We start from the raw sequence: 57671 nt of genomic DNA on the forward strand, positions 1-57671 counted from the left end.
GCACGAATAGCTAGGGCAAAGAACACTAACGGCATCAAGGTCACTGGCGCAGAGCCGATATACAGCCACAGCATAGTCGCATCACCGGCTAATGCAGATGAAATTACCACACTTTGGTCAGAGCCCCACAGCCACAATAAATACAGCGCAGCAAAAGGAATAAGCAGCAACGCTTCAACGGTCACAGAGGTTAGCGAGTCAAAACGAATAAACTTTTTACACAGGCCATAAAGCGCGAAAAAGCTGCCCATACTCAGTGCCAGCCACGGCAACTCTCCATAGCTATAGACCATATAACTGATCCCGCAGACGCCCAAGATCACCGCCATCTTTTGCGCAGCAGACAGCTTATCGCCCAAAAACAGCACACCTAAACCAATAGCGAACAACGGATTAATGAAAAAGCCCAAGCTTGCAGCCAATACTTGGCCGTGGGTCATCGCCCAAGTAAAGCTATACCAAGACACGCACATGATAAGCGATGCCAAACCGCACAAGAGTACCGACTTTTTATCGGCTTTTAGCATCGCCAGCGACGGCATTTTGCGGCCCAACAGCACAAATACTAATGCCATAAACGGCACTGAAAACAAAATCCTAAACGCCAGTAATTCGTTAATATCCGCATTAGGCAGAAATTGATAATACAGCGGCATTAAGCCCCATAATAAAAACGAAAACGCAGCAAGCGCATTGCCTTTAAATGAGGAGGCAGCATGAGTAGCAGTAGAGGGTTGCATAGAAAGTTTACAAGGCTAGAGACAAAATTAGAGTGCGCTATTGTCGCATTTGAATGGCAATAAAAGCGTGACTTACATCACTCTATTTAGCGCAATTAACTCAAAACCGACATATGTCATTCCAACACTTTATTGTTAGCCTGTTGACAACAATGATAGGTTAATAAAGCTCATACTAAACCACTCACTAAGGCTCTTGCCAACAGAGCTACACGGAAGATTAGAGTTCAAAAAATCACTAAAAGGAGTAAACAGTGAAGCAGATGATTAGCAGTGCGATTGTCGCGCTAACAGTACTTATATCAGCCCAGGCGTCAGGCCACACATTTGAGGGTAACTGGTATTTTGTAAAAGGCGAATACAAGAAGCCTGATGGCACTATTTTAAAAGCCGACAACAGCAGCCTAGTGGCAGTTAAATCAATTAAGGGCGATATATTCTCGCTAACCAACACCGAAGATGGCGTGTTTCTAGGTTACCTAGCAGGTGACTTTTTAGTAGATGGCGACAACTACACTGAAGCGGTAAAAACCGGCACTCGCGCCAAGCATCACGGTAAAAACTACCATTTCAAAGGCTGGCTAGAAACCAGTGAAGAAAACGGCAAAACCGTCACCTATTGGCACCATGAAGGCGAAGTAGAAGGTATTAAAGAATACGAAGTGTGGCGCAAGCTGCTCTAGCCTATCCGCCGCGAGAGACAATCTGTTTTATCAGAGCAAGCTAAACCCATTAGCTTGCTCTATTAGATGGTTAACTCAGCTTGCTGTTGACTTACCTTGCCGTTAAGCAGTCTTACTATTTAGAAGCTGTTGCGATTCAAGCCACCCCATAGCCACTAACGCCGCCAACGAGCATACCGCTTCATCATTCATATCAACAAATTCAAGCTGTTCAATTTCCGCATCAGGCTGTAACTCCCCGCTAAAGTCAGCAAAGTAGCAGGTCAATTTAACCGACACACCCTCAGCCTTACCATCCGCCTGCGCAGTAAAAGTATTCATATACTTAATGCTACTTAGATCAAGATCGACTGACAGCTCCTCTTTAATCTCACGCACCAATGCCTGTTCATCACTCTCACCCGCCTCACGCTTACCACCCGGCAGATAGAACAACGCTTTACCTTTAGAACGCACCGCCAACAACTTGCCATCTCGAATCAACACCCAAGCAAGCTTATCAATCACTTTCATTATCATTTACCTTAGAACTAAAATATTGCATTAACGCTTCAATCAGCCGAAGCGTCAGCGGTCGGCTGCATTGACTTGTTATGCAATGATGCATTCATTTCTTCGTGAGCTTTCTCTCTACCTAGCCGAAGTTTATTAATCTTATTTTGCTCATTTAGCATGTACTCGACAATATCCCAACTTGATATGTGATTTTTAGGTATGCTGTACTTCTTTCTAAGTTTTTGAGTAATTTCAGCAGCTTTAAGCCCAAGAGTTGAGTATTGATACTGTCGCTCTTCAAAACCCTCGGAAAAATCTGGAGGACATGCTGCATACTCAAATTTACTCGATATAAAGCTATTCGCTTCCTTTACTAAACTTGGAAAGTAGAGTATTTCGTACATCAACTGCGGTGAGAAGGATTTCCAATTTACATCTTTTAACTCTACATCCAGCTCTGGAGTTTTCACTTGTACACGATGGTATCCATCCTCATCTGGTTGCCCACGATATAGCCCATCATCTCCAACTACAGCAGCACAACCATCCATAAAAGATTCAAAGATGCAGATCATTCTTATTGCGAGGTACTCTGCTTCCTTCTTACGAGTTTGCCGAGCTGTGAATATATCTTTAAAGAAATTCAGAAAGAAGCCTAAGACAACACCAATTAGGCCGATAACTATCTTCTCATCCATCTATAACTCCTAACGAGGAAGTGCTCCATAACGTCTTATTAGACAGCTGCACCGATAACATTGTTATCGGTGCAGCATTTTTAAATTTAATCTTTGCGTCTCGATAAAACGCTTAGCATCAATATAAACTATTGTTTTAACAGGTAGTAGTAAAACTAATAGAGGATATTTGAAACACGGCAGATTACTAGAATATTAGTAATTGCTTTATTTATTTAGCTACCAAGGGGTGAAGTTTATAACCCAACGTGCAGAAAACACCGATTCCCCATCGAAGTTGCCGAAGTACGTTGGAATCAATTTCGTGAGTCCAGACATGGATGTCTGGCTAGCTTTCGCGGGGCAGGATGCCCCATCGGAAGCGTTAGAAATTTATCCATAAGTATGAGGATCAACAACTTCGTCTGGGGCGCTGAGGGTTTGTTAAGGGGAACAAGCGCTTTCCCCCTTGACTCGGGTGTGGGCGAAGCGCCACGACTTTAGTTGTTAGACGCAGTCTAACTTAATCACTTTCATCAAACGAAGTTTGATTGCTAAAGCCCAAGCGCCAGCTTGATTACCTAATCGCTAATCAGCGACTATCTCCCATAATCACTAATCCGTGATTACATAAAGGCCAACAACGGTGAAATACACAACAAAACACCCGTCACAATAATCAAGTTAGTCGCCCAACCTTTGTACTTGTTCAAGTGCGGTACCTTGTACACCAAATAAGCTGGGATCAAACAACCCACCAAACCAAATATTGGGCTACAAACCGAAGTGAACGACAGGATTGGCGCATTTAACGCAATCGCCGACCACGCCAGTAAGATAATGAATACAGTGATGAGTTTATTCACTAACTCTTTGTTGATATCTGACTCTTTACGGCTACGCAGCAAGATGTTCATTGCAATACCACGACACGCTTCTTGGAAGGCTAAGAACACGCCGAAGAAAGAAGTCACTACCGCAAAGATGTTGATCACGATACCGGTAATGGTCGCCCAGCTACCTGGGAAGTACTGTGCAATAATCGCTAAGGCCGAGATATTTTGATTCATCGCCTCAGTTGCTTGGGTTTGGCTAATGGCAAAGGTAAACGATATTGCAAAGAAGAACACCACCACAAACAGAATAGCAAAGGCAATTTTCATTGCTCGCTCAGCCTTGAAACGTGCTACTTCAATCGATTTTTCATGTGAGCGATATGAGATCACCATTGGGCTTAACGACTGGATAAACAGAATCGAGGTTAAGGTAAATGGCAGGGTAATAATGGCATTTTTCAGCATAGGGCCAAACTCACCCATGCTTGGAATATTGGCCATATCCCAACGTGCCATCAGTAATATGCCCATTACCGCGACTAATGTCAGTACTGTTACCGCCATAAAACCTGACAGCTTAAACAGCAACTTCTCACCTTTTGAGCCAATAAAAGCGAGCACACAGATTAGGCCTAAACCATAGAACACATTGTCACTAAGCTTGCCTTCAGTCACCCCAAATGAATGCAGGTAAGAGGCACTGTCATTAGTTACCGCTAACGAGTAAACCAGCACCCAAATAACCAACATCAAGAAGTACAGCACACCGAGTGCGATGCCCCAGTTTTTACCAAGATAGTTTTCAATTACGCCAGGGTAATCGGTACACTTTTTTGATTCAGCGAGTGTATTGATAAATAGCTTTTGGAAGAGATACATGGCTGGGTAACCGATGATGGATGACAGTAAAAAAACCCATAATCCCATTACGCCAACTTGAACAGGCAAAAATACAATACCGGCACCGATAGCCATACCAATACTCATTACAATCCAGCCAAGGTCGACACTGTCAAACTTGGTCGCTTGTTGCCATTCAGCTTTGGTCATATTGGCGCGTTCGTGTAAGGGTTGCGCTTGTAGGTCAGCACTTGGTGCACCTTGGACTATTTCACTCATATATCAATTCCATTAAATTTGGCTAAAGCCACTGATATGATAAAAATTATAATTATATTTGTGCCTATGAGAACACATGGTTTTATAGCGTTTGCTTGGCCTGAGCATACTCAAGGATGGAGAGAATTTTTTTATTTAAAATGCCATCAATCTGCGTAAATTTAGCAAAACATGCTCTCAATTAAGTGAATTTTTCAGATGATTTATCCGTACTGATCCAGATCAAGAGTTAATCACTTTTAACCGCCCAATAGTTTGATGCCCTTCACCTTATTAGTCATTAATCTTCAGCTTACAAGAATATGAAAATGTGATTTATTTCAATATTTTAGATTTTAATTTAGAGAGGTATGGCGCACATTTAACGAATTAAAGTGATAGCAACAGCTAAATCAAATCTAGATGTGAGCAAAATCACTCCCCCCCAAAGAGGATGAATATGCTTAAAAATTAGACTTGCAGAGCATTTTTTAGCAAGGGTACTTAAACCCGTTGTTATTAAGGGCGAGTCCCAGAGCCGGTACTGATATTGATTGGGATCTTTGAATCGGCCTTTCAATACTGGGCAGTAGAGTAGCTAGAGGATAATGTCGACAGAGAAAGAGCATGAGCCAGAAACTAAAAAGCCAAATCGACGCACAAGGAACGTCGATTTGGCTTTTGTTTTCGCATAAGCACTCAGCTTAAGCTTTTATTTTGAAACAGTAGATACACGCGGGTAATAAACGCAGTGACTTGGCTTTTATTTAGTTTTAGCCAAATCCCGTTTATTTGTGCATCATAATCTCTAAGATCTGCACATCAGTTTGGGTCATCGCGCCATTGGCTAATGCTGCAAGGTTACGAATGGTTTGGTCAACATCATCAGCAACAATCCCTTCAGTGCCAGTAACTCGAATACCATCAATCGCCATTAAGGCCGCTTTTACCGCAGCGCCTGCCGATGAAGATACTTTCATAGCGCAAGCAGTTTTGGCACCATCACAAATAACCCCGCTAACATCGCCAATCATGCTGCAAATGGCGGCGCTAACTTGCTCTATTTCGCCATCAAGTAAATAGGTAATGCCTGCTGCTGAGCCCATCGCAGCGGTGGTTGCGCCGCATAGCGCTGACAGCTTGTTTTGATAGCTCTTAATGTAGATAGCGGTTAAATGCGACAACATTAATGCGCGAACGGTTTGCTCTTCACTCGACTTTAGAAAATCTGCACTAACAACCACAGGCATAGTGGCCGCAATACCTTGGTTGCCTGAGCCTGAGTTGCTCATGGCGGGCATCATAGCGCCGTCCATACGTGCATCAGATGCGCCAGCGGTGCGGGTTAATACTTCAGTTAATAAGCCGCCAGACAATAAACCTCTTTCTTGGTTTTTAACGAAGGTCGCGCCAATTTTTAAACCATAATTACCGCTAAGGCCTTCAACCGATAAGGCATCATTTAGGTTTTTAGCCTGCATGATAAATTCGATGTCTTGTAATGGTGCATGAATGGCAAAATCATAAATATCTTGCAGTTTTGCTTCGATAAATGGGTCGACTTTAGCATTGCCTTTAACCACCTCTGCCTTTGACTCAACTATGCATTGCTCGCCATTTTTTTCAATCGCAATAACTTTAGTGTGGCTATCGGCAATGGTCACGCTCGCCGTTTGTTGCTGATAATAAACCGTAACTTTAGCGTACAAGACATTAGCCACATCAGCCACACCAACGGTCACTTGGTTGTTATCCAGCATCAATTTGGCGATTTGAACATCGCTTGCGGTCAGGCCTTTTAGCACCTCAAGACCAGCATCACGCTCACCTGCAACAGCGCCGATTGCGGCAGCAATTGGCAAACCAACCATACCCGTGCCAGGGATCCCAACACCCATGCCATTTTTCATTAAGTTAGCAGAGACACTGACGTCAATCTTGATGTCCGATGAAACGATACTGGCTTGGTCTTTTATCCCTAGCTCATCAATAGCAATGGCTGCAGCTAATGCCACTGAAATTGGTTCTGTACAGCCAAGGGCTGGAACGACATCACGTTTTACTGCTTCAAGAAATAAAGGCCATAAGTGTTGGTTCATTGTTCTACTCGCTTTTAGTCATCGACACTACTTTAAATAACGTCATTGCAATCTTTGATTCATTGTAATGGATTGACTGAAGAAATATTTTTCCATTTTTTCTACAAATAACACAACAAAGAGAATATTTTTCTACTAAAATACATTCTTAAATTATAGAACTGCTTAATTAAGCAACTATAGATAATCAATTAATAAACGCATTAGGAAAACCTTGTGGTTGAAAAAGTAAAGTTAGATAAAGTAGACCGCCAGCTGCTCACCATGCTGCAGCACGATGTGACCTTATCGCTTAACGAGTTGGCTAAAGCGGTTAATTTAACGACCACGCCTTGCTGGAAACGCCTAAAGCGTTTAGAAGAAGAAGGCGTTATTAGTAAGCGTGTCGCCCTGCTCAATCCAAGTAAAATTGGCGTTGATTTCACCGCATTCGTACAGGTTAAGACTTGCGACCATTCTCACGCTTGGTATGAAACCTTTATTGAAGCTGTGTACGCTATGCCTGAAGTGATGGAGTTTTACCGCATGGCGGGAGAATATGATTATATGATGCGGGTACAAGTTGAAGATATGGCGGCTTTTGACCACTTTTATAAGCGTTTGGTTAACCAAGTTGCAGGCCTCACCAATGTCACTTCAACCTTTGCTATGGAGTCATTGAAGTTCAGCACGGTTTTACCATTAAAACCTGCCTAGTTTGCTGATTTACCAAGTTTTCTTCTGTAAAAATCAAACAAAAAAGGATGCAATCAATGCATCCTTTCTCTGAATATAGAATCCGTTCACGTTAGTTATAGACGATAGCTACTTAGGCTCTATCTGCTCAACCATCAACTGCAAGCTCTGATTGCCTCTAAACTCGTTTACATCGAGTTTATACACCACCTGCGCATATTGAATCGTAGCATCAGGCCAAGTCTTCAAGTCCACATTAAAGGCGATGGCATCGAGCATCACCCGGCCGCACTCAGTTTCTAGAATCAGCTTTAAGTGCTTTTCACCGACAATCCGTTGCTGTATCACTCTAAAGTAACCGTCAAATAACGGCTCAGGGAACGACTGTCCCCAAGGGCCTGCTGCACGTAATTCACTAGCAAGATCCAGTTTAAACTGCTCAGGCACTAGTTCGCCGTCAGATACCAGCTCACCGGTCAATAATTCTGGCGCTAACACTTCACGTACGGCTTTATCGTACGCATCAGCAAACTGGGCAAACTGCCCTGCTTGAATCGACAGACCCGCCGCCATGGCATGGCCACCAAACTTTAAAATCATTCCCGGGTGGCGGCTGTTGATTAGCTCTAACAGGTCGCGCATGTGCAGGCCCTTAATCGAACGTGCAGAGCCTTTAATCTCACCCTCGCCCGCTTCGGCGAAGGCGATCACTGGGCGGTGATATTTATCTTTAATCCGCGAGGCTAAAATACCGATAACCCCTTGGTGCCAATCCGCTTGATAAATGGCAATGCCCCAAGGCAGTTCAGCTTCATTAAGCTCGATACTCTCAAGACTCTTAAGCGCTTCTTGTTGCATATCCGCTTCAAGATCGCGGCGCTCAGCATTCAAACCATCAAGTTCCGATGCCATGCGTCTTGCTAGCATGATGTCATCGCACAGTAAGGTTTCGACCCCTAATGCCATTTCATCTAAACGTCCTGCGGCGTTTAGCCTTGGACCTACTGCAAAACCAAAGTCAGAGGCAACAATACGCGATGGTGTGCGTTTAGCCACTTCAAGCAGCGCAGTAATCCCCACGCGGCAGCGCCCTGCTTTGACTCGCTGCAAACCCGCTTCAACCAAAATACGGTTATTGGTGTCGAGTGATACCACATCGGCGACAGTACCAAGGGCAACAATATCCAACAATTGCGCAAGATTCGGCTCCACGATATTTTGCTGTTGGTACCAATTACGGCGTCTTAGCTCGGCTCGAAGCGCCGACATTAAGTAAAACGCGACGCCAACCCCTGCAATCGATTTACTGGCAAACTCGCAGCCATCTTGATTAGGGTTCACAATTGCATCGGCATCAGGCACTGTGTTGCCCGGCAAGTGATGGTCGGTAATCACTACTGTCATGCCCAGTGCTTTAGCTGCAGCGACGCCTTCAATCGATGAAATACCGTTATCAACGGTGATCAGCAGTTCGGCATTTTTACTGGCAGCAACCGCAACAATTTCAGGGCTTAAACCATAGCCGTAATCGAAGCGGTTTGGGATAAGGTAATCAATTTTTTGCGCGCCCATCATCCGCAGCGCAAGCACACATACACTGGTAGAGGTGGCACCATCGGCGTCAAAGTCGCCCATAATAAGAATCGCTTTTTGCGCTTCTATGCCATCAGCAACAATTTTCGCTGCTTGCGCTAATCCCGCCATAGTATCTGGGCGCAGCAACTTAGCTAAGCTCAATTCACAGTCAGATGCAGCAACGCCACGACTGGCATAAATCTGTTTTAAGATCGGCGAAAACGTATCGGGAAGGTGGCTATCATCCACTCTTGGACGGCGTACTATCTGATGGATCACGTGAGATTAAATCCTCTGAAAAATTGACTCGATTAGCATAACAAGACTGCCGCTAAAGGGGCACAAAAAAGGTGAGCCTTGGCTCACCTTTTTTTGTCGCTTAACTAAAATCGCTATTATTGCTGCGATTCAAGTGTGCGTAATAATGCCTCTGGTGGCTGGTAACCAGGGATCAAAGTGCCGTCGTCTAAAATAATTGCTGGTGTACCGTTAATGCCAAATGCTTGGCCTAACTGATATTGCTCTTTAATTTTAGCATCACATGAGGCTTTCTGAACTGCTCTGCCATTTTTAGCATCGCCCATCGCTTTTAGTGGGTCTTTAGCACACCATACTGATTCCATTTCATCAGCATTTGCAGATGGAACACCTGCGCGTGGGAACGCTAAGTAACGTACAGTAATACCTAAGTCGTTATAACCGTCCATTTCGTTGTGTAATTTACGGCAATAACCACAGCTCACATCAGTAAAGATAGTTACTACGTGCTTTTCATTCTTAGCCTTGTAAACCAACATATGATCTTCAAGCGGCTTCATCATATCGATGCGAGGACCTGCCATTGCCGCTTCAGTTAGGTTTTTCATGCCCTTATTTAAGTCATAAAGGTTACCGTGAAATAACTTTGAACCGTCTTTAGTAATATACAGCACGCCACGATCGGTAAAGGCTTCGTATAACTCAGCAACCGGTGATGGCTTAATTGAAATCACTTCAACGCTAAGGGTGTCGCTTAGCTTTTGCTTTAACGCTGCAGTGTCGTCACTAGTGTTTGAAGCTGCGCTAGCGGCTGGTGCAATTAACATTGCCATAATCAAAGAAAACGTTCGAGTGAACTTCATGGGTATTCCTACTCTTTTGTAAGGGTCAGACTTATTGGATATAAACGATTAGACCTAGTTTGGAGCTGAAAAGTTACAGACTCAACCAAGTTAAAGCAAATTATTTGCTGTAACTAAATCATACAGACGTGAAATCCATCAAATATTTAGCCAAAGTCTAGATTTAATAAGTGGCTTTCTCCAGTCAACAAATCTAATACTTAGCTTCAACTAAAGTGAATCAGCCAAACTAATAAGGCTTATAAATTAGCCTCTTGGATGATGTTCACTATGCAGGCTGGCTAGTCTTGCCGTGGCTACATGGGTATAAATTTGCGTAGTTGATAAATCGCTGTGGCCGAGTAATAACTGCACCACACGCAGGTCTGCACCATGATTTAATAAGTGAGTGGCAAAGGCATGACGCAAGGTATGCGGCGACAATTCAGTGTTAATGCCAGCTCTTAATGCGTATAGCTTAATTCGATGCCAAAATGTCTGCCGCGTCATCTGTTGGGCTCGTTTAGATGGAAACAACACATCGCTTTGCTTGCCTTTCAGTAGCTCTGCTCTAGCAAATTTTAAGTAAGCCTCTAGCTCAGCCACCGCTAACTCACCCAGCGGTACCAAGCGCTCTTTGCCACCTTTACCGGTAATGCGCACTAAACCTTGGCGCAAACTGAGTTGTTCCATGGTGAGCCCCACCAACTCTGAAACCCGTAAACCCGTTGCGTATAAAAGCTCAAGCATGGCTTTATCACGGCTTTCTATCGGGTCATCATCAACCGGCTCTGCTAGTAAGCGATCAATGTCTTCTTCGCTAAGTGAATCAGGTAACTTACGTGCCAGCTTTGGCGACTCAATTAAGGCCATTGGATCAGTATCAATTTGCTTTTTAACGATTAAATAACCATAGAATCGCCTTAAGCTACTCATCATGCGCGCACTACTGGTTTTAGCGCTACCTTTATCAAAACGCTCAGCGAGGTAGTCGCGCACCTCAAATTGCGAGCAACTTATAAGCTTGCCACCACGCAGTTGTAAGTAACGGTCGAGATGGCGTAGATCGGTACGATAGGCACTTAAGGTATTATCACTTAAGCCTTTGGTCGACCAAAGATCATCTAAGAAAATATCAATAATGCTATCGGCCGTGTACTTTTCTGACACTTCTCATTCCTATTTACTTTAAAATAAGGCCCTAGCTCCTAGGACGCTTCGCTGCGAGGACGGGCTAAAACCCTGCGAGGAAAAGCAAAAGCCAAAAGCGCAGCGTTTCGTACGTGACGCAGTCACATTCGTAAGGCCACAGGCCGTTCGCCTTCTAGCGTCTTGGCTTTTCTTAGGGCCTAGAACCTGCTTTCCTAGCCCCTTCTTCTAAACCTTCTTTAAACAAAAAGGCGATGATTCAGTGAATCATCGCCTCAATATTATGCCATTGTGTGACGGTTCGCTATCTTAACGACTAACCGTCATCACTAAGTTAGCTCGCTGCTAACGGCTCTTTTGGTTTTTTAGCCATTAAACAAGCAATAATCACGATTGCGGTTGGTAGTAACCAAGCCATGCCTTCGTTATGTAGCGGCATAAAGTTAAAGATGCTTACATCAACTTTAGCAGCTTTAAAGCCGTCAATAATACCGAAGAATAGTGCCACACTCACGACCAAACGGTGCGCTGTTTTCGGGTGAGCAAAACGTTCAGTTAAAAAAGTCACTGCAACCAAAGCTATCGCCACAGGGTAAACAGTCATTAACACTGGAACGCTAATGTCGATTAACTGTGCCAAACCTACGTTAGCAACCGTTGCACACACAATGCTTACGATTACGACAAAACGACGGTAAGAAATTTTTGGTGCAACTTCGTTAAAGTATTCACCACACGCACTGATTAAGCCTACAGAGGTAGTTAAACAAGCAAGCGTAACCACAGATGACAACAAGATCATGCCACTAGCGCCAAACTTTGCAATCACGTAGTTACTTAAAATCACGCCACCGTTTTCAGCACCAACAGCTAAATCGCCCGCTGTAGCACCTAGATAGAATAGTGAAACATAAACAAAAGCTAGACCAGCTGCAGCAATCAAAGCTGCTTTAATTAAATACTTAGTTTGCGCAGCAGGCTCGCTAATACCTTTTTTACGTAGAATATCGATAATCAACATACCGAAAATCAACGACGCTAAGGTATCCATGGTGTTATAGCCTTCCAAAACACCCTTAGTTAGTGGGTGAGTTTGGTATTCGCCAACGGCAGCGCCAATGTCACTACCAGGAATAACGATAACAGAGATCGCCAGACCCACTAGCAAGAGAATAAGGATAGGGGTTAATACCTTGCCGACGCTATCGAGTAATTTACCAGGGAATAGTGCTAAAACCATTGATAAACCGAAGAAGGCTAAGGTGTAGAACAGTTGGGTTATATTCAGTGTTAAACCTGCAATCATAAAGGTTGCAGAAGAATCTTCTAGAAACGGCTTGAAGCCAACTTCATAGGCTACTAAGCCTGTTCTTGGCGCAGCAAATGCAGGGCCTATAATGATGAAGATCGACACAGCAAGTGCAGTTGCAGCGATGGGGGGCAGCAGTTGCATAATCTTACCGTTCGCTTTAGCGACAGCAATCAGAGTGATCAGTGGTAAGCCTACAGCAGTAATAAGAAAGCCAAACATGGCAAAGGTGATATTCTCGCCGGCTAAGAAACCTGCTAAAGGTGGGAAAATTAGGTTACCCGCGCCCAAAAAGAACGCAAAGGTCATAAACCCTAACCCCAACGTATCTGCAATACTCAACTGATTATTCTGCACTTTATTCCCCATCTAGATTTTTTTATTTAGTTAACGATTTCATGCCGTCATGCCTTCAAGACATCCCGTTAGGACGACAATAAAAATGTGTAATTATTACTTTACATGGTTCCGTGGTAAATACGGCCTATTCTTGGCGAGTTTTTGAACAGCAGCGGAAAATATTAACGCTTAAATTGCTTTAAAACTGGTTTACCTACTCTAAAACTGGGCTTTTACCAAGTAAAGAGGGGCATACTATTATCAGAGTCATATCTAATTAACAAGCAAGCATACGGAATAAACTGCATTCTCGATATAAACCAAAACACCTTATTAACAAGTGCTTTTCATAACTTACATTCGCCCTATTAGCCGCCACAACAAGACACATCTGCTTTAATAGCCAGCAAGCGTTTTAAAGCTAGTAACCACTTACCAGCAGCAAAATTCACCGTTTGCTTAATAATTAACAAATTCCATGACATTGGCTAATTTCAGGCTTGGCTTGTTTAGCGTACAATTAGCTTCATCCTTATATTTAATGTTGCTGCTATGCCATTCACCTTTAAACGTTTTCATATTGATGACACTCGCTGCGGTATGCCTGTTAGCACTGATGGTGTGTTACTTGGTGCATGGGCGCCGTTAACTCAAGCTAAAACTATTTTAGATCTTGGTGCTGGCAGCGGTCTGTTGAGTCTAATGGCAGCACAGCGCAGTAACGCGAACATTACGGCCGTAGAACTTGACCCACAAGCCGCGCTTGATTGCCTAAGCAATTTCAGTGCTAGCCCTTGGGCTGCGCGTTTGTCACTTGTGTGCTGTGATATTCAAAGCTATTGCCTGCATCAAACGCAACAGTTTGACCATATCATCTGTAACCCGCCCTACTTTGCTAATGGTCCACAATCGAGCATTAGCGCGCGTGCCACTGCGAGGCACACTGATAGCTTAAGTTTTGACACTTTATTACTGTCTATCAAACAGCTGTTAGCGACTAACGGTAGCGCGAGTTTAATTCTGCCTAGTGAATCGGTTGCTGAGCTTGAAGCAAAGTTGGCAAGTCACCAACTGCTATTACGACACAAACTGCTGGCAGCCAGTGTTGAAGGCAAAACACCTAACAGGCAAATACTGCTACTGACCCACCTCAGTGGCAATGACGCAGAGCCTGAAATCATAGAGCAACTGACTATTCGTCAGAAAAACGGCCTGTACAGCGACCAATTTATCCAACTCAGTCAGGATTTTTATTTAAAGCTCTAGGATCGGCGATCTAATCGTTTAAAGTCTCTCCTATAAGCTTTATAATGTCCGGCTATTATTTATTGAGATGCCACGCATGCAATTTGAAGATCTCCAGCTTGACCCTTGTTTGTTAGAGTCACTGAAAGCAATGGGCCATAACAAGCCCACTACCATACAACAGCAAACAATCCCAGTCGCAATGGAGCAAAGAGATATCTTAGCTCGCGCGCCTACTGGCACGGGTAAGACGGCAAGCTTCCTTCTGCCTGCGTTGCAACACCTTATCGACTTCCCACGTCGATACGGCGGCCGTGCACGTGTATTGATCCTGACACCGACTCGTGAACTTGCTAGCCAAATTCACCGTTATGCTAGCCATTTGGCTACAGGCTTAGGTTTAGACACTGTGATTATCACGGGTGGCGTACCTTATGGCCCACAAGAAGAAGCCCTACAAAAGAACGTTGATATCTTAGTTGCGACTCCAGGCCGTTTAATGGAGTACCTAGATAAAGGTCACTTCAACGCAGAAGAAGTTGAAGTATTAGTTATCGACGAAGCTGACCGCATGCTAGACATGGGCTTTTCTGCCGTAGTTGAAAGTATTGCTATCGAGTCTGTAGGTCGCAAACAAACGATGTTGTTCTCTGCCACGCTTGAGGGCAGCGATGTAGGTCGTTTCTCACACAATCTACTGACTAACCCAGTTAAACTAGAAGCAGAAGCACCACGCAGTGAAAAAGCTAAGATCCACCAGTGGATCCACCTTGCTGACGATAAAGCACACAAGTTTGCTTTGTTGTGTGCACTTCTAAAACAAGAAGATGTGCAACGCACCATTGTTTTCGTTAAAACTCGTGAAGCGGTAGCAAGCCTTGAAGGCCTATTACAAAAAGAAGGTATCACTTGTGCATTTATGCGTGGTGATATGGAGCAAAAAGCGCGCTTCCAAGCACTGGGTCGCTTCACTAAAGGCGAAGTAAATATCTTGCTAGCGACGGACGTTGCTGCACGTGGTATCGACGTTGACGACATTACTCATGTGATTAACTACGATATGCCTCGTTCTGCCGACACATACGTGCATCGTATTGGTCGTACCGGCCGTGCAGGCGCTAAAGGTACTGCTATTTCATTAGTTGAAGCACATGATATTCGTGTTGTCGGTAAGATTGAGCGTTATATCGAGCAACCACTAAAACGCCGCTTCGTTAAAGATCTACGTCCAAAGAACAAAGAAGCCAAGCCACCTGGAAAGAAAAAGCCTGGTCCAGATAACAGCAAAAATTTCAGCAAGAAGAACAAGAAGAAAAAGAAGAAGTAGTCATACTTCATGCTCATTATTAGGGTCACATTATGTGACCCTTTTTTATGGCTAAAATTCAGCTAACAGCTTATTTTACTGCAAATATATCACTACAGTTTGAAACATTTCATTTACAAATAACGCTATCACCTTGACCTTGAGTCTGGTAATTTATGCAACTAGAAGAAGTCTTTGCATGGAAACGCAGCCTGATGATGAATAAAATAAAAACCATACTTCGAAGAATGTCACCGCTATTCATTCTTTTTGCCTTTATTGTTGTAGCCCAGATCCTAATTGGCACCAAAGAAGCCCCTGAGCAAAAAGCCGATGAAGTACCTGTCGCAATTGTTGATGTTACCGAAGTCAAACAGCAAACGGTTTCTTTAAACTTACCCTCTTATGGCGTAGTGAGCCCTAAATATAAAACCCAATTAGTTACCGAAGTTCAAGGCCGTATGCTGACGATATCGGCTAACTTTGTTGCCGGTGGTGTCGTTAAAAAAGGCGATGAACTTGCGGTTATTGAACCTTCTGATTATGAAGCAGACTTAATGCAAGCACAGGCATCACTTGCTCAAGCTAAAGCAGCGCTAGAAGAAGAACGGGCAAAAGGTGAAGTCGCTAAAAACGATTGGAAAGGCTATGACGGAGGCATTCCACCAGAGCTTGGGCTACGTTTACCACAGCTCAAGCAAGAACAAGCTAATGTGAAGTTCCAGCAAGCCGCACTAGCTCGTGCACAGCGTAACCTAGAGCGCACCGTTATTCGCGCGCCATTTGATGGCATCATTAAAGCCCGTAATGTCGACTTAGGGCAATACGTGACTTTAGGCACCAACTTAGGTGAATTGTACGATACTCGTATTGCTGAAGTTAGATTACCTCTATCGAATAACGATCTTGCTTACCTAGAGTCAGTTGATAACCCTGATACCGATGTTAGCTTGAGCGCCGATTTAGCCGGTAAGACGATTACTTGGCAAGGACAAATCATTCGCAGTGAAGGGGTTATTGACGCTGAAAACCGTATGGTTTATTTAGTCGCTGAAGTCAAAGACCCATACCTACGTACCAATCGCGTTGAGGGCCAGCTGCCATTAAAATATGGCACCTTTGTTACTGCAGTGATTAAAGGCCGCACTGTTGAAGGTATAGTAAAACTACCACGTCATTTAGTACGCGATAATCAAGTCACCATAGTTAATAACGATAACAGTATTGAGCTACGTGAAGTTAACGTGGTTAAAAGTGATTTAGAAAATGTCTACATTAAAGACAGCCTGCAAAGCGGTGAACGTATATCGCTAACCAACCTGACCAATGCTGAGAATGGCCAAATCGTTAAAGTTTTAGGTGAAGAGTCTAATTCTTCTATCGAAACCGACTCTGATAGCGATAATAGTGAAGAGCAACTTGCTAATGCAGGAGCTCAATAATGACCACAGACAATAATCAAGACGCAACAACCGAACCAAGCAATATCCCGCGCGAACCACAAAAAGGGATTATTGCGTGGTTTGCCAAAAACAATGTCGCAGCCAACCTGCTGATGTGGGTGCTAATCATTGGCGGTTTATTCAGTACCTTAATTATTAATAAAGAAGTTTTCCCCTCGTTTGAGCTAAATTACTTACGGATCACTGTTGCCTACCCAGGCGCAGCACCACAGGAAATTGAGGAAGGGATAACCATTAAAATCGAGGAAGCCATTCAAGATATTAATGGCATCAAAAAAGTCACCTCTGTCGCCAGTGAAGGAGTGGGTTCAGTCTCGATTGAAGTGGAAGATAGTTACGATCCACAAGATGTTTTAGATGAAGCCAAACTGCGTATCGATGCGATTTCTACCTTTCCGGTGAATATTGAAAAGCCCGATATTTATCGAGTGAAACCCGAAAATAATGTGATTTGGATTTCTGTGTATGGCGATCAATCACTACAAGAGATGAAAGAGCTCGCCAAAACAATTCGTGATGAAGTGGCCGGCCTACCCGCAATTACCAAAGCACAAGTCACAGGGGTTCGTGATTACGAAATTGGTATTGAACTGTCTGAAGATAAACTGCGTGAATATGGGCTGACTTTCTCACAAGTGGCCCAAGCCGTACAAAATTCTTCTATCGATCTACCGGGCGGTTCAATTCGCGCTAAAGATGGCGATATCCTGCTGCGTACTAAAGGCCAAGCCTATACAGGCGAAGACTTTGCACAAATAGTAGTGAGCACTCGCCCAGATGGTAGCCGTATCATGCTGCCGCAAGTAGCGACCATCAATGACAGCTTTGAAGAACGCTTAGAGTACACCCGTTTTAATGGTCAGCCTGCTGCGATTATTGAGATCCTCAGTGTCGACGACCAAAATGCGCTTGATATTTCAGCGCAAGTTAAAGACTACATAGAACAAAAGCGTGACGTACTGCCAACGGGCGCAAAGTTAGATACTTGGGGCGACTTGACCCATTACCTAAAGGGCCGCTTGAATATGATGTTATCTAACATGTTCTACGGTGCCTTATTGGTGTTCCTGATTTTGGCGCTATTCTTAGAAATTAAATTGGCGTTCTGGGTCATGATGGGACTGCCTATTAGTTTCCTTGGTGCCATGCTGTTTATGCCGCTAGAGCCTTTCTCGCTCTCAATTAATCTATTAACCCTATTCGCATTTATTCTAGTGCTAGGGATCGTGGTGGACGACGCCATTGTTATTGGTGAGAGTGCCTACAGTGAGATTGAAGAAAATGGTCACTCGCTAGAGAATGTGATTAAAGGTGCTAACAAAGTCGCCATGCCAGCCACATTCGGGGTTCTCACCACCATTGCCGCCTTTATGCCAATGCTAATGGTATCGGGCCCACAGGGGATTATCTGGAAATCCATCGGCATGGTCGTGGTGCTATGCCTAATATTCTCATTGATTGAATCTAAGCTTATTTTGCCGGCTCACTTAGCTCATATGAAACCGCGTAAGCCTCGCTCACAACTTGGGTTACTCGGCCGCTTAAAGGCTAAGCTTAACGACAAAGTACAGTACTTTATTCATAATAACTACCGCCCGTTTTTAGAGCGTTGTATCGTACAGCGTTATAACGCAGTAGCTGTGTTTATTGGTGTACTTATTCTATCGATTTCTCTGGTTATAAGTGGTCAAGTACGCTGGGTATTCTTCCCCGATCTGCCGTCTGACTTTATCCAAGTCAATATAGAGATGGAAGCGGGTAGTTCTGAAGAAAACACCTTAAAAGTGGTACAAGAAGTTGAAGAAGCCCTATATGCCATGAACGATGAAATGGAGAGCGAGCTTGGTTACCCTGTAGTTAAACACAGCTTTATTAATATGAGTTCGCGGACTTCAGCGTTCCTGTTTGCTGAACTCACCAAAGGTGAAGACCGTGACGTAGACGGCGAAACTATCGCTACCGCATGGCGTAAACAGCTACCTGAGCTACTGGCTGTTAAGAAACTTAATATCAACGCCAGCACTAATGACAACGGCGGTGATATTTCATTTAGGTTGACCTCAAGTAACCTTGAGCAACTCTCACAAGCCTCTAAGGAGCTAAAGCAGAAGCTAGGCACCTATGAAGGCGTGTACGACATTGCTGATAACTTCTCATCTGGTAGTCAGGAGATCAAACTGCAGATCCGTCCTGAAGCTGAAGCACTAGGGCTAACCTTGTCAGATCTTGCACGTCAGGTACGTTATGGTTTTTATGGTTATGAAGCCCAGCGTATTTTGCGTAATAAAGAAGAAGTTAAAGTGATGGTACGCTATCCGCTTGAGCAGCGACGTACTGTTGGCCACCTTGAGAACATGCTTATTCGCACACCAAGTGGCGCGGCAGTACCTTTCTCAACGGTAGCAGACTTGCAGCTAGGTGACTCTTACTCATCGATTACCCGTGTAGACGGTCGCCGAGCCATTACCATTAATGCTAATGCTGATACGAATAAGGTTGAGCCTTCAAAAGTGGTCAGTGAAATTCAGAAAGAGTTTTTACCGCAATTGCAGGCGAAGTATCCAAATATTTCAACCGCCCTCGATGGTGGTAGCGCCGATGAGCAAAGTGCTTTGATTAGCTTAATGCAGGGCTTCTTCTTCGCGCTATTTACTATCTATGCGCTAATGGCTATTCCGCTTAAATCTTATAGTCAGCCGTTAATTATTATGTCGGTTATTCCATTTGGCATGATTGGTGCGCTGTTTGGTCACTTTATCTTAGGTCTCAACATGAGTATTTTGAGCCTATGTGGCATCGTAGCGCTTGCCGGTGTTGTGGTGAATGACTCGCTGATTCTAGTCGACTTTGTTAACCGCGCTCGAGCAGAGGGCCATAGTATTGTCAAGGCCGCGGTCGATTCTGGTTGCTATCGCTTTAGAGCAATTATCTTAACCTCGCTCACGACCTTTGTTGGCTTAGTGCCGATTCTGTTGGAAAAGAGTTTGCAAGCGCAAATTGTTATTCCAATGGCAGCCTCGCTGGCATTTGGTATCTTATTCTCTACAGTCGTCACCTTAATATTGGTGCCTTTGCTGTACATCATCCTCGATGATATTAGGCGCACTTCACGTCGTTTCTTCAATTGGTGGTGGCGACCTAAAGCTGATAACGAAGCTGTATCTGAGCCAGTAAATTAACAGATACTTATCGATATTGTTCCAGTATTAAAGGAGGCTAATCGCCTCCTTTTTTATTGTCAGCAATCGGATTGAACATCGAGTTACTCGATCTAGCAAACAGATTTCACCGTGGCAAAGCGCTATTCTTAGCCGATATAAAAATCAAGCTAGGCTCATCATGACCACCAGCCAACCGACACTTGTCTACGATATTCGCAATAGCCGTTATCTCAACATAACCGGACGTTGCACATTAAGATGCCAATTTTGCCCAAAACATAATGGTAGTAAGCAGGTGCATGAGTATCAGTTAGATTTAAACCGTCAGCCAAAAGCAGATGAGCTTATCGCGCAACTTGGAGATGTAGAGCAATTTGATGAGTATGTATTTTGTGGCTACGGCGAACCCACGCTTAATCTTCGCACCCTGCTTAGCGTTGCTACCGAGATTAAACAACGTGGCGGTAAAGTAAGAGTTAACACTGATGGCTTAGGTAACCTATTCCATAAGCGCAATATTTTACCAGAGTTAGCCCTATGCGTTGATAGTCTGTCAGTATCACTTAATGCCGATACAGCAGTGCGATATCAACAACATTGTCAGCCAAAACTGTCTGGCTCTTACCAAGCCTTATTAGATTTCATTGCGCTCGCTCCACAGTATATTAGCGAAGTGCAAGTCTCTGCCATTAATGGCTTAGCAGGGGTTGATATTGAGGCATGCCGCCATATAGTGGAATCTAGAGGTGCGACCTTTAAACAAAGAGAGCTGGATGTGGTTGGCTAATTATCAACTTTGTCACTTTAAATCGCGCTGGGTTACAAAATGACTCAGCTTGTTATTAGTCACTCAATATCGCACTACAGTACTTTTTAGCGCTGGTAAACAATCAGTGTTAATCACTTAATTTTATACTACGCCATGTTAACCCAGCGGCTAACTAACTCTGGTTAGCCTGAGAATTCGTGTTAAGATAAAGAGCATAATAACTGTAATAAAAATCGATACATGCTGACCCGCAAACTACCATTATTAATCAGTGCTCAAGGGATCCATTGGTCCCAACAACGTATCTTAGCCGCCGTTAGTCAGATCTGTATGCTGCTAGTGTCGGTGATCATCCTGACTAATATTATTATCACCTTAGGTGAAAGACGTTTGCAGGAAGATTGGGCAACGCAAAGATACAGTGAACTGCAAGCGGTTGGCGCACTGATCTCTGACAAAGTCACTTTTCAGCAATTTAGAACCCAAATGTTTGCTAAGTCAGGGCTGCTAAAACAGTATCTGGCGCTGCCGTCTTCAGAAAACCAACAACGCCTATTAGATAACTGGGACGTGCTAGTTGATAATGTGCCCGAACTATTAGGCATTGCGCTTTATGATCCCCAAGGCCAACATAAATTTGCCAGCAGCAATGACTTTGGTAAAGAAAGCCTTCCACCTGCACTACTCGGTAGCACTCGGAATATGGGCGGCAGTGAGATTTACACCTCACCACTCGAATTTACGCCAATTAACGGACAACTAGAGCCCTACCTTTATCAATTCGCTTGGTTAGAAAACCCTGACCAAAGTGTGCGCGGCTACCTAGTGACTTACAACTCGATGTCGAAAATGCTCAAAAGCATTAAACCGGCTTATTCGAGTAAACAAGCACCATTAATGATGCTCGACACACAAGGTTTGTTGTATGCAGGCGCACAAACTAATACCAGTGTTAGCCGTTTACCTGAAACCATGGGCGGTAGCTTAAAACAGTCTTATCCAGCGCTTTGGCGTAAAATGGCTATGAGTAACTTTGGCCAGTTCCACGGCGATGTAGCGACCTTTGTCTATTTAAAAGTTGAACTCACTACACAATATGAAACCCGTCGTGAGTACTTCCTACTGTCATATATTAAAAATGAAGATATCGCGGCTAACTTTGCCCAATGGCGTAATATTTTAATCATTGGCGCAGTGGTGCTCACTTCACTGTCGATACTGCTGATTTTCCTGACTCACATGTACAGGCTTGTACAACGTTCACGTGAATTTAGTATCTATATGACCAATCGTTTATTTGATACCGAAATGGGCTGTATTATTGCCAGCGACACAGGCCGAGTGGTGACATCAAATAGCGCCGCGTCAGTATTATTATCTTTGCCCGTCGATGACTTATCCGATCGCAGTTTACAGCGGATTTTGAATCTCGATGACGATGAGTACAGCCAGTTTATCAATCACCTTGAAACGGAAAAAGTTTGGCAAAAAGAACTCTATTCTAACTCGTCTGCCCGCACTTGGTTAATGGTGCGAGTAAAGTATGAAGTCAGCATAGATAACAAACGTCGTTATATGCTGGTCACTTTTGAAGATATTACAGAGCTTAAGCAAAGCCAAAAGCACGCCAAGTTAAACCATCTACTCAATGATGTTCCTATGGCGAGTGTTCTTACCGATCCAAAAGGCAATGTGCTTAAGTCTAACCCTGCTTTTAATCAGTTATTGCAGATTGAGGCTGATAAGCCAATTAATGTCAGCAGTGTGCTTAGTGAAGACTTTAATAAGCAGTGGCCGCAAATTGCTCAACAGTTGCAAATCCAAGGAAGCTGGATAGGCCAAGTGTTTGTGGTCGTCGATCACCTACAAGACCATTGTTTACAAGCTACCCTAAAAGGCCATTTAGACAGTGCAGGCGAGCTGCAATTTGTTTTATGTAGCTTTGAGCAGTCTCTGCAAAAAAATGCCTTTAGAGAAGGGCCAAACTCGGTACCGCTGCGCAGTACCATCTTTAATCATAAAGATGACTTAGAACGTTACTTCAATAACCTAAGCCAGACTTGTAAAGACTTCTCCAGTTTACTGATGATTGATATCAGTGCTGAAGGCATGCTGAGCCATATGAGTGATCTTGGGCAACTTGAGACCCGTCAACGCGAGGTGGAAATCCACTTACTGCGCGACTTACCTCATCGCTACCAGATGTCTCATTGGCAGCTTGGTAAGCTTATTATTGTGCTCCCTGATACTAACTCAGATCAAGCACACTATTTTGCGCTTGAAAGCCTCAATAAACTCAACGAAAACGGCTTAGGCGATGGGATCTGTATCGGTATTGCTTCTTATCAAGCAGGGCAAGATCTTGAGCAACTTATCGCAAACTCAGAAGTAGCACTCAAGCGTGCTAAGCAAACAGGAGAGCAGAATATCTGCCAAGCCTTTACTCGCTTACTCACTTAAGTTGGCAAGCCGCAGTCAGATTAGTTACCGCTATTAATAAAAAAGCCCTTTCAAAGAAGGGCTTTTTTATTGGGCGTAGATTAGATACAGGCTACTCACTCAAGCTAACTTTATCTTTCAGCTCTTCTTTAAAAGGCGCATCTTCCATATTCTCAACGCCCGAGGGTAAATCGCTTTCGGTAATTTCAATAATAGCGGAGCGGTTCATAGTGATTTTATAGCGTGCATACTGCGGCGGTTGTTTGCCCTCTCTGAGCACTAAAATAAGGTTCACTTGATAGCGACGCTCTACCGATTCATTACTGACTTTACCTTCATGCTCTTTATATATTTTATCTTTACCACGTTCTAAATTACGCGCAAAAGGAACAAAGCTAAAGTTCACTTGCTCTTGAATGGTGGTGTAGCCAGAAAGAAAGTCCTTTTGCGATACCCGAGTGTGTATGCCGTAATGCAAAATCTCTGCATCGACTTTGTTTTGGCTATGACGCTTTGTCAAAATCTCCGAAACCGTCTTAGGTAACTCTTTTTTACGCATAAACTCGAGCCAAACTAACTGGCGGGCGATAATGCTTTTACTGGTGGTATCACTGAGCATACGGCTCCAGCGTGGCCGGCCTTTTTGGATCAAGCGCCACAGTGCATTACGAATATCATCTTTAAATATTTCACGAAACCCGTAAATCACCGCCAAGGTCAGTACCAAGGCAATCGTTAAACCGCTAAAGAAGCCTTGTGCCTTAATAATCAGCGCTGATACCACTAACATCACCATACCAGTGGCGATACCTGTGGTCATTTTCTTAAGGCCCACTCCTAAGGTCTTTAAGTCCTCCTTTAATACAACACCTTGTTGTATTAAACGGCGCAATAGCAGCATTTTATTAGCAATACGGTTAGGGTCTTTTACCGTTTGCGATGAGTTGTAATTACGCTCTTTTCTATACTGAGCTTCTGCGCGACATAGATGCAGCACTCGATCATTAATCTCATTGAAATCGCTGGTTCTTGGCGCATGAGATAGCAATTTTAATAAACGCTGCTCACAAAACCAAGATAGATAGTTATCGGCGTTTTCAAAATAGGACTTCCACTTTTCATCACTTGGTTCATTACGTCTAAAACGTTTAAGCAAGTGAATAACTTGCTCACTCAACTCATCAAGTAAGCTATAGAATTTATCGAAGTCTTCTACCTGTGCGAGCTCTTTACTGTCGGTTTCAATTGCCACCGCAAATTGGTAAGCAAACAGGTTTAAGTAAAGTCTGAACTCTTCGACGGTACGCTTTTTCTGGCTAGCAAAACGGCTTTGCACTAGCGGCAAATGTAATCCTGAGGAATAGTAAGAACGACGACCAACAACTGAAGAGTGGAAATACTCCTCCTCGTTGAGGCTTTGTGGATTGATACCCATTTCTTTAGGAAGGAAGAAGTACAGATCCAAGCGACGGTTATCACCAGATTCCATCTGGTGTAGAAATTTTATCGACAGTGACTCTTCTTGTTTTATCCTGACTTTAGACACAGATACCTTTTCAATCGACTAGAAAATAACGTTATGGATAGAGGAGATAGCGGATCTACTTACTGGGTTAAGTAGAGCTTACAAACCTATTATAGGTCGAGTTTACCGCATGTTTAAGTGCTTTATATAGAAAACAAATGATAACTAGAACTTGGAGCTTAGTTAGAGAGCTTTGAATATTAACGCTAAACCTGTCATCGAGTTTACAGGTTTAGCTTAATGAACGCAGAGAAGTGCAAGAGCAAAAGCAGTAATCTACTTAAACTTACAGACCCACAAACTATTGCCAGGCTCAATTTGAATCGTAGCCACACCCGCAGCTTTATTCATCTCAAGCACTTTAATCAAAAATGGCTCACTGTGATTGTCTTCGACCATATATCTAGCCAGCATAATTGCTTCTTGCATGGTTTGACTCGGCTCTTGCTGCAACAACCCTTTTGAGTGTTGACCTCTAGATAGCTCTACAGCATAAGTCAAAATAGGGGCTTGGATCTGCTCAACCGTGCCAGACGCGGTTATTTTGTTAGTCAGGGTATCGCCATCATAAAAGCCAATTGAGGCTTGTACTCCATCTGCGGTACTTGTGATCTCTAAACGCTGACTTTGTTCAAAGCCATAGCCGACTCGATAAACATTAGAGTTACAGATTATGTTACTGTTTTCCGTCATAGATGCACTATGATCGAGTGCGAGACATAAACCAAAAATAACGGTTAGAGTAGCTAGAATTGGGGTTGCTTTAAATCCTGTAAAGGGCTTAGCTTTTATCAGCTTAATCACAGAAACCAACCTCTTCTAACCATTCTTTATTGATAAAACTCCAATCATTAGCGACATTTTTAACTTTCAAATTACGGCATGCCATACCGTCATCAGCCAAGTGATTCATCACAAATTCCAGCTTATCGCCATCGCTCGATGGGGCGACATAAATCCGTTGCCAACTCACTTTGTCACACAGAGATAACTGCTGAGCCAGCTCCTTAACTCGGCTATGGTATTTGGGCTTATCTTCATCATCGCTATAGATAGCCACGACAATGGAGTCACTGCCCTTAATATGTAACTTATCAGGTACCGACAGACTAATATCAGAGGTTGTTTTTAGATTTGTCGCTAAAAAAATGATCAGCATGATCCCCAAGATAAGACACAAAACATAGTTCTTAATCGAAATCGCGCACAAAGCGCATGTCAACGTTGGTCGCTCTTTCGCTTTCACATGCAATAAATAGCCTTGCTTGCCAATAACCTCAATCCAAGCAGAGTGCTCAGAGCCTAAAAAGCGCTTGATATTAGTTACCGCTACAGAAATTTCTTGAAAACTAACAACAGTCGGTAATAGCGATTCACACATCGATTCTGTAGATACAACCCGTCCTCTTGATAGCATGAGTTCATGCAATACCAAAAATTCAATGTTGGATAACTTGAAGGATGAAGCGAACTCCGAGCCCGTATGAATAAGCTCGCGTAACGCCAAATCAAATCGATATGGACCTATATACACATTAATAACTCTGACTTAATAATTGCTAAACAGTTTACTGTTATTCAAAGACGGAGTCCGTGATTTAATAAGCCAAAACCAAGCCTGATGCAGCTTTCGTGAGTTCTCGCACATAAATGTTGCTATTATAAAAAAAACCGCGGAAACAAACTGATACGAAGGATAATAAATAATTATCGACGCAAGAAAAAACCAACAAAGCAACCCAAAAAGCTTCACAACAAGCAAACAAAAGGCATCCAATGGATGCCTTATACTGACAAAAAATTACACAATGCAGTTAAGTGTCAATTTTTAAGCGTTAGCGTAACGCCATTTGTTAACAATGTTAAAAAGCGTATAACAGGGTCATGTTAGTTTCTGTATCGGTGCTTTTCTTATCATCTAGCGGTGAATCGTTATAACGAACAATCACAGCAAATTTCATTGCTAATGCACCAACGATATTAGCGGTGATTGCAGTTTCAGAACGACCTTCTAAGCTATCACCATAGTCAGCAACGAATAGCTGACTAAAGCGCGAACTGTCGCTGATGTCATAAGTAAAGTTCAACGCGCCGTGAGCCACAACACTGTCTTCGTTGTCGTAACCTAAAATAGCCGCCTGCTCATCATCTAGCTTTTTATAGATGTAACCAGGACCCACTTCGGCGCTCAAGTACATGTCGCCGCTATCGATAAACTTGTGACCATAACCAGCAGAAGCAACCGCTTTATAATCGTAACCAGTGAACGGGTCGACTTCATAGTTACCAGTAACATACATATAGTTCTTTTCATCGAACTTGTAGTCACCTTGAATGCCACCATAGTAACGCTTAGCCGTTACTTCATCGGTATCTTCTTTATAAAGGCCTTCGAACAGATACACATTTTCCCAGTTACCTAGCTCTTGCATCATCTTTAAACGTGCTTTTACTGATGAGGTATCAGTGTTACCCGTAGTTAATGTTGCACCAAGTTCAGCTTCACCAGCAAAGGTCTTATCGCCTTCTACAAAGTCCGCACCAGCATGTGCAGCAAAAGGAGCTGCCATTACCACTGCCATAGCTGTAAGCATTTTTTTCATCTTATTATTACTCCATTCACCAAGTTCCCTAAAAATCGGCGCAATATTAACATTTTGCACCAATAATTGAAAACACCAGTTACAAGTAACTTATGTACTTTCTATTATCTTCAGACAAAAAAATACCTGCGCTGGGCAGGTATTTTTATTCATGACCACAAAGACCATAAGCAGTAAGACTTACTTGATTTGTGGATCAAGTTCGCCTGACTGGTAAGCTTTATACATAGCTTGTAGAGACTTAGGCTTGATCTTAGACGCCATACCCGCACAACCAAATGCTTCGTAACGTGTAGTACAGATGTCAGCCATTGCTTCCATTGACGCCTTTAAGAATTTACGAGGGTCAAATTCAGCTGGATTTTCAGCTAGGAACTTACGAACTGCGCCTGTTGATGCAAGACGTAGATCGGTATCGATGTTCACTTTACGCACGCCGTGCTTAATACCTTCAACAATCTCTTCCAATGGTACGCCGTAAGTTTCTGGAATAGCACCACCGTACTGGTTGATGATCTCTAGCCACTCTTGCGGTACTGAAGATGAACCATGCATGACAAGGTGTGTGTTAGGAATACGTGCGTGGATCTCTTTGATTCGGTCGATACGCAGTACGTCACCGGTAGGCTTACGGCTAAACTTGTATGCGCCGTGGCTAGTACCGATAGCGATTGCTAGTGCATCAACGTGAGTGTCAGCAACAAAGCGCGCCGCTTCTTCTGGCGTAGTTAGCATTTGATCCATAGTAAGAATGCCAGCAGCACCAATACCATCTTCTTCGCCCGCTTCACCCGTTTCTAGGCTACCTAGACAACCAATTTCACCTTCAACTGACACACCACAAGCGTGAGCAAAAGCCACAGTACGACGAGTCACGTCAACATTGTATTCGTATGATGCTGGTGTTTTACCATCAGCCATCAAAGAACCGTCCATCATTACAGATGACATACCAAGCTGGATAGAACGCTGACAGATATCAGGATCCGTACCATGATCTTGGTGAATACATACTGGGATATCTGGATATTGCTCAAGTGCAGCAGCCATCAAGTACTTAAGAAACTGTGGACGAGCATACTTACGTGCACCGGCTGATGCCTGAACGATTACAGGACTGTCAGTCGCTTCAGCAGCTTGCATAATTGCACGCATCTGCTCAAGGTTATTCACGTTAAATGCAGGAACACCATAGTCGTGCTCTGCTGCGTGATCTAACATTTGACGTAGGGAAATTAAGGCCATTTTTTACTCCAATAATAGGGTGAGTCGCCTCACCAAGGTCGCTATCGTTTGGATTGATTTTTATGTTTTAACGTTGCCAATAAAAACGGGCTAACACTAAAACGGTTACTGTTAATTATTATTTTTATCGCAGTTGTAAAGCGGATTTAAAACCCGCTTAAATACACTGCATTTTATCACTGATTTGTTGGCGGCTAGTGTAACTCCGACAAATGTCGATTTAAAGCCCACCAACAAACAGTTTGGTAATTATTTTGTGTGTCTGCGACAGAACGTAATGATTACTCGCCGCGACTTTCTAACATAGCAACCGCTGGTAGCTCTTTGCCTTCTAGGAATTCCAAGAAAGCGCCGCCGCCAGTTGAAATGTAAGACACTTTATCAGCGATATTGTACTTATCGACGGCTGCTAATGTGTCACCGCCGCCAGCGATAGAGAAAGCATTTGATTCAGCAATCGCCTGCGCGATACGCTTAGTGCCTTCACCGAATTGATCAAACTCAAATACACCTACAGGACCGTTCCAAACAACAGTGCCGGCATTTTTGATGATTTCAGCTAGCGCTTCTGCACTGTCTGGACCAATATCAAAAATCATATCAGTGTCAGATACTGCGCTAACATCTTTAAGTGTCGCAGCCGCTGTAGGGCTAAACTCGCTTGCTACTACCACATCAGTTGGTACAGGAATATCACCACCACGGCTTTGTGCGTTAGCAACTAAGCGCTTAGCTTCTTCAATAAGGTCAGCTTCATAAAGTGACTTACCCACTTGGTGACCCGCTGCAGCAACGAAAGTGTTAGCAATACCGCCACCAACAACAAGTTGGTCAACTTTAGTTGAAAGGCTTTCAAGTACCGTTAGCTTAGTTGATACTTTAGAACCACCGACAATCGCCACCATTGGGCGCGCAGGGTTATCGAGTGCTTTACCAAGTGCAGCAAGTTCGCCTGCTAACAATGGGCCAGCACATGCGATTGGCGCGTGTAGACCCACGCCGTGAGTTGACGCTTGAGCGCGGTGCGCAGTACCGAATGCATCCATCACGTATACGTCACACAGTGCAGCCATCTTCTTAGCAAGTGCTTCATCGTTCTTCTTCTCGCCCACGTTAAAGCGCACGTTTTCAAACACAACGACTTCGCCAACCGCAACTTCAACGCCGTCTAGGTATTCCGTTGCTAGGCGCACTGGGCAATCAAGTGCTTTTGTTAAGTAATCAACCACTGGCTGCATAGAGAACTCAGCATTAAACTCACCTTCAGTAGGGCGACCTAGGTGAGACATCACCATAACTGCAGCGCCTTTCTCAAGCGCTAGCTTGATGGTTGGCAATGATGCACGTAAACGAGCATCGCTGGTTACAACACCTTCGCTTACAGGTACGTTTAGATCTTCACGAATAAGCACACGCTTACCTTGAAGGTCAAGATCTTGCATATTAAGAATCGCCATTTTCATGCTTCCTTACTATCTAAGTTAAAATTAAAGTTAAAATAAAACAGTGTGATATCGATGGAGGACAACTCACTTCATCAGCATCTTAATCATTAAAATCACTCGGTCTCACGTACTGCGCGGATCATCTCTAAACTGGTATCTAGCATGCGATTAGCAAAGCCCCACTCGTTATCACACCACAGCAATAACTTGACTAAGTGGCCGTCACTGACTCGGGTCTGTGTGCCATCAACAATGCTTGAGCGAGGGTCGTGGTTAAAGTCACACGACACTAATGGCTCATTAGTAAAACCAACAACACCAGAGAACAAGCCTTCACTCGCTTGTTTAAGCACGCTATTGACCGTCTCGATATCGACGCGCTTATTTAGCGTCACGGAAAGATCGATTGCAGTGACGTTGATGGTCGGCACTCGTACTGAGATGGCTTCAAACTTGTCTTTCATGTGCGGCAAAATTCGCTCAATACCGCGGGCAAGTTTTGTGTCTACAGGAATAATCGATTGTCCCGCTGCGCGAGTACGGCGTAAGTCATCGTGATAGGCATCGATAACTTGCTGGTCATTCATTGCAGAATGGATAGTGGTGATGGCACCACTTTTGACTTCGAAGTGCTTATCGAGCACATCGATAACCGGCACGATACAGTTAGTGGTGCATGAGGCATTCGACACTATAGTGTGTTCGGCTTTGAGTAAATCTTGGTTAACACCATAAACAATGGTGGCATCAACATCTTGAGATGACGGATGACTTATGAGTACCTGCTTAGCGCCAGCTTTTATGTGGGCTTCACAATCGATTCTATCGTTTATGACCCCAGTTGCCTCGTAGACAATATCGATATCGAGCTCTTTCCAAGGCAAGTTTTCAGGATTGGGTTCATGCAGGAGTTTAATTGCGTCGTCGCCAATAATCATATGTTGATTATCAAGCTTAGCTTGGGTGTGAAAACGCCCATGGGTAGTATCGTATTGAGTCAAATGTAGCATGGCTTCAGGTTTAGCCAGCTCATTGATCGCCACAATCTGAATACGATCGCGTTTGGCAGACTCATAGACTGCACGAAGAATTGATCGACCGATGCGGCCGTAGCCATTGATAGCGACTCTGATCATGAAAGCTTTCTATTCCCTTTAACAGCCCATTTATTGATACAACAACGGCCTACCCCAATAGGTAAGCCGTTGTATCATAATTGCTTAACGTGCAAAACACGTAAAGCATTATTCTGCATCATAGAGCAATATGCTGATGCAATGTACCGATTAATCTTAAGGTTTCCCTTTTGATTTGTCAGCCATTGCACCGTTTGCTCTAACACGTTAGTTGCTTATAGACCGTTAGCGGTTGCAACAACGTTTTCAACAGTAAAGCCGAAGTGCTTCATCAAGTCGCCGCCTGGAGCAGATTCGCCGAAGGTAGACATACCCACAACAGCGCCACCAAAACCAACATACTTGTGCCAGAAGTCTACGTGAGCCGCTTCAATAGCAACACGCTTAGTCACAGAGCTTGGCAATACAGACTCTTTATAAGCCGCATCTTGCTTGTCGAACTCGTTAGTTGATGGCATAGAAACAACACGTACCTTTTGACCTTGCTCAGTTAGTGCTGCAGCAGAATCAAGTGCTAGCTGTACTTCAGAACCCGTAGCAATAAGGATTAGGTCTGGCGTGCCAGCACAATCACTTAGTACATAACCACCTTTAGCAACGTTGGCTAACTGCTCTGCAGTACGAGCTTGTGCAGGTAGGTTTTGACGGCTGAAGATTAGCGATGTTGGCGCAGTACGGCGCTCAATAGCATTCTTCCAAGATACTGCTGTTTCAGCCGCATCACATGGACGCCATACGTTCATGTTTGGTGTCATACGTAGGTTAGCAAGTTGCTCAACTGGCTGGTGAGTTGGACCATCTTCACCTTGACCGATAGAGTCATGGGTGTAAACGAAGATGTTCTGGATCCCCATCAATGCAGACATACGTACTGCGTTACGTGCGTATTCCATGAACATCATGAAAGTTGCGCCGTAGTTGATGAAACCGCCGTGTAGAGAAGCGCCGTTCATGATACCGCTCATGCCGAATTCACGTACACCGTAGTAGATGTAGTTACCAGCTGGATCGTCTTGAATACCTTTAGAGCCAGACCAAAGCGTTAGGTTAGAACCGGCAAGGTCAGCAGATCCACCTAGCATTTCAGGTAAGATTGCACCAAATGCACCAATCGCATTTTGTGAAGCCTTACGGCTCGCAATACCTTCTGCTTTATCTTGGCACTCTTGTACGAAAGCTTGGGCTTTTTCTTCGAAATCTGCTGGTAAGTCACCCGTAATAACACGGCGCTTGTATTCAGCAGCTAATTCTGGGAATGCAGCTTCATAAGCAGCGAACTTGTCGTTCCAGCTTGCTTCGTTAGCAGCGCCAGACTCTTTAGCATCCCAACCCGCGTATACGTTTTCTGGGATTTCGAATGCGCCGTGGTTCCAACCAAGGAATTCACGTGCTGCAGCGATTTCAGCATCACCTAGTGGTGCGCCGTGACAATCGTGGCTGCCAGACTTGTTTGGTGAACCAAAACCAATCGTGGTTTTGCAGCAAATCATTGTTGGCTTGTTAGTGACTGACTTAGCTTCTTCGATAGCCGCGCGGATAGCGTCGCTGTCGTGACCGTCTACGTTAGCAATGACGTGCCAGCCGTAAGACTCGAAACGCTTAGGCGTATCGTCAGTGAACCAACCTTCTACGTGACCGTCGATAGAGATACCGTTGTCATCCCAGAATGCGATTAGCTTGCCTAGACCTAACGTGCCCGCTAATGAACATGCTTCGTGAGAGATACCTTCCATCAAACAGCCATCGCCTAGGAAGCAGTATGTGAAGTGATCAACGATGTCGTGACCTGGCTGGTTAAACTGTGCAGCCAATGTCTTTTCAGCAATTGCCATACCCACAGCGTTACTGATACCAGCGCCTAATGGGCCTGTCGTCGTTTCAACACCTGGTGTGTAACCGTATTCTGGGTGACCAGGTGTTTTAGAGTGAAGCTGACGGAAGTTTTTCAACTCTTCGATAGGCAGTGCATAACCTGTAAGGTGCAGCAAAGAGTATATAAGCATAGAGCCATGACCGTTAGAAAGAATAAAGCGGTCACGATCAACCCACTCAGGGTTGTTTGGGTTGTGCTTTAGGAAATCATTCCATAGCACTTCAGCAATATCAGCCATCCCCATTGGTGCACCTGGGTGACCTGAATTGGCTTTTTGAACAGCATCCATGGTCAATGCGCGGATTGCGTTTGCGAGTTCTTTACGAGATGACATGCTCTCTCCTGCTTGGTTTTGAGGTATTGAGGCTTAGATAGAGTGAAAGGCCGCAACTTTGTATTTGCTTTTCCCTTCACCACAGCAAATTTGGGAGCCATATTTTCGCCTACTAGGCAGTAGGACGCAAATTTAATTCACTTAGAATGAAAAATATTGCCACATTAATCCAACTTGAATAAAGCTTACGCAATATATGACGATTAAATAGTAGTGCTAAACCACTATGTACAACCACTTTGATGTGACTATTTTAGGTTTTAAGGTAAATTTTTATCTTTTTTTTATCAGAACACTGATAAGCGAAGGCTAAAAATTTCTTTAGGTAACAGAGTGATAAGCTGAATCATAAATACTATTCATGATGCACCTATAAAATAAATAGCGCGAGTGACCGCACAAAATTTAGCGAAAGGGGTGTTATCGACTCCAATTTACACTAGAATAGCCGTCTAGATGTAGATACTTCTACACATTCAAATTGTTTAAAGACGAGATTTTCCATCATGGCAAAGCACTTGTTCACCTCTGAGTCGGTCTCAGAAGGTCATCCAGATAAAATCGCCGATCAGATTTCTGATGCGGTATTAGACGCAATTTTGGAGCAAGATCCAAAAGCTCGTGTAGCATGCGAAACTTATGTCAAAACTGGCATGGTTATGGTTGGCGGCGAAGTTACTACTTCTGCTTGGGTTGATATCGAAGAGATCACCCGTAAGACTGTACGTGACATCGGCTACACTCACTCAGATATGGGTTTTGATGCTGACTCTTGCGCCATCCTAAACGTGATTGGTAAGCAGTCTCCAGACATCAACCAAGGTGTTGACCGTGCTGACCCTAAAGAGCAAGGCGCTGGTGACCAAGGCCTGATGTTTGGTTATGCCAACAACGAAACTGACGTATTCATGCCTGCCCCTATCACTTACTCGCACAAGCTAGTAAAGCGTCAGTCAGAAGTACGTAAAGACAAGACTTTGCCTTGGTTACGTCCAGATGCGAAAAGTCAGGTGACTTTTGCTTATAACAGTGACGGTAGCGTTGCTGGTATCGATGCAGTTGTTCTATCTACGCAGCACAGCGAAGATGTAACACAAGCAGACCTAATTGAAGGTGTAATGGAAACCATCATCAAGCCAGTATTACCGGCTAAGTGGTTATCTAAAGACACTAAATACTTCATCAACCCAACTGGCCGTTTTGTTATCGGTGGTCCAGTAGGTGATTGTGGTCTAACTGGTCGTAAGATCATCGTTGATACATACGGTGGTATGGCTCGTCACGGTGGTGGTGCTTTCTCTGGTAAAGATCCATCAAAAGTTGACCGTAGTGCAGCATACGCAGCACGTTACGTTGCTAAAAACATCGTTGCAGCTGGCCTAGCTGACCGTTGTGAGATCCAAGTGTCTTACGCAATTGGTGTTGCAGAGCCAACATCAATCAGCATCGAAACGTTCGGTACTGCTAAAGTTGCTGAAGAGTTACTAATCGATCTAGTACGTCGTCACTTCGACCTACGCCCATATGGTCTAACAGAAATGTTGAACCTAGCTCGTCCAATCTACCAAGCGACTGCTGCATACGGTCACTTTGGTCGTAACGAGTTCCCATGGGAAGCAACAGACAAAGTTGAAGCTCTACGCGCTGACGCAGGTCTATAATCGTTATCGATTAATTCGGCGTTGCTGGTTCAACGCCATGAAAAACCGCCACTTGGCGGTTTTTTTATGTCTGGAACACTTATGCCGTTTTACCATGGATGATTTCTAGCTTGGTTAGATATATGGAACCAAGTAAGTAACTTTATCTATTGTGGTTCCAATTGCCTGCGGCAAGCGTATGTGCAGATACTGCTTAGGCTCGCTACAAGCACGTCTGACCTCCATGGACGGAGGGAATGCCAAATTCTGTATGGAACAGAATTGGCCCTGTGAGCTCAACGAAAACAAAAAACATCCTTGTTGAAAAGCCAGTTCGGTATCCATACCTCTCGTTCAAGAGCCTGATAACTTCGTTATCTTTCACCCTGTTTTCGATGGCCTAATCCGCATCTACACTAGGTTTCAGACGCAACCATTTCGCTCCTTAGTACTGATTAAGAATAATTCGATTATTCCAGTCATCTACAACTAGCTGTAACTCCACTTTGGTGCGACAATTTTGCTTTGAAGACTAAACCAAAACCATTTTGTTTATGACAACTGCAATGAATAAAAAGCTGCAATTAACTTGGTTAGCGCCTGATGAACGCATCGAGGTGAAGAAGTTCTATCGCCAGCACATGCCCTATGCACGCTTGTTGCAGAAGGAGTCTGTCTGCGTGTTAACGCAAACTGCTCCTAACCTTGATAGTTGTGACGAAATAGATAGTGTTGCCGAAATCACTTCCTCTAAAACTATTTGCTCCAAGATAATAGCTAGTGCGCGTATTAGACCTATTGGTCAGTTAGCCATTTTAACTGGCATGTTGGTGCATCCCGATTTTCGCGGCCAAGGTGTTGGCCATAAGTTGATGGATGAACTTTCACCCGTGATTAGTGACGGCAAAACTTATATTTTTGCCTTGGCGCATTTGGTAGGGTTTTATTCACAACATGGCTTTTGCGCTGTGTCATCAGCGCCGAATGATATTCAGCAGTTGTTTCTCAAATATCAGGATTCTGATAAGGAATTGGTGTTAATGGGATTAACCCCATAAATCCTTTTAGTTAGACTGCGTCTAACAACTAAAGTAGTGGCCATGCCACCTATCAGGCTGCGCCTGACCAACGTCGTGGGATTCCATCCCACACCCGGGCAAGGAGGACTGCTCGTCCTTATCCTCCTTGCATCCACCATGACGCCCCCGACGGAGTTGTTAATCCTCACTCATTTTCGAAAATCGCTATCGCCTCATATTCGCCGTCCATGGCTCACCTAAGGCTATCTCGGCATCCATGCCTCGCTCACGCGATTGTCTTCAATGACCTCGGCAACTCCGATGGAAATTAAGTGTTTTCTGTAAGTTCAGATACATAGAGCAATATTGCGCAGTCTTTGAAATATAAATAAACAACGAAAGGTTGGCGTAATGGAATTAACCACATCTCACCTATAAACCTGTTGCTATACCTCCACGGTAATACTCTATTGCAACGTTCATCAAAACGGATTCCAATGACCTCCGGTCGGCGTATATGCAGACACTCCCGTCACACGCTATAAATACATCACTGTAAGCTGAACCATATCTGCACTAAATTTAGTTAACTAAATTAATACCTCTTGATTTTCTAAATTATGTGACCAGTACATCAATTTATAAAAGGAAGAGCTGTTAGTATCCGCGCCCCAAAATTTGTTTCTAATTCCCTAATGAAAAAACTCCTTCTAGCACTAACAATACCACTTTCCACTTCAGCAGCTGTTGGCACATCAGATTGGTACCCATTTAAAGATGGAATGCTTACGACTATCTCTGCAGAACAAGATTTAAAATCTGGTGGGCGTGGTAATGCCCAACTATTTTTAATGCCTGGTTCAGGATTTACATATGTAACAAACTCAAGCCGTGCAGACGAGTTATGCCGTAAATATGATGGAGCAACTGATCCAAGCCCAATAGTGATTGACGGTGTCAGTGTACCTGCGATGTCAGAGTGCGTTAATGGAAAGATGTTAACTTACATTACAGATACGGACACCTCTAGATGGCTTCTTGGACGGTTCTGGGAGCAAAGTAAGGTTGTTGTAGACGGCTGGAGATTTAGCGCAAAAGGCTTCCAAAAAACTATAAAAAGTAATTACCCTAACTCAAATTAATAGTAGCTAGCTCAATATAACTTTTCGTGAGTTTCCACTATAAATTCCTACTATTCATGAAGCATAAACGGATAACGGTACTCACAGAAAACACCTGTCCCCATCGGAGTTGCCGAAGTGCGTTGGAATAAATCGCGTGATGCCGACATGGATGTCGGCGTAGCTTTCGCGGGGCAGGATGCCCCATCGGAAGCGTTAGTGATTTATCCATAAGTACGAGGGTGCCAACTTCGTAGGGGCGGCTCGGGTGATGCAAGAGGGGGAAGCTGTTGTCCCCCTTTTGCCCGTGTGTGAGCTGGAAGCTCACGACTTTTATCAAGCGGAGCTTGATTGCTATAAAGCGAACCGTCAGATGCAACCTGACACAACCATTACTGATTGGCCAAAACCTCTTCCAGCTTAAGCCCGGTTAAATCTCGAATCGTACGCCATAAATAATAAAAAGTGCCCATCATCATCAACATCGATGGCACAGCAATCATTGGATAACTGTATAAACTCAACTCACCCAACTGCTCATTGAACTCAGGCGTGCCAGTAGGACTAGTCACAATCCATTTGGCCAATATGTAATTCATGGTGGCCGAGAACGCAAACGAGCCTGCAACCATATAGGTAGCAGTCATGAGTCGCTTCTCAAATGCCGCCATACAATTGTTCTGTTGTAAGCGCTGCATGATCTTATCTACGTCCATCACCGCAGGATTAAAGACCATAGCTTTGATTAGTGGCTTAGAAGTAAAGGTCGAAATAAGCACTGCAATACCAATAACCGCTGGAATCGCAGCTTCTTTGATTGCCAACCACTTAAGATCAAGCTCTAGTAAACCAATACCGCCGGTTAGCAGCACATTGGCTAAACCAAGCAAGGCGATAAAATTAAACTTTTTATACTTTATTAGCTCAAATATGCCCCAGCCCAGTGGAAAGCTTAACGCCAACATTAAACCACCACTCGCACCTAGCTGATCATCACCACTTAACTTCATTAAAATAAAAGCGGGGATGACGACACTCACTAACAGGTCAACCATAGGCCGAGGTTTATGCGTCGATGTACTACTCATATGTTGTTTTCCAGGCGAAGCATGAAGCTTCGAAAAAATTTAAAGATAAACCAGCGCCGCTTCTGTGATCTTAGACTAGCCACTCTATGATGCCAGCATTGATACTAAGCCGCGTACAGGGGCGTAAAAATACCTTTTTCTACCTCAAGTGTCACTCTTGTTCAAACATAACTGAGAACCAGCATGTTTGCCGCTACGATGCCTGAAACTGTCAAAAGAAAATTGGCTATTATTCAATGCCGAATAACCATTCCGCAGAGCAAACTGCAATCACCATAAAAAACAGCTGCTTTCTATGGCGATTAGCGAAATGGATAGGAAATTATTTATAAAAAGTGCGTAAACAGAGGAATCCGTTGCCCACTTTATAGGCTGTGAATTAGAGGCTGACACTCTCTATCAGCAATGGTCAAAATGTGCATTTTCCATGCACATAAACTCAACCTGTTGCATAGACAATACAGGTGGTTGCAACACCTCAATCGACTCTGGGTTGATGTCTTCCAAACTTGCCACTTCATCAAGTGTATTGCCGTAAGAATTAGTCCGGCCACAGTAGATAAAGTGCTTATGCCAACGTACTAAGTACGCAGTTTGCGTTTTCCCTTCAAAGGTGACTTCCGCTTCTAGCGCATGGCACTCTTGGCCTTGAGCCGTTAATACTGCGACGACTAACTTAAGGTTATCAAATCCAGATAAATTTAATGTTAAATACGGAGAAAAAATGGCTGCTACTGATTCTGATAACATAAAAATCCTTAAAAAAAACTGTCATTGGTTGGCAAGACTAATAGGTAGTAGTCTCGCTCGTCAAAGCTAATATAATCGACCACTTGCATACCAGCTTTACGAGTATGCGCGGCAAACGAACCGCCATTATCTTCTGCAATAAAGGTCAGCATATAGGGTAATTCATTGCCAACTAGCTTCTTTAAGAAAGTCACCAATGCCTCAAATATACCTTGGCCACGATGGGCACTATCAATCCAAATCGGCCCGTACTGACAGCTGTTTTTCTCGCTCAGTTTGGCACGTTCGTAATCAAGTTTAGGTAGACGGTTAAGCAAGTTACGGTAAATAGGCCATTGCTTGAAGAAAGACCAGCGTCCAGCTATTACATAACCAATGATCGCGCCGTCTATTTCTGCAACGACCACCCAATGCTGATTAACCAATGCGCTAAAGTCAGCTTGGTTAAACGACTGGCCTTGCAAACTACTATTACGTTGCTCTGCATTGAGCTCATCTTGTAAGTGGTTTTGCTCCAAGCTTACCAAGGTGGCGATATCACTGATTTTTGCACGTCTTATATTCATTTGCTTATTAGTCTACTTATCTATCTATGTCTTTATTTGTTTATCGGCGCGTTAGTTACGAGATCATTAGTGTAAAACACTATTTCAGCGTCGATTATAGCTGAATTAGCTATCGAGTTGTTAGGCTTCAAATCATTGAAATTATGTATAAATAATCTCGATAAAATCAAACTCATCCGATGAGGATGATTTAATTGCATCAATCATTAAAATCTACATATTTAACATTTAAACAACCAACAAAGTTCAGTATAGTTGTTCAGATATTTAGCATTCTTAATGCCCATCACAATAACAAGTGAGCCCATTATGTTAGCCCAGAAAAACAATCAAAAAGTTTGGTTACGGGAACAAGATCATCCCGCGATTAGCTTGCCTAGATGGCAACAGCAAGTCGACCTACTCAATGATCTTTACGGGTCTAAAAGTTGTTTGATTTTGCAATCTAATGTAAATGAGGCACAAATCATTTGTTGTAGCCAGCAAAGTGAATTGCGCTTCACTACAGGCGATCTCATTCAAAACCAAATATTGATTAAGACGATCACTGACAACTCAGGTTATGGCGTCGCTAAGTTGTCAGCCGCCAAACTTGGGCTGAGTAACTGTGAGTCAGACGTTGTACTGTCGATTCAGCTTTCTTGGCCCGACGGCCACCTTTTTGGCTGTATCTTGATATGCGATCCTAAACCAAGTGCTATCACTCCAACCCACGCAGCAATTTGCGAATCAATTAAGGCGTTGTTACAGGGTGAGTTAAAGCAGATGTTTATGATGGAGCAGCTACAAAGGCTAACGGTACAGGATGAGTTTACCTATATGCTCAATCCTTATGGTTTTAATTTAATGGCACCGAGACAACTGAGCTTAAGCCGTCGCTTTGGCTCACATGCAGGGCTCATTGTATTAGAAGCAGTCTCGGCTTCGTTCCCACCTTCGGTAGACTCAGGCACGTCTCACTTTGTGAGAACCATTGCCAGCGTTATTTCCAGTAGCATGCGTGAAGCTGATATCTGCGCCCGTTTTAACGATGAACAATTTGTTATTTTAGCTTTTGTTGACCATGAATCGAATCTAGATAGTTTGATTGCAAGACTGACTAAGCGGTTAGATAAAGAAGCGCCGGAAATAGACTTAGTGGCAGGTAAGTGCTTCTTTACCCCTAACAGTCAGCAATCACTCATACCTATGCAAGAGATGGCGATTGTTGATTTAGAGAAGAACCGCTCTAAGTTACTTGCCAAAAAGCGCTAATAGCATGGTCCTTATGCACTGCTTAGCAATGTGCTTCTAGCTATCGAAGCACATTTATCATCACTCGATATTGATGGTATTAATCGGGGCTTTGCGCCCTCGCCCATTGTAAAAATAACGCCACTGGAAAAGGTGACATCATCACCATTCCGATCCCCGCTAAGCTCGCAATAATGACCATACCGGAAACTTGTTGCTGTAGATCTGACATGAAATAAATCCCCACCGCAGACAACAACATAGCGAGTCCTATCCAATGCAATATCTTGAGGGTGTTTATGATCCGTTTTTGCACTATTGACCACCTTTTTGTGCTTATTTTTTACTAATGCTTTTAGCGATTAGTATAATATACTCACAATATACCGATATTAATCACTTTGGATCCACATCATGATAAAACAATCCTTCATCGTTGCAGGTTTGCTATTGGGCTTAGCTGCTTGTCAGTCGACTCCAACTCAAGTAGAAGATTTAGCCATCGAAGGTACATGGCACATTGAATCAGCTGCTGGTCAGCCAGTTATCGATTACAGCCCAGCAGAGTTAATCTTTGCCGCTGATGGCAAATTAACCGGTAATAATAGCTGTAATAATTTCTTTGGTAGCTACGTGCTTAATGGTCAGTCACTGCAACTACAACCTGCAGGTAACACCATGAAAGCCTGTGTTGACGCATTAATGGCACAAGAGCAGCGCGTAATGAAAGTGATGCCTGAAGTGGCTCAAGCTGAAATGGCAAAAGGCAAGCTTGTTCTTAAAGATGCTGACGATAAAACGGTTTTGGTGTTAAGCAAAAAGTAAGCATTTATTTCTAGACATAAAAAAACCGCCTATTGGCGGTTTTTTTGTGAGCAAAAATTGTCAATAACAATAGCGATTAGGACTTAAGCTTCTCTGCCATCTCTGCACTGTCTTCTGCGTTAGCATTGTAATGCTCAACGTCAATCTCACCTTCAGACTTAGCAATTACAGTCGTCGCAACTAAGTCGCCAGATACGTTAACAACAGTACGTGCCATATCCAAAATACGGTCGATACCGGCAATAAGTGCAACGCCTTCTAGCGGTAAACCCACCGTAGTTAATACAAGCGTAAGCATCACTAGACCCGCACCAGGCACACCAGCAGTACCAATTGAGGCCAATGTTGCCGTTAGAATAATGGTGATGTAATCGACCCAAGTTAAGTCGATACCAAAGGCTTGCGCCACAAACAGTGCGGTTACACCTTGATAAAGCGCGGTTCCGTCCATATTGATGGTCGTACCCAGTGGCAGTACAAAGCTTGAAATCTTCTTATTTACACCCAAGTATTCGCTGGCACATTTCATACTTGCAGGCAGTGTACCAGCAGAGCTTGATGTGGTGTAAGCGACTGCAATCGCATTGCTAATTCCTTTAAAGAACTGCAATGGATTTAGCTTGGCAAATACCACCAATACAAAGCTGTAGAAGCCGACAACATGCAAGAAACAGCCAATATAAACGGCTACAATGACCTTTATAAGCGGCATCAACATATCAACGCCGTACTCACCGGCAACCCACGCCATCAAGCCAAATACGCCGTATGGTGCTAGCTTCATGACTAAGTCAGTCAGCTTATACATAGCCTCTGCTAAGCTTTCAAATACTTTAATTGCAGGTTTACCATGGTCGCCAATAAGTACTAATGCAATACCTAATGCCACAGCAAACACAATCACTTGCAAGATTTGACCACTCGCCAGTGCCGCAACAGGGTTAGTTGGTACGATATCAATCAAGGTTTGCATAATCGACGGCGCTTGCTTAATCACCTCTGCAGATTCGTGCGGAACCATGTCTAAGCCAACACCGGGCTGCATGATATGGCCAACCGCTAGACCTAAGGTAATAGCAATAGATGTTGTACCGAGGTAAAAGGCAAACGACTTAAAACCAATACGCCCCATTTTAGCGGTGTCTTGCATTGATGTTACGCCAACAATCAATGAACAAAACACGAGTGGAACAATTAGCATCTTGATCGTATTAACGAATAAGGTGCCAATTGGCTTTAAGTAGGTGGCCTGCTCGCCTAAACCTATACCGGTTAAAATACCTAGCAGCATACCTATCATGATCTGTAACCATAAAGGCACAGACATCCAGCTTGACCACACTTTTTTCAAAAGTGAAGGTTGTTGATTCGACATATTTAGACCTTGAAACAGTGGTAGGGAGGACAGGCGGCGAAGTGCAGCCTAAAAAATAACGCGGCAGTTTAGCATATGCTGCAATAGCTAGAGATGATCTATATCACGCTCCAATGGGCCATAGATAAAATGCAACAATAACACTATGGTCACTGAGGAATCGATAATTTTAGGCGTCGAATTTTGATTTTTTGTTATTTTTAGAGAAATGCATTTTATATAATGCAGCAGGCGGCTGTTCTGTTTCCATCAGATAACTCCAATAGGCGTCATCAAAGCCGGAGAAAATTGCTTTTCCTTCTGCGCGCAATATTAACCACCACCAAACAATCCCCCAAAGGCCGAGGGTCAATAAGGTTAGTACAAAATGCCACGCGTGCTTAATCTCTTGAGTATTCCCCCCAGAGCTAGACTCAATTTTGGCCCTAGTAATACAACTTGATGATGTCTTTTTCATGGTGACTCCTTTTGCACGCCGGCCATAGAAAAAGTCTAGCAGAGTTAGACTTTAGTCGAATGCAAATTGATAATAATTTTTAGCTCTATGCTAACCCAGCCATTAAGCTTGGCTTTGCTTCGTGCTAAAGTTAGCCCAAAAAAAGGAAACTGATTAATGATAATTCGTAAAGGCCAACAAGCAGATCTACATGCCCTCGTAAACTTTAACCAAGCCATGGCTGAAGAAACCGAAGGCCTAAGCTTAGACGGAAAAGTGCTAGAAAAAGGCGTTAACACCCTATTAACCTCTCCAGAAAAAGGCTTTTATTTAGTCGCTGAAATTAACGGTGAAATTGCGGGTTCATTGATGGTGACCTTCGAATGGAGCGACTGGCGTGCTAAGGATTACTACTGGATCCAAAGTGTGTATATCCGTCCACAGAATCGTCGCCAAGGTATTTATGGCAAGCTGTATCAAGCGGTAAAGGACATTGCAGCAGAGAACGGTGGCGCTGCCAGCTTTAGACTCTATGTTGAAAAAGAAAACACCAAGGCACAGCAAACTTATAGTGCGCTAGGTATGGAGCAAAGCTACTATTTGATGTACGAGCAAAAATAAGCGCCCCCTCAAAACCTAGACATGAAAAAGGCCATCAACTGATGGCCTTTTTACTGCTTGTTAGACAGTGTCTAACAATAAAAAGTTAACCGCAGATGCTGGTTACTTTAATCGCCAAACCGCCTTGGCTAGTTTCACGGTACTTAACGTGCATATCTTTACCCGTTTCGTACATAGTCGCGATCACTTTGTCTAAGCTCACCTTTGGTGCGCAGTTACGACGCATCGCCATACGTGATGAGTTAATCGCTTTCACAGCGGCAATCGCGTTACGCTCAATACATGGAACCTGTACTTGGCCAGCAACTGGGTCACAAGTTAGGCCTAAGTTATGCTCCATGCCAATTTCAGCCGCCATACAGACTTGCTCAGGGTTTGCGCCCATGATTTCGGCCAGACCTGCAGCAGCCATTGAACAAGCTACACCCACTTCCCCCTGACAACCAACTTCAGCGCCAGAAATAGAAGCGTTACGCTTGTATAGCGAGCCCACTGCAGCAGCAGCTAAGAAGAAACGCGTGTACTCTTGCTTGCCAACAGGCTTAATGAACTTGTCATAGTAAGCCAATACCGCAGGAATGATACCCGCAGCGCCGTTAGTTGGCGAGGTAACCACACGGCCACCAGCAGCGTTTTCTTCACTTACAGCCATCGCAAATACGTTGATCCAATCAACGATTTCCATAGGGTCACTAGATAGACGCTCACCGGTTAACAACTGACGGTAAAGTGCAGGTGCACGACGAGCCACTTTAAGTGGACCCGCTAGTACGCCTTCAGTTTGACAGCCTTTTTCAATTGCTTGATGCATGGTAGACCATACTGCACCAAAGCCATCGTAAATCGCTTCTTCACTGTTGAAACACAATTCATTCTTAAACATGACACTGCTGATGCTTAAGCCAGTTTCTTTACAGGTTGCCAAAAGCTCGTCTGCATAGTTAAACGGATATGGCACTTCAACTGGGTTTTCAACTGCTTTGCCAAATTGTGATTCTTCAACAATAAAGCCACCGCCAACTGAATAGTAAGTCTTGCTTAGTACAAGCTCATCACCATTGAATGCGTGCAACATCATGCCATTTTCATGTAATGGTAATGCATGGCTGTGGAAAATCACCGCGTCGTGACCGAAGTCTACTAGCTGCTTTTCGCTACCCATTGGCAGTTTCAGAGTTTGCTCAACGTCAGCAATAAAACCTGGGATTGAATCGATATCAACGTCATGTGGTGAGTTACCACCTAAGCCAACAATGATTGCGATATCAGTGTGGTGACCTTTACCGGTTAACGATAAAGAACCAAAAATTTCTACACTCAAACGTGTCACTTGTGCAAATTGACCCGTTTGACGAACATCATCGATAAACTCTTTGGCGGCCTTCATCGGCCCGACAGTATGAGAGCTCGATGGACCCACACCTATCTTAAAAATATCAAATGCGCTAAACATAAAAAATCACCTCGGAAAAAGAGGAAAAGCCTGGAAAGAATCCAGGCTTTATCAAACATAATGGAACTAAAAAACTGGACGCTTTAAGGTGCTCGCATGCAACCTTTAGGCGCCCAGCTATTATCTATTTAAGATACTAATCCAAATAGAATCGCAGTCATTGCAAGTAGACCTGCAATCACAACGAAGATGTTGCTGAAACGACCACGGTATGCAGCTAAAGCTGGCACCTTATGAATCGCATACATTGGCATTAGGTAAAGGATAGCCGCAATGATTGGGCCGCCTAATGCTTCAATCATACCTAGGATGCTTGGGTTAATAACTGCCACGCCCCAGATAGTGAAGAACATGAAACCTAAGATAAATTTGTTTAACTTAGAGTCTGAAACTTCTTTGCCACTTGAGCGTAATTGCTTAGTGATTAGACCTTTCATACCTTCAGTTGCACCCATATAGTGACCGAAGAAAGAAGAGATAATAGCAACGAAAGCAATGAATGGACCGAAGTAGCTTACAAATCCACTCTCATGTACGTTCGCCAAGTAAGAAAGAATTGGCAAGTTTAACTCTTTTGCTTCAGCAAGCTGTGCTGGCGATAGTGCTAGTACACATGAGATTACGAACATCATCACGAAACCAACCAACATTAATGTGGTGTTACGTAAGATAACGTCTGCTTTACGTGCTGCATTAGCGCCGTGCTCACGCTTTAGCGATACAGAGAACTGCGAAATCGCTGGCGAGTGGTTGAATGCAAAAATCAATACTGGAATGGTTAACCAAACTGTACCTAGGAATTCACCTGCTGATGGTACAACTTCTAGTGCGTCCATCTTCCAATCTGGGATCAAGTAGAAAGACATGAATGCTAGGATAGCAACTAATGGGTATACCAATAACTGAGTCACTTTAAGCATCATTTTCTCGCCCGCTACCATCACAGACATCATAGCAATGATAAGACCACCAGATAGCAACCAGCGTGGTACACCAGACACTTTATCCATGATCTGCACGCCAGCTTCAGTCAGCATAGGCGCACCATCAGCCGCTAAGCGTGGAATTTCCACAAAGATGTTTAGCTGGTTAACGATAAAGCTTTCAACTGTGTTAGTAATACCTACACCGTAGATCAAAACGATTGGGTAGATAGCAAAGAAATAAAGCAAAGTGATTGCCTTACCTGCGCCAACACCAAAGTGTTCTTCCACTACGTGGGTAATGTCGCTGCCAGGCTTGCTTGATGAGCAAACAAAACGTGACAAGCCACGGTGAGCTAGGTAAGTCATTGGACCGATGATAGCAACCATCATCATTAGCGGCCAAAAACCGCCCATACCTGCGTTGATTGGTAGGAATAGAATTCCGGCACCAACCGCTGTACCAAACAAACTTAACATCCAAGTCGTATCTTGACGTGTCCAAGGCATTGACTTAGTCGTTGCCGTATCTTTTGTAATGATCGCGTCTTTTTGCATTCTTGTTACCTTGAAAGGTGCTGAGAGACACCAGTAAATTTTGATCTCAGGAGTAATTTCGCGGTTAAGGGTATCCTAATGCAGACTCTAAAAATTGATCTGTGTTCATATTCTGTAATTGATTTTCACAACGTAACCATTTTGTGAGCCAGATCTCTTTAATGGTGTAATAAATTTTCATTTTAACACCACAAAAACAACCGTATTGAACCTTGAGTTAACATTAACTTCACTTAAATCATGGAATGCTGATATAAAATCTCTCTTTAGGAAAATTTGAGTTCGGACATAGCTCACAAAAAACCATTTTTAACCACCTCCCCCAACAAGCTGAACACGATTTTTGAAACAGATCACATCTTTTAAGCTGCAATTTACGCTTGGCATTAGCTAATCTAATGAGAAAATAATGTAATTTTATATTGAGCATTCGTTAACCAAGGTTATTTACCTGATAAAAAAGTTATTTTCGTCGTCTAATTGGCCCTATCAAAGGGTGAAGCCAAATGCAAAATACAATAAACTAAGCCGATAAAATTTAACCTGTACTCGAGAAAAATTACCAAAATGAAACTCACAATATCGATAGTGGTAGGGTCAAAGAATCCGGTTAAAGTCGGCGCAGCTCAAAGTGCATTTGAACGCTTATTCCCAGATAATCTTATAGAGTGCCAAGTCATAGATGCGCCATCAGGTGTCGCAGACCAACCGATGACAGACGCAGAAACTAAACTCGGTGCTATTAACCGGGTTAAGTATTGTCAAAGTGAGTATCAAGCTGATTATTTTATTGCAATGGAAGGCGGCGTTGATCTGTTTGATCATGGCCCAGCAACCTTTGCTTATATCGCTATTGCACACCAGTCTCAAGTCAGTGTTGGCCGTGGTGCACAACTTCCATTACCTATGCAGGTATATCAAGCGCTAACTCAAGGGCAAGAACTTGGGCATGTAATGGACCACATGTTTAATACCGTCAATATTAAACAAAAAGGCGGTGCTATTGCTTTACTGACCAATGGTAATGAAACACGTCAAAGCAATTACACGCAGGCAATCATCCTCGCGATGGCGCCACTACTACACCCAAACTTGTACCTTAATTAGGTTCTGCTTTATTATTTTTGGCTTAAGGCGCTTGATTTTAAAAAGTAGTCCTCGTAAGTTAGGTGTTACCCGCAACTAACTAAGAAACTGTTCGATGAATCAAGCTTTGCCAGATAGCCCTTGCGCCTCTCAGTTACGCCGCCTCTCTAGGCAGCTTATTCGCCAATTAGGTTTACTCGATGCAGCCTGCGGTAGCCAGCCACTTTCACCAGTTCAAGCCCATACCTTAATTGAGTTAGGACAAAGCCAATATTCTATAAAGCAACTGGCAGAGCTTCTCAATATTGACAAGTCTAATGCCAGCCGAGCAGTGAGCCACTTAGTAGATAAAGGCTTTGCTAAGTCACAAGCTAATCCTAGAGACAATCGCAGCCTAGTAGTGCAAGTCACAACGAAAGGCAGAAAACAGCTAATTAAGCTCAACGAGCAACAAAACCAATTGTTCAGCGACATTATGGCGCAGTTACCGCAGGAACATATTACTGAACTAGAGCTGTCACTTAGCCGTTATAACAAAGCATTAGTGCAATCTAAGGTTCAACAAGGTTATGTCATCAGAACTCTCACAAGCGATGACAATGCCCAAATGGCGGCGGTGATCCGCCAAGTGTCAGCTGAATATGGCTTAACAGCAGATAAAGGTTATGGTGTTGCCGATAAAACCTTAGATTGCTTAAGCGAGGTTTACCAAGCTGGTAATAGCCATTACTGGGTGATAGAACTCGACGGCAAAATCTTAGGCGGTGCCGGTATTGCCCCGCTTGCCGGTGAAGTGAATATTTGCGAGCTGCAAAAAATGTATTTCAATGGCGAGCTGCGCGGCAAAGGCTTTGCTAAACGGCTAGCGTTACAAGCAATTAATTTTGCTACAGAACAAGGCTTTGCTGATTGCTACCTAGAAACCACCGCTAACTTAATCGAAGCGATAAAGTTGTATGAATCATTAGGTTTTCAACATCTCGATAGACCGCTAGGCAATACTGGCCATAACGCTTGTGAGATCACTATGCTCAAGCCATTAACAGCCAATTAATCAATTTATCAATTTATCTGCCTCAGTATTCATACTGAAGATAAGTCTCTAGTTTTTATACTAAAAGCTTGCTAGCCTCAGTTCAAGCGCATTCAGATATAAGAGGTTTTTTATGCAATATAGACGTCTTTCGCATTCAAGTTTAAATGTTAGTCAAATCTGTTTAGGTACCATGACTTGGGGCGCACAAAATACTCAAGCCCAAGCGTTTGAACAGCTCGATTATGCTATTGGTGAAGGCATTAACTTTATCGATACCGCTGAGATGTATCCAGTGCCACCAGAAGCAGAAACTCAAGGTGAAACCGAACGCATTTTAGGTAATTACCTTAAACAAAGGGGTAATCGTGACAATCTGATTATCGCCTCTAAAGTCGCCGCTCCCGGTGGTAAAAGCGATTATATTCGCCCTAATATGGCACTAGATTGGCGTAACATTCACGCCGCAGTCGATGCCTCTCTTGAGCGCTTGCAGCTCGACACGATTGATCTTTACCAAATCCACTGGCCAGACAGAAACACTAACTTCTTCGGTGAACTAAGCTACAACCAGATCGATGAACATGAAAAGCAAACGCCCATTATCGACACCTTGGAAGCCCTAGCAGCTCTAGTTAAGTCGGGTAAAATTCGCTATATTGGTATTTCAAATGAGACACCATGGGGCTTTATGGAATACCTGTGCTTAGCAGAGAAACATGACTTGCCTAAAATTGTCTCAGTGCAAAACCCTTATAACTTGCTGAACCGCAGTTATGAAGTGGGCATGGCCGAAATAAGCCACCGTGAAGAAGTGCCATTACTGGCCTACTCACCATTGGCGTTTGGTGCACTATCGGGTAAATACCTTAATGACCAATGGCCAGAAGGTGCCAGAATGACGCTGTTTAAGCGTTTTGCGCGTTATACAGGCACTCAACTGGCATTAGATGCCACTAAGGCTTATGTCGAGCTGGCGCGTGAATTTAATATGAGCCCAGCGCAAATGGCATTAGCCTTTGTTAACTCAAGAAAGTTTGTTGCCTCGAATATTATCGGTGCCACCAATCTTGAGCAGCTTAAAGAGAATATAGCCAGTGTAAATTGTGCTATTTCTCCCGAGTTACAGTTACGCTTAGACGAGCTAGCCCTGCTATATCGCCTGCCCTGCCCATAAAAAGTCGCCTGTTTTAACAGTCTAACCTTGCTTTAGGCGCACAGATCTTACAAGATCGATGCGCCTTTTTACTTTTCAATTATCTCGGATCAGATTAATGGATCTCTCAAGCCTGCGGTCACAATTTCCAACCCTAGCTCAATCTAATGATGGCTACTCTCTGTGTTACTTAGATACAGCAGCAACCAGTCAAAAACCGCAGTGCGTGATAGACGCCATGAATCAGTATTATCATTTAGATAATGCCAACGTACACCGCGCTGCACATCAGCTATCAGCTCGTGCCACCAGCCAATATGAAGCGGTGCGCGATAAACTGCAGCAATTTATTAATGCCGAGCGCCGTGAAGAGATTATTTTTACCCACGGCACCACCGAATCCATCAATATGGTGGCCCATGGCTTAACGGCTCATATTAAAGCAGGTGCAGTGATCTTAATTGATAGCGCGGCTCATCACGCTAATATAGTGCCTTGGCAAGAACTGGCTAAACGCACAGGCGCCATCATAAAACCTATCCCGCTAACCGCTGATTGCCGACTTGATGTCAGTGCATTCGATGCATTACTTAGCCAAAAACCTGCCATTGTCGCCCTAAGCCATGTATCCAACGCGCTTGGTGCGCTTAACCCTGTTAACGAGCTTGTGGCTAAAGCCAAACAAGCTGGTGCAATAACCTTAGTTGATGGCGCCCAGGCTATTGCTCACCTAGCAGTTGATGTGCAGGCTATTGGTTGTGATTTCTATGTTTTCTCCGGCCATAAAATGTATGGCCCAACAGGTGTGGGTACCCTATATGGCCGCTTTGAAGTCCTCGATAAATTGAGCCCATTACTGACCGGCGGCGAGATGATTAAAAGCGTCAGCTTTGAGCACACAGAATTTAATATTCTGCCCAACCGCCTTGAAGCTGGCACGCCGCCCATTGCAGAAGTGATTGGCTTAGGCGCCGCAATAGACTTTATCAACGGATTACCTCGAGCAGAGGTGCACGCTGTAGAGCAAACGCTATTAGCCTACTTGCAAAATGAATTAGCGGCACTTGGCGATATGGTGCTTTATGGCGCCCACCCTAACAATATTGGTGCTGTCGCATTTAATTTAGCCGATGAACATCACCAAGATGTAGGGATTTTACTTGACCAGCAAGGCATTGCCGTACGTTGTGGTCATCACTGTGCTATGCCGCTAATGCAAAGCTTAGGCTTAAAAGGCTGCTGCCGCGCATCGATTGGGGTTTATACTAATAAAGCCGATATCGATAACTTCATTAATGCGATGAAATCGGTAAAAGAGTTATTGTTGTAAAAGAAGGTTCTAGGGGAAAGATAGCTCCTAGGAAGAGCAAAGACGGAAAAGCTAAGCACGTTTTTATTTATTGTTAAGTTAATAATTTCAATTTAGGTCAAGTATGAGTCAGCAAGTAAAGCCTACTGCAGAGCAGTTTTTAGCATTACCCCTTACAAATGATGCCCAAGCAACACTTTCATTATTTGAACAAGCGGGTAACTGGCAAGAGCGTTATCGGCAAATCATGTTACTGGGTAAAACCTTACCTAGACTTGATGATGATTTACGTGTTGATAGCGCTCAAGTACGTGGCTGTGAAAGCAATGCTTGGTTGTACCATTGTGAAATTGATGGCCAACATTATTTTGTTGCCGACAGTGATGCGCGCATCGTAAAAGGCTTAGTTGCACTCTTACTGATTGCCTGTAACGGTAAGAGTAGCGCTGAAATAACCGCGTTTGATCCAGACAGCTATTTTGGCCAGTTAGGCTTGCAAGGCCAACTGAGTCCATCACGCACGAATGGCTTATTAGCGCTGGCTAAAGCAATTAAATTGGCTGCCCAATAATTTACCTCAACGCCACTTTTTATTTGAAAAATTAGACTTACCTTTATTGCATTGCTCACAAAGGATTTGCAAATTTTCCAGCTCTAGTTCCAATTTAGGATAAAGAGAACGTGGCTTAATATGATCGACGTGCATAATTGCGCCCTGAGCAGGGGTAATACCGCAACATGCACATTGATTACCATAAAGTTCAAATGCTTTAGCTCGTAAAATTAGCCACTTACCACTGCTATAAAAATCCTGTTTGGACTCAGTAAAAGGCAGAGACTCCCAATCATCAATGATCTGCGGCTCACCGCCTGGGCTGACTAATATAGCTTGTCCCTCATTCACTTTTAACCATTTCCAAATGGCCTTTAATGCGCCCTTCTCGGTTTTATAGCGTTTACTGCGCCGCTGTTGTGCTTGAAATGTTACTGACCACATCAAAAATTCCTTTTGCATTATTTCGGTGTCGTTTTGAGCCAATACTCACCTATAACTCATATTCAAAAATCTATCCTCACCCTCGAAAAGCCTATTTTGCTCAGGTAAGATGAAACCATTAACTCAACAAACAGTCTGCGCTTTTCTTTAACTACCTGTAACGGATTAGATTACAGGCAACGAGGCGCGAACAGTAGTCACTGATAGAAAAGAGCTCATTATGCTGACCACCTTAGCCATTCAGAATTATCGTTCTCTACGCGAGGTGGTGATCCCTTTGTCGCAGCTAAACTTGGTGACGGGTGCTAATGGCTCTGGCAAGTCTAACCTATATAAAGCACTGCGATTATTGGCACAAACCGCGCAAGGCGGCGTGGTCAATGCCCTAGCACAAGAGGGTGGCCTTGATTCTAGTTTTTGGGCGGGGCCAGAAAACATCTCCAAACGCATGTTAGCAGGTGAAGTGGATATAGAGCCAACTGTGCGCCAGCAAGTAAAGCGCTTAAAGCTTGGCTTCGCCAGTGATGAGTTTAGTTATCTGATTGAGCTAGGTTTACCAAAGCCCGACTCCACCACCTTGTTTGGCTTAGATCCGCAAATTAAGCGCGAAGCGATTTGGGTCGGTAATCAATATCGCCCTGCTAGCGTATTATTAGAGCGCCGTGGCGCATTAATAAAAACCCGTGCTGAGCGTAAAGTTGAGCAAAAACTGCAAGCCGGTTGGCAAACCCTCAATGTGCAAATGCAGCATAGCGACAGTATTTTTACTGAGCTTGCCGATCCGCAGCGCACACCAGAGGTAATTAGCCTACGGGACAATATTCGCGCATGGCGCTTCTACGATCATTTCAGAAGTGACTGCGATGCACCAGCAAGAAAGTCTCACCTTGGCACCCAAACCCCAGTGTTACATTATGATGGCAGAGACTTGGCCTCTGCGATTCAAACCATCTTTGAAATTGGTGACAAACAAGCTTTTGATGATGCAGTTAGCGACGCCTTTCCCGGCGCACATGTGGTGATTAGCTATGAGTCTAATGGCAGCTTAAGTATTCAGTTTCATCAACACGGGCTACTAAGACCGTTGTCGGCATCTGAACTATCTGACGGAACTTTAAGGTATTTGCTATTGGTTGCAGCACTGCTCACCCCGAGACCGCCTGAGCTAATGGTACTTAATGAACCTGAGACCAGCTTACACCCAGACTTACTGCCAGCATTATCGCGATTGATAGCCAAAGCGTCAGAGCATTGTCAGTTATGGGTTGTATCTCACGCCAATAGGTTAATTAACGCATTAAATCAGTTTGAAGATTGTAATTTGATAGAGCTAGATAAGCAGTTGGGGCAAACAGAAATCGTTGGGCAGGATAGTTTAACTAAGCCGAGTTGGCAGTGGCAAAATCGCAGCTAAAGCATTTATAGATTAATAGCTGCGATTGGCACTTACTTATTAAAGAACTTATAGCGACATGTTGGCAATGGTCTTTTGAATACCGACCACGTCAGTGCCACGCTTAAGCTCTTTCACTAGCGGATCTTTTTGACCAGAGATCCAAATCTTTAGCTCGGCGTCCATGTCAAAGGTGCCTGCGGTTTCCACTTCAAAATGGGTAATCGACTTATATGGCACCGAATGGTAGCTCACCTTTTTACCGGTAACGCCCTGCTTATCAATTAAGATCAGACGCTTGTTGGTAAACACAAACATGTCGCGGATAACTTTGTAGGCCAAGGTTAACGACTCATTATCGGCCATAATTGGGCTTAACTCTTGGGTTAACTCCTCAAGGTTAACCTCTGAAGCATTGCCCATCAGCGAATCTAATAATCCCATGTCTATTTTCCTTAATAGTGTGAGTAAATTAGATCCGCCGTCTTGCGATGGATCTAATCAGGTGTGCGAACTTGTCTGTTTTCGCCAACCACCATCATTTCACATTTCGGGCAGTCAAACACTAGCTTAAGCACATCTTTACCAATTTCTAAAACCATAGGATCGGCCTTGATCCCCGGCACTTCTTTTGGACAAAGGTTAAAGTTAAAACGTAAGCAATGTTTAGTGACCATAAGAGGCACATCTTCGCTGATACCATTTTTCTCATAGGTATCTTGAATTTCAATCACGCCATGGCGCTGATAAAACGCTTTAGCTTGCTCGTTAGCTACGTTGCCTAAATAGCTTAAGTGCTTAACTGGATACACGGCGTCTTGATTATATTTCCACGCTTTCGGGCGCACATAATCATTGACTCGTGCTTGCTCTAACGCAGCAACCGTATCACGGCGCAGGCCGTTCAATATCGAGGTTGGAATAAACCAAGTCTCAGCAGTTTCGATTAAAATGTTATGCGCGGTAAAGTCGGTACTACCCAATTTTGCCAGCTGTTTACGTAGGCCTTGCTGGGCTTTTTCAATATCACTTGCCGCAGTTTTGACCATGGCTAATGACTGCGTGGCGCTGTGCCCATAAACATCGGTCATAGTCAGAGATACGCCGTCAGCGGTATCAGCTAATACTAAATCAACGCCGATAATGCGCTTAGCAGACTCTTTCGCCAGTACCGTCTCAAAGGCTTGGTTGTGGTTACGATAAATCGTCATGCCCACTTTAAGCTCTTTTGGCATACGCAGTACAAATAGCTTTAAGCCTTCGGCACGGTTAACACGCAGGCCTTTTAACTTATCATCTGACTGCTTGGCTTCTGCATAATCACTTGGGAAAAAGCACAAACCGTCACCATTGTTAAAGGTTTCAGTTGAGGTGACTTCAATAAAGTCTTTACCAATATGCTTAACGGTTGCCACTTCTTCACCAATGTATTTTGGCGAGCGGAAGTCACTCACGCCCTGGCTACGCTCGTTAACAAAGTAATCGGTGCGGCCGCGGTTGAAAGTCTTTTCAGGATTTGGCGTAAAAGTATGCTCACAGCGACCATGAGAGGAAGCGACAAACTCAGAGCGGCGCGCCATGATTTTATCTAGCTCTTGGCGATAATGGGCTGTGACGTTTTTAACGTAGCTTAAATCTTTTAGGCGGCCCTCAATCTTAAACGAGCGTACGCCCGCATCAATCAAAGCTTCTAAATTATCAGTTTGGTTATTATCTTTAAGTGATAATAAGTGCTCGTTTTGCGCCAGTACGTCACCTTGACGGGTTTTAAGCTCGCCCGGTAAACGACACATTTGCGAGCATTCACCGCGGTTAGCGCTACGATTACTAAACGAGTGGCTTAAGTTACATAACCCACTATAAGCGACGCACAATGCACCATGAATAAAGAACTCAATTTGCATATTCGTCTTGGCAGCTACATCGCGAATTTGGCTTAAACCTAATTCACGGGCAAGCACTACTTGCGAGAAACCCACCTGCTCTAAAAACGCCACTTTTTCAGGGCTGCGGTTATCCATTTGCGTACTGGCGTGTAGCGCAATAGGCGGTAAATCAAGTTGTAAAATACCCATGTCTTGTACGATAAGCGCATCCGCGCCCGCTTCGTAGACTTCCCAGATGAGCTTTTGCGCTGCGTCTAATTCGTCGTCCATCAAAATAGTATTGATAGCAACAAACACTTGGGCGTGATATTGATGAGCAAAGGTACATAAGCGTGCAATGTCTTCAACACTGTTACCCGCAGTTGCGCGAGCACCAAATGCAGGGCCACCAATGTATACAGCGTCGGCACCATGGCGAATCGCTTCGATACCATAGTCGGCATTTTTAGCCGGAGCCAACAGCTCTAAACGGTTATTTTGCATCTCTATTGGAGTATGCACCGCGTCATTAGCCGTGTCGTCAGGCTTATCGCTAGGAGTATAGATGCCAACATTGCTCATAAAAATCACTCAAAAAGGGTTAACACAAATATTTTGGGCGAAGATTATAGCAAAAATCGCCAGCTTTGGCGTTAGCTAATATAAAATCAATTTTTGAACAATTTGCTGTTAACTTCTGCACAGAAATAACAGGATAGTTTTAGCCGCCATTAATACCTATCGGTATAAGCCAACAGCCATATCTTGTTATGTGAACAGGTCAAAGGCATTACCCAGCGCTGATGACTTGCCCTTATAGAATTCGGTATAGCTGCAATTTGAGCAGGTTACAGTAATACCAATCAGTATAAACATTTAGTCACTCAGCGAGAGTTTAGCGGTTTTGAGGCAAGGCAACGAGTGAAGAGCATAGTTGTTCTACGTTCAAATTCGTTAACACAGCATCAGAATCGCTAAAACTCGCCAGTCTGGAACGTTTTTGGCTGCCTACTTCTGCGTTGAGTACCTTTATAAGGGAATAACCATTATTGCAGCTATTCGCCTTGAATTAGTTTGCCAAAAATCGTTCTGAGCTGATCAAATTCTTATATTGATTGGTATATTAACGCTTGTTTTGCATATCAAAAATACGCGACCAAAAACCACCTGACACGCGAATTTCACCAGTCTCAAACTCACGTTGATTACACTTGGGACACGCCCATTTATCATGTTGCATGATGGCTCCTATCACTCGGGTTATCTATTTTAAATTAGAACGTTAACTCTGATCCGCTGCGACTAGCTCTAGTCAGCACTGTAGAACTCATTACCATTTTAGGCACAGTTAACGTTAATAATGCACCGCTAACCAAATAGTCTCTACCTCTTCACTCGTCCAAGCTACCCTATGCTTCACATTTGCGCCAATATTAATGTGCTCCCCAACGCCGAGCTCTATGGTCTTACCCTCACTAAATTCTAGCCTCGCTGCACCTTGGATCACCATCACCCATTCATTATGAGCTTGATCGTACCATTGCCCTTGCGGCGTCACATGGGCTTTAGAAATGATTCTTTCAATCAATACGCTATCGTTTCTAACGATTGGCTCGAAGACTTCTTGTGATAAATCATCTGGTAGTTCGCTTAACATATTGTGCTTTTGCATTTGCCTTCCCTATTCAATAATCGCTTCAAAAATAGTGAATACCACCCGTTTTTATAGCGGCTTAACCACAATGCTTTTACTGACTCTAATGCCTAAGCGCTTAGCGAGACGATTTAGATTCGCTCGATCCATCTGTAGTCGTGTGGCCGTAGCTGACCAGTTACCATTTTGTTCAGATAAATGCTGTAAAATCAGTTGCCGCTGAAAATCATCGGTTTGCTGCTTTAGATTAA

The 57671-nt window shown here is 43.7% G+C and carries 52 protein-coding genes (2 of these 52 cut by a window edge); 20 read left to right on the forward strand and 32 right to left on the reverse strand.

Going from position 1 to position 57671, the window contains the following annotated elements:
• On the reverse strand, window positions 1-740 hold the 5' portion of the coding sequence (gene rarD / locus AB4298_RS09590; protein ID WP_371986485.1) for an EamA family transporter RarD. It extends 199 nt beyond the left edge of the window; 740 of the gene's 939 nt are visible here — the first part of the coding sequence; the start codon lies at window positions 738-740; its stop codon lies off the left edge, out of view.
• 263 nt (window positions 741-1003) lie between these two features.
• Here rarD and AB4298_RS09595 point away from each other — a divergent pair, with 263 nt between their 5' ends.
• The gene (locus AB4298_RS09595; RefSeq protein ID WP_371986745.1) at window positions 1004-1423 is read left to right on the forward strand and encodes a hypothetical protein; all 420 of its coding nucleotides are present in this window, start codon (window positions 1004-1006) and stop codon (window positions 1421-1423) included.
• 102 nt (window positions 1424-1525) lie between these two features.
• On the opposite strand, the gene AB4298_RS09600 is transcribed toward AB4298_RS09595, so the two are convergent.
• From AB4298_RS09600 to AB4298_RS09615, 4 genes are all read right to left on the reverse strand, one after another.
• Window positions 1526-1936, reverse strand: a complete 411-nt coding sequence (locus AB4298_RS09600; RefSeq protein WP_371986486.1) for an NUDIX hydrolase — start codon at window positions 1934-1936, stop codon at window positions 1526-1528.
• 38 nt (window positions 1937-1974) lie between these two features.
• A complete protein-coding gene (locus tag AB4298_RS09605) occupies window positions 1975-2616 on the reverse strand; it encodes a hypothetical protein (RefSeq protein WP_371986487.1) in 642 nt (213 codons plus the stop codon).
• A gap of 605 nt (window positions 2617-3221) precedes the next feature.
• Window positions 3222-4481: an SLC5/6 family protein gene (locus AB4298_RS09610; protein WP_248997794.1), complete on the reverse strand. Its 1260-nt coding sequence runs from the start codon at window positions 4479-4481 to the stop codon at window positions 3222-3224.
• Between the two features lie 836 nt (window positions 4482-5317).
• Entirely contained in the window at window positions 5318-6628 is a 1311-nt protein-coding gene (locus tag AB4298_RS09615) for an L-cysteine desulfidase family protein (protein ID WP_248997763.1), read from the reverse strand.
• A 216-nt stretch (window positions 6629-6844) separates the two neighbouring features.
• On the opposite strand from AB4298_RS09615, the gene AB4298_RS09620 reads away from it, so the two are divergent.
• Window positions 6845-7324, forward strand: a complete 480-nt coding sequence (locus tag AB4298_RS09620; RefSeq protein WP_220778627.1) for an Lrp/AsnC family transcriptional regulator — start codon at window positions 6845-6847, stop codon at window positions 7322-7324.
• Window positions 7325-7432: 108 nt separating this feature from the next.
• On the opposite strand, the gene recJ is transcribed toward AB4298_RS09620, so the two are convergent.
• From recJ to brnQ, 4 genes are all read right to left on the reverse strand, one after another.
• On the reverse strand, window positions 7433-9157 hold the full coding sequence (recJ, locus tag AB4298_RS09625) for a single-stranded-DNA-specific exonuclease RecJ (RefSeq protein ID WP_248997764.1): 1725 nt from the start codon (window positions 9155-9157) through the stop codon (window positions 7433-7435).
• Window positions 9158-9273: 116 nt separating this feature from the next.
• Complete coding sequence (dsbC, locus tag AB4298_RS09630) at window positions 9274-9999, reverse strand: bifunctional protein-disulfide isomerase/oxidoreductase DsbC (protein ID WP_220778632.1); 726 nt, start codon at window positions 9997-9999, stop codon at window positions 9274-9276.
• A 246-nt stretch (window positions 10000-10245) separates the two neighbouring features.
• Entirely contained in the window at window positions 10246-11148 is a 903-nt protein-coding gene (xerD, locus tag AB4298_RS09635) for a site-specific tyrosine recombinase XerD (protein ID WP_371986489.1), read from the reverse strand.
• Between the two features lie 313 nt (window positions 11149-11461).
• On the reverse strand, window positions 11462-12805 hold the full coding sequence (gene brnQ / locus AB4298_RS09640) for a branched-chain amino acid transport system II carrier protein (RefSeq protein WP_248997766.1): 1344 nt from the start codon (window positions 12803-12805) through the stop codon (window positions 11462-11464).
• Window positions 12806-13327: 522 nt separating this feature from the next.
• Here brnQ and AB4298_RS09645 point away from each other — a divergent pair.
• The 6 genes from AB4298_RS09645 (at window position 13328) to AB4298_RS09670 (ending at window position 23179) form a co-directional block, all read left to right on the forward strand.
• Entirely contained in the window at window positions 13328-14041 is a 714-nt protein-coding gene (locus tag AB4298_RS09645; RefSeq protein WP_371986491.1) for a tRNA1(Val) (adenine(37)-N6)-methyltransferase, read from the forward strand.
• Between the two features lie 76 nt (window positions 14042-14117).
• Window positions 14118-15347 (forward strand): ATP-dependent RNA helicase SrmB, encoded by a 1230-nt coding sequence (gene srmB / locus AB4298_RS09650; RefSeq protein WP_248997768.1) that lies wholly within the window; start codon window positions 14118-14120, stop codon window positions 15345-15347.
• A gap of 194 nt (window positions 15348-15541) precedes the next feature.
• A complete protein-coding gene (locus AB4298_RS09655) occupies window positions 15542-16768 on the forward strand; it encodes an efflux RND transporter periplasmic adaptor subunit (protein ID WP_248997769.1) in 1227 nt (408 codons plus the stop codon).
• Window positions 16768-19968 carry an efflux RND transporter permease subunit gene (locus AB4298_RS09660; RefSeq protein ID WP_371986492.1) on the forward strand — a complete coding sequence of 1067 codons (3201 nt, stop codon included), beginning with the start codon at window positions 16768-16770 and terminating at the stop codon, window positions 19966-19968. The genes AB4298_RS09655 and AB4298_RS09660 overlap by 1 nt, the downstream gene beginning before the upstream one ends.
• 160 nt (window positions 19969-20128) lie before the next feature.
• A complete protein-coding gene (locus AB4298_RS09665) occupies window positions 20129-20737 on the forward strand; it encodes a TatD family nuclease-associated radical SAM protein (RefSeq protein WP_248997771.1) in 609 nt (202 codons plus the stop codon).
• Window positions 20738-20959: 222 nt separating this feature from the next.
• Window positions 20960-23179, forward strand: coding sequence for a PAS domain-containing protein (locus AB4298_RS09670; RefSeq protein WP_371986494.1), 2220 nt, complete (start codon window positions 20960-20962; stop codon window positions 23177-23179).
• Between the two features lie 91 nt (window positions 23180-23270).
• On the opposite strand, the gene AB4298_RS09675 is transcribed toward AB4298_RS09670, so the two are convergent.
• The 8 genes from AB4298_RS09675 to tkt form a co-directional block, all read right to left on the reverse strand.
• Window positions 23271-24704 carry a hypothetical protein gene (locus tag AB4298_RS09675; RefSeq protein WP_371986495.1) on the reverse strand — a complete coding sequence of 478 codons (1434 nt, stop codon included), beginning with the start codon at window positions 24702-24704 and terminating at the stop codon, window positions 23271-23273.
• Between the two features lie 255 nt (window positions 24705-24959).
• Window positions 24960-25487 (reverse strand): hypothetical protein, encoded by a 528-nt coding sequence (locus AB4298_RS09680; protein WP_248997774.1) that lies wholly within the window; start codon window positions 25485-25487, stop codon window positions 24960-24962.
• Window positions 25480-26217, reverse strand: a complete 738-nt coding sequence (locus tag AB4298_RS09685) for a winged helix-turn-helix domain-containing protein (RefSeq protein ID WP_371986497.1) — start codon at window positions 26215-26217, stop codon at window positions 25480-25482. The genes AB4298_RS09680 and AB4298_RS09685 overlap by 8 nt, the downstream gene beginning before the upstream one ends.
• Window positions 26218-26545: 328 nt before the next feature.
• Window positions 26546-27286, reverse strand: coding sequence for a DUF481 domain-containing protein (locus AB4298_RS09690; RefSeq protein ID WP_248997776.1), 741 nt, complete (start codon window positions 27284-27286; stop codon window positions 26546-26548).
• A gap of 180 nt (window positions 27287-27466) precedes the next feature.
• Window positions 27467-28531: a class II fructose-bisphosphate aldolase gene (gene fba / locus AB4298_RS09695; RefSeq protein WP_248997777.1), complete on the reverse strand. Its 1065-nt coding sequence runs from the start codon at window positions 28529-28531 to the stop codon at window positions 27467-27469.
• Between the two features lie 281 nt (window positions 28532-28812).
• On the reverse strand, window positions 28813-29988 hold the full coding sequence (locus AB4298_RS09700) for a phosphoglycerate kinase (protein WP_371986499.1): 1176 nt from the start codon (window positions 29986-29988) through the stop codon (window positions 28813-28815).
• A gap of 101 nt (window positions 29989-30089) precedes the next feature.
• A complete protein-coding gene (gene epd, locus AB4298_RS09705) occupies window positions 30090-31112 on the reverse strand; it encodes an erythrose-4-phosphate dehydrogenase (protein ID WP_248997779.1) in 1023 nt (340 codons plus the stop codon).
• A gap of 215 nt (window positions 31113-31327) precedes the next feature.
• On the reverse strand, window positions 31328-33319 hold the full coding sequence (gene tkt, locus AB4298_RS09710) for a transketolase (protein ID WP_248997780.1): 1992 nt from the start codon (window positions 33317-33319) through the stop codon (window positions 31328-31330).
• A 506-nt stretch (window positions 33320-33825) separates the two neighbouring features.
• Here tkt and metK point away from each other — a divergent pair.
• From metK to AB4298_RS09725, 3 genes are all read left to right on the forward strand, one after another.
• Window positions 33826-34980, forward strand: a complete 1155-nt coding sequence (gene metK, locus AB4298_RS09715) for a methionine adenosyltransferase (protein ID WP_371986502.1) — start codon at window positions 33826-33828, stop codon at window positions 34978-34980.
• Window positions 34981-35525: 545 nt separating this feature from the next.
• Entirely contained in the window at window positions 35526-36017 is a 492-nt protein-coding gene (locus AB4298_RS09720; RefSeq protein ID WP_371986504.1) for a GNAT family N-acetyltransferase, read from the forward strand.
• A 743-nt stretch (window positions 36018-36760) separates the two neighbouring features.
• Entirely contained in the window at window positions 36761-37120 is a 360-nt protein-coding gene (locus tag AB4298_RS09725) for a hypothetical protein (protein ID WP_371986506.1), read from the forward strand.
• A gap of 371 nt (window positions 37121-37491) precedes the next feature.
• On the opposite strand, the gene AB4298_RS09730 is transcribed toward AB4298_RS09725, so the two are convergent.
• From AB4298_RS09730 to AB4298_RS09740, 3 genes are all read right to left on the reverse strand, one after another.
• On the reverse strand, window positions 37492-38187 hold the full coding sequence (locus AB4298_RS09730; protein ID WP_371986508.1) for a VC0807 family protein: 696 nt from the start codon (window positions 38185-38187) through the stop codon (window positions 37492-37494).
• Window positions 38188-38586: 399 nt separating this feature from the next.
• Window positions 38587-38937, reverse strand: coding sequence for a hypothetical protein (locus AB4298_RS09735; RefSeq protein ID WP_371986510.1), 351 nt, complete (start codon window positions 38935-38937; stop codon window positions 38587-38589).
• Window positions 38938-38945: 8 nt separating this feature from the next.
• Complete coding sequence (locus tag AB4298_RS09740) at window positions 38946-39503, reverse strand: GNAT family N-acetyltransferase (protein WP_371986512.1); 558 nt, start codon at window positions 39501-39503, stop codon at window positions 38946-38948.
• 309 nt (window positions 39504-39812) lie between these two features.
• Here AB4298_RS09740 and AB4298_RS09745 point away from each other — a divergent pair, with 309 nt between their 5' ends.
• Entirely contained in the window at window positions 39813-40757 is a 945-nt protein-coding gene (locus AB4298_RS09745; protein ID WP_371986514.1) for a GGDEF domain-containing protein, read from the forward strand.
• Window positions 40758-40836: 79 nt separating this feature from the next.
• Here AB4298_RS09745 and AB4298_RS09750 read toward each other — a convergent pair whose 3' ends face one another.
• Window positions 40837-41052, reverse strand: coding sequence for a hypothetical protein (locus AB4298_RS09750; protein ID WP_248998305.1), 216 nt, complete (start codon window positions 41050-41052; stop codon window positions 40837-40839).
• A gap of 98 nt (window positions 41053-41150) precedes the next feature.
• On the opposite strand from AB4298_RS09750, the gene AB4298_RS09755 reads away from it, so the two are divergent.
• Entirely contained in the window at window positions 41151-41561 is a 411-nt protein-coding gene (locus AB4298_RS09755) for an META domain-containing protein (RefSeq protein WP_248998304.1), read from the forward strand.
• Window positions 41562-41637: 76 nt separating this feature from the next.
• On the opposite strand, the gene AB4298_RS09760 is transcribed toward AB4298_RS09755, so the two are convergent.
• A complete protein-coding gene (locus AB4298_RS09760) occupies window positions 41638-42936 on the reverse strand; it encodes a dicarboxylate/amino acid:cation symporter (RefSeq protein WP_248998303.1) in 1299 nt (432 codons plus the stop codon).
• Between the two features lie 169 nt (window positions 42937-43105).
• On the reverse strand, window positions 43106-43393 hold the full coding sequence (locus tag AB4298_RS09765; RefSeq protein WP_248998302.1) for a hypothetical protein: 288 nt from the start codon (window positions 43391-43393) through the stop codon (window positions 43106-43108).
• A gap of 156 nt (window positions 43394-43549) precedes the next feature.
• Between AB4298_RS09765 and AB4298_RS09770 the strand changes: the two genes are divergently transcribed.
• Window positions 43550-43993: a GNAT family N-acetyltransferase gene (locus tag AB4298_RS09770; RefSeq protein WP_371986517.1), complete on the forward strand. Its 444-nt coding sequence runs from the start codon at window positions 43550-43552 to the stop codon at window positions 43991-43993.
• An 85-nt stretch (window positions 43994-44078) separates the two neighbouring features.
• Here the strand turns inward: AB4298_RS09770 and AB4298_RS09775 are convergent, their stop codons facing one another.
• On the reverse strand, window positions 44079-45446 hold the full coding sequence (locus AB4298_RS09775) for an L-serine ammonia-lyase (protein ID WP_248998300.1): 1368 nt from the start codon (window positions 45444-45446) through the stop codon (window positions 44079-44081).
• Between the two features lie 128 nt (window positions 45447-45574).
• Window positions 45575-46927, reverse strand: coding sequence for an SLC5/6 family protein (locus AB4298_RS09780; protein WP_248998299.1), 1353 nt, complete (start codon window positions 46925-46927; stop codon window positions 45575-45577).
• Window positions 46928-47494: 567 nt separating this feature from the next.
• Here AB4298_RS09780 and yjjX point away from each other — a divergent pair.
• The 5 genes from yjjX (at window position 47495) to AB4298_RS09805 (ending at window position 52082) form a co-directional block, all read left to right on the forward strand.
• Window positions 47495-48034, forward strand: a complete 540-nt coding sequence (yjjX, locus tag AB4298_RS09785) for an inosine/xanthosine triphosphatase (protein ID WP_371986519.1) — start codon at window positions 47495-47497, stop codon at window positions 48032-48034.
• A gap of 94 nt (window positions 48035-48128) precedes the next feature.
• Window positions 48129-49067 (forward strand): bifunctional helix-turn-helix transcriptional regulator/GNAT family N-acetyltransferase, encoded by a 939-nt coding sequence (locus tag AB4298_RS09790; protein WP_371986521.1) that lies wholly within the window; start codon window positions 48129-48131, stop codon window positions 49065-49067.
• A 112-nt stretch (window positions 49068-49179) separates the two neighbouring features.
• Window positions 49180-50223, forward strand: a complete 1044-nt coding sequence (locus AB4298_RS09795; RefSeq protein WP_371986523.1) for an NADP(H)-dependent aldo-keto reductase — start codon at window positions 49180-49182, stop codon at window positions 50221-50223.
• Window positions 50224-50320: 97 nt separating this feature from the next.
• Window positions 50321-51532 carry a cysteine desulfurase gene (locus AB4298_RS09800; protein ID WP_371986525.1) on the forward strand — a complete coding sequence of 404 codons (1212 nt, stop codon included), beginning with the start codon at window positions 50321-50323 and terminating at the stop codon, window positions 51530-51532.
• A gap of 103 nt (window positions 51533-51635) precedes the next feature.
• Window positions 51636-52082 (forward strand): SufE family protein, encoded by a 447-nt coding sequence (locus AB4298_RS09805; RefSeq protein ID WP_371986527.1) that lies wholly within the window; start codon window positions 51636-51638, stop codon window positions 52080-52082.
• A 6-nt stretch (window positions 52083-52088) separates the two neighbouring features.
• Here AB4298_RS09805 and AB4298_RS09810 read toward each other — a convergent pair whose 3' ends face one another.
• Complete coding sequence (locus tag AB4298_RS09810) at window positions 52089-52508, reverse strand: HNH endonuclease (RefSeq protein WP_371986529.1); 420 nt, start codon at window positions 52506-52508, stop codon at window positions 52089-52091.
• 220 nt (window positions 52509-52728) lie between these two features.
• On the opposite strand from AB4298_RS09810, the gene AB4298_RS09815 reads away from it, so the two are divergent.
• On the forward strand, window positions 52729-53922 hold the full coding sequence (locus tag AB4298_RS09815; protein ID WP_371986531.1) for an AAA family ATPase: 1194 nt from the start codon (window positions 52729-52731) through the stop codon (window positions 53920-53922).
• Between the two features lie 48 nt (window positions 53923-53970).
• Here the strand turns inward: AB4298_RS09815 and AB4298_RS09820 are convergent, their stop codons facing one another.
• From AB4298_RS09820 to norR, 6 genes are all read right to left on the reverse strand, one after another.
• Window positions 53971-54345, reverse strand: a complete 375-nt coding sequence (locus AB4298_RS09820; protein WP_248998292.1) for a PH domain-containing protein — start codon at window positions 54343-54345, stop codon at window positions 53971-53973.
• Window positions 54346-54398: 53 nt separating this feature from the next.
• A complete protein-coding gene (locus tag AB4298_RS09825; protein ID WP_371986746.1) occupies window positions 54399-56270 on the reverse strand; it encodes a peptidase U32 family protein in 1872 nt (623 codons plus the stop codon).
• A gap of 264 nt (window positions 56271-56534) precedes the next feature.
• Complete coding sequence (locus AB4298_RS09830) at window positions 56535-56642, reverse strand: zinc ribbon domain-containing protein (RefSeq protein ID WP_348984458.1); 108 nt, start codon at window positions 56640-56642, stop codon at window positions 56535-56537.
• Window positions 56643-56889: 247 nt separating this feature from the next.
• On the reverse strand, window positions 56890-57006 hold the full coding sequence (locus AB4298_RS09835; RefSeq protein ID WP_371986533.1) for a zinc ribbon domain-containing protein: 117 nt from the start codon (window positions 57004-57006) through the stop codon (window positions 56890-56892).
• Window positions 57007-57120: 114 nt separating this feature from the next.
• Window positions 57121-57438, reverse strand: coding sequence for a cupin domain-containing protein (locus tag AB4298_RS09840; protein ID WP_371986535.1), 318 nt, complete (start codon window positions 57436-57438; stop codon window positions 57121-57123).
• Between the two features lie 51 nt (window positions 57439-57489).
• On the reverse strand, window positions 57490-57671 hold the 3' portion of the coding sequence (gene norR / locus AB4298_RS09845) for a nitric oxide reductase transcriptional regulator NorR (protein WP_371986537.1). It continues 1444 nt past the right edge of the window; the window shows 182 of its 1626 coding nt (coding positions 1445-1626); the start codon falls outside the window, past its right edge; it ends in the stop codon at window positions 57490-57492.

Origin of the sequence: Shewanella sp. 10N.261.52.F9 (assembly GCF_041471165.1) — a bacterium.
GTDB classification, from domain to species: Bacteria; Pseudomonadota; Gammaproteobacteria; order Enterobacterales; family Shewanellaceae; genus Shewanella; species Shewanella marinintestina.

Bases quoted from the DNA above. Each gene is read 5' to 3' on its own strand.
- AB4298_RS09720 (WP_371986504.1), top strand. From the start codon at position 35,526: ATGAATAAAAAGCTGCAATTAACTTGGTTAGCGCCTGATGAACGCATC.
- AB4298_RS09605 (WP_371986487.1), bottom strand. From the start codon at position 2,616: ATGGATGAGAAGATAGTTATCGGCCTAATTGGTGTTGTCTTAGGCTTC.
- AB4298_RS09775 (WP_248998300.1), bottom strand. From the start codon at position 45,446: ATGTTTAGCGCATTTGATATTTTTAAGATAGGTGTGGGTCCATCGAGC.
- AB4298_RS09730 (WP_371986508.1), bottom strand. From the start codon at position 38,187: ATGAGTAGTACATCGACGCATAAACCTCGGCCTATGGTTGACCTGTTA.
- srmB (WP_248997768.1), top strand. From the start codon at position 14,118: ATGCAATTTGAAGATCTCCAGCTTGACCCTTGTTTGTTAGAGTCACTG.
- epd (WP_248997779.1), bottom strand. From the start codon at position 31,112: ATGATCAGAGTCGCTATCAATGGCTACGGCCGCATCGGTCGATCAATT.
- AB4298_RS09740 (WP_371986512.1), bottom strand. From the start codon at position 39,503: ATGAATATAAGACGTGCAAAAATCAGTGATATCGCCACCTTGGTAAGC.
- AB4298_RS09615 (WP_248997763.1), bottom strand. From the start codon at position 6,628: ATGAACCAACACTTATGGCCTTTATTTCTTGAAGCAGTAAAACGTGAT.
- AB4298_RS09665 (WP_248997771.1), top strand. From the start codon at position 20,129: ATGACCACCAGCCAACCGACACTTGTCTACGATATTCGCAATAGCCGT.
- AB4298_RS09700 (WP_371986499.1), bottom strand. From the start codon at position 29,988: ATGGCGATTCTTAATATGCAAGATCTTGACCTTCAAGGTAAGCGTGTG.
- AB4298_RS09670 (WP_371986494.1), top strand. From the start codon at position 20,960: ATGCTGACCCGCAAACTACCATTATTAATCAGTGCTCAAGGGATCCAT.
- AB4298_RS09805 (WP_371986527.1), top strand. From the start codon at position 51,636: ATGAGTCAGCAAGTAAAGCCTACTGCAGAGCAGTTTTTAGCATTACCC.
- AB4298_RS09760 (WP_248998303.1), bottom strand. From the start codon at position 42,936: ATGTCGAATCAACAACCTTCACTTTTGAAAAAAGTGTGGTCAAGCTGG.
- AB4298_RS09780 (WP_248998299.1), bottom strand. From the start codon at position 46,927: ATGCAAAAAGACGCGATCATTACAAAAGATACGGCAACGACTAAGTCA.
- AB4298_RS09835 (WP_371986533.1), bottom strand. From the start codon at position 57,006: ATGCAACATGATAAATGGGCGTGTCCCAAGTGTAATCAACGTGAGTTT.
- AB4298_RS09800 (WP_371986525.1), top strand. From the start codon at position 50,321: ATGGATCTCTCAAGCCTGCGGTCACAATTTCCAACCCTAGCTCAATCT.
- AB4298_RS09820 (WP_248998292.1), bottom strand. From the start codon at position 54,345: ATGGGATTATTAGATTCGCTGATGGGCAATGCTTCAGAGGTTAACCTT.
- AB4298_RS09655 (WP_248997769.1), top strand. From the start codon at position 15,542: ATGATGAATAAAATAAAAACCATACTTCGAAGAATGTCACCGCTATTC.
- AB4298_RS09660 (WP_371986492.1), top strand. From the start codon at position 16,768: ATGACCACAGACAATAATCAAGACGCAACAACCGAACCAAGCAATATC.
- dsbC (WP_220778632.1), bottom strand. From the start codon at position 9,999: ATGAAGTTCACTCGAACGTTTTCTTTGATTATGGCAATGTTAATTGCA.
- AB4298_RS09595 (WP_371986745.1), top strand. From the start codon at position 1,004: ATGATTAGCAGTGCGATTGTCGCGCTAACAGTACTTATATCAGCCCAG.
- AB4298_RS09745 (WP_371986514.1), top strand. From the start codon at position 39,813: ATGTTAGCCCAGAAAAACAATCAAAAAGTTTGGTTACGGGAACAAGAT.
- AB4298_RS09610 (WP_248997794.1), bottom strand. From the start codon at position 4,481: ATGACCAAAGCTGAATGGCAACAAGCGACCAAGTTTGACAGTGTCGAC.
- AB4298_RS09765 (WP_248998302.1), bottom strand. From the start codon at position 43,393: ATGAAAAAGACATCATCAAGTTGTATTACTAGGGCCAAAATTGAGTCT.
- AB4298_RS09830 (WP_348984458.1), bottom strand. From the start codon at position 56,642: ATGTTTATACTGATTGGTATTACTGTAACCTGCTCAAATTGCAGCTAT.
- AB4298_RS09600 (WP_371986486.1), bottom strand. From the start codon at position 1,936: ATGAAAGTGATTGATAAGCTTGCTTGGGTGTTGATTCGAGATGGCAAG.
- AB4298_RS09840 (WP_371986535.1), bottom strand. From the start codon at position 57,438: ATGCAAAAGCACAATATGTTAAGCGAACTACCAGATGATTTATCACAA.
- AB4298_RS09690 (WP_248997776.1), bottom strand. From the start codon at position 27,286: ATGAAAAAAATGCTTACAGCTATGGCAGTGGTAATGGCAGCTCCTTTT.
- AB4298_RS09755 (WP_248998304.1), top strand. From the start codon at position 41,151: ATGATAAAACAATCCTTCATCGTTGCAGGTTTGCTATTGGGCTTAGCT.
- AB4298_RS09815 (WP_371986531.1), top strand. From the start codon at position 52,729: ATGCTGACCACCTTAGCCATTCAGAATTATCGTTCTCTACGCGAGGTG.
- AB4298_RS09810 (WP_371986529.1), bottom strand. From the start codon at position 52,508: ATGTGGTCAGTAACATTTCAAGCACAACAGCGGCGCAGTAAACGCTAT.
- AB4298_RS09725 (WP_371986506.1), top strand. From the start codon at position 36,761: ATGCTTACGACTATCTCTGCAGAACAAGATTTAAAATCTGGTGGGCGT.
- tkt (WP_248997780.1), bottom strand. From the start codon at position 33,319: ATGTCATCTCGTAAAGAACTCGCAAACGCAATCCGCGCATTGACCATG.
- brnQ (WP_248997766.1), bottom strand. From the start codon at position 12,805: ATGGGGAATAAAGTGCAGAATAATCAGTTGAGTATTGCAGATACGTTG.
- AB4298_RS09795 (WP_371986523.1), top strand. From the start codon at position 49,180: ATGCAATATAGACGTCTTTCGCATTCAAGTTTAAATGTTAGTCAAATC.
- AB4298_RS09825 (WP_371986746.1), bottom strand. From the start codon at position 56,270: ATGCAAAATAACCGTTTAGAGCTGTTGGCTCCGGCTAAAAATGCCGAC.
- AB4298_RS09645 (WP_371986491.1), top strand. From the start codon at position 13,328: ATGCCATTCACCTTTAAACGTTTTCATATTGATGACACTCGCTGCGGT.
- fba (WP_248997777.1), bottom strand. From the start codon at position 28,531: ATGGCCTTAATTTCCCTACGTCAAATGTTAGATCACGCAGCAGAGCAC.
- metK (WP_371986502.1), top strand. From the start codon at position 33,826: ATGGCAAAGCACTTGTTCACCTCTGAGTCGGTCTCAGAAGGTCATCCA.
- AB4298_RS09770 (WP_371986517.1), top strand. From the start codon at position 43,550: ATGATAATTCGTAAAGGCCAACAAGCAGATCTACATGCCCTCGTAAAC.
- AB4298_RS09790 (WP_371986521.1), top strand. From the start codon at position 48,129: ATGAATCAAGCTTTGCCAGATAGCCCTTGCGCCTCTCAGTTACGCCGC.
- AB4298_RS09735 (WP_371986510.1), bottom strand. From the start codon at position 38,937: ATGTTATCAGAATCAGTAGCAGCCATTTTTTCTCCGTATTTAACATTA.
- yjjX (WP_371986519.1), top strand. From the start codon at position 47,495: ATGAAACTCACAATATCGATAGTGGTAGGGTCAAAGAATCCGGTTAAA.